Source organism: Pseudomonas sp. yb_2 (assembly GCF_043103905.1).
Taxonomy (GTDB): Bacteria; Pseudomonadota; Gammaproteobacteria; order Pseudomonadales; family Pseudomonadaceae; genus Aquipseudomonas; species Aquipseudomonas alloputida.
The window spans coordinates 56473-112800 of the sequence record NZ_JBICKH010000059.1 but is presented as its reverse complement, the minus strand read 5'-3'; the positions used below and the strand labels follow the sequence as shown (position 1 = coordinate 112800).

The 56328-nt window shown below is 62.8% G+C and carries 52 protein-coding genes (1 of these 52 only partly in view); 27 read left to right on the top strand and 25 right to left on the bottom strand.

Translation table 11 applies throughout. The features are described from left to right. The first annotated feature begins 20 nt into the window (after positions 1 to 20). The 13 genes from yaaA to ACF8FB_RS14450 all read left to right on the top strand — a co-directional run bounded on the left by yaaA (position 21) and on the right by ACF8FB_RS14450 (position 17719). Positions 21 to 800: a peroxide stress protein YaaA gene (gene yaaA / locus ACF8FB_RS14510; RefSeq protein WP_392509239.1), complete on the top strand. Its 780-nt coding sequence runs from the start codon at positions 21 to 23 to the stop codon at positions 798 to 800. Between the two features lie 800 nt (positions 801 to 1600). After that, on the top strand, positions 1601 to 2917 hold the full coding sequence (locus ACF8FB_RS14505) for a nucleotide sugar dehydrogenase (RefSeq protein WP_010952417.1): 1317 nt from the start codon (positions 1601 to 1603) through the stop codon (positions 2915 to 2917). A gap of 86 nt (positions 2918 to 3003) precedes the next feature. Next, a complete protein-coding gene (locus ACF8FB_RS14500; RefSeq protein ID WP_003251762.1) occupies positions 3004 to 4485 on the top strand; it encodes a glycosyltransferase family 2 protein in 1482 nt (493 codons plus the stop codon). A 37-nt stretch (positions 4486 to 4522) separates the two neighbouring features. Then, on the top strand, positions 4523 to 5689 hold the full coding sequence (locus ACF8FB_RS14495) for a PilZ domain-containing protein (protein WP_350298598.1): 1167 nt from the start codon (positions 4523 to 4525) through the stop codon (positions 5687 to 5689). A gap of 10 nt (positions 5690 to 5699) precedes the next feature. Then, positions 5700 to 7133: an alginate biosynthesis TPR repeat lipoprotein AlgK gene (gene algK, locus ACF8FB_RS14490; RefSeq protein ID WP_392511505.1), complete on the top strand. Its 1434-nt coding sequence runs from the start codon at positions 5700 to 5702 to the stop codon at positions 7131 to 7133. Continuing rightward, on the top strand, positions 7130 to 8608 hold the full coding sequence (locus ACF8FB_RS14485; RefSeq protein WP_392511504.1) for an alginate export family protein: 1479 nt from the start codon (positions 7130 to 7132) through the stop codon (positions 8606 to 8608). Before algK ends, ACF8FB_RS14485 begins: the two co-directional genes overlap by 4 nt. Positions 8609 to 8630: 22 nt before the next feature. Continuing rightward, positions 8631 to 10190, top strand: coding sequence for a mannuronan 5-epimerase AlgG (gene algG, locus ACF8FB_RS14480; RefSeq protein WP_003251754.1), 1560 nt, complete (start codon positions 8631 to 8633; stop codon positions 10188 to 10190). 13 nt (positions 10191 to 10203) lie between these two features. After that, a complete protein-coding gene (locus tag ACF8FB_RS14475) occupies positions 10204 to 11643 on the top strand; it encodes an alginate O-acetyltransferase (RefSeq protein WP_392511503.1) in 1440 nt (479 codons plus the stop codon). An 8-nt stretch (positions 11644 to 11651) separates the two neighbouring features. Then, entirely contained in the window at positions 11652 to 12755 is a 1104-nt protein-coding gene (locus ACF8FB_RS14470) for a mannuronate-specific alginate lyase (RefSeq protein WP_392511502.1), read from the top strand. A 179-nt stretch (positions 12756 to 12934) separates the two neighbouring features. Further along, positions 12935 to 14392, top strand: a complete 1458-nt coding sequence (locus ACF8FB_RS14465; protein WP_392509243.1) for an MBOAT family O-acyltransferase — start codon at positions 12935 to 12937, stop codon at positions 14390 to 14392. Between the two features lie 11 nt (positions 14393 to 14403). Continuing rightward, the gene (locus tag ACF8FB_RS14460; protein WP_392511501.1) at positions 14404 to 15561 is read left to right on the top strand and encodes an alginate O-acetyltransferase; all 1158 of its coding nucleotides are present in this window, start codon (positions 14404 to 14406) and stop codon (positions 15559 to 15561) included. A gap of 20 nt (positions 15562 to 15581) precedes the next feature. Next, complete coding sequence (locus tag ACF8FB_RS14455; RefSeq protein ID WP_129932692.1) at positions 15582 to 16229, top strand: alginate O-acetyltransferase AlgF; 648 nt, start codon at positions 15582 to 15584, stop codon at positions 16227 to 16229. A 35-nt stretch (positions 16230 to 16264) separates the two neighbouring features. Beyond that, entirely contained in the window at positions 16265 to 17719 is a 1455-nt protein-coding gene (locus ACF8FB_RS14450) for a mannose-1-phosphate guanylyltransferase/mannose-6-phosphate isomerase (RefSeq protein ID WP_003251742.1), read from the top strand. Positions 17720 to 17758: 39 nt separating this feature from the next. On the opposite strand, the gene ACF8FB_RS14445 is transcribed toward ACF8FB_RS14450, so the two are convergent. Further along, positions 17759 to 18211: a hypothetical protein gene (locus tag ACF8FB_RS14445; RefSeq protein ID WP_392511500.1), complete on the bottom strand. Its 453-nt coding sequence runs from the start codon at positions 18209 to 18211 to the stop codon at positions 17759 to 17761. A gap of 169 nt (positions 18212 to 18380) precedes the next feature. Here ACF8FB_RS14445 and ACF8FB_RS14440 point away from each other — a divergent pair, with 169 nt between their 5' ends. Together ACF8FB_RS14440 and ACF8FB_RS14435 are read left to right on the top strand one after the other, a co-directional pair. Beyond that, positions 18381 to 18845 (top strand): hypothetical protein, encoded by a 465-nt coding sequence (locus ACF8FB_RS14440; protein ID WP_014592314.1) that lies wholly within the window; start codon positions 18381 to 18383, stop codon positions 18843 to 18845. A gap of 30 nt (positions 18846 to 18875) precedes the next feature. Further along, positions 18876 to 19682 (top strand): SDR family oxidoreductase, encoded by an 807-nt coding sequence (locus ACF8FB_RS14435; protein WP_392511499.1) that lies wholly within the window; start codon positions 18876 to 18878, stop codon positions 19680 to 19682. Between the two features lie 248 nt (positions 19683 to 19930). Here the strand turns inward: ACF8FB_RS14435 and ACF8FB_RS14430 are convergent, their stop codons facing one another. From ACF8FB_RS14430 to ACF8FB_RS14415, 4 genes are all read right to left on the bottom strand, one after another. Beyond that, positions 19931 to 21385 carry an efflux transporter outer membrane subunit gene (locus ACF8FB_RS14430; protein ID WP_010952403.1) on the bottom strand — a complete coding sequence of 485 codons (1455 nt, stop codon included), beginning with the start codon at positions 21383 to 21385 and terminating at the stop codon, positions 19931 to 19933. Further along, positions 21382 to 22443 carry an HlyD family secretion protein gene (locus ACF8FB_RS14425; RefSeq protein WP_392511498.1) on the bottom strand — a complete coding sequence of 354 codons (1062 nt, stop codon included), beginning with the start codon at positions 22441 to 22443 and terminating at the stop codon, positions 21382 to 21384. The genes ACF8FB_RS14430 and ACF8FB_RS14425 overlap by 4 nt, the downstream gene beginning before the upstream one ends. 28 nt (positions 22444 to 22471) lie before the next feature. Next, entirely contained in the window at positions 22472 to 24013 is a 1542-nt protein-coding gene (locus tag ACF8FB_RS14420; protein ID WP_010952401.1) for an MFS transporter, read from the bottom strand. Positions 24014 to 24129: 116 nt separating this feature from the next. Then, entirely contained in the window at positions 24130 to 25035 is a 906-nt protein-coding gene (locus tag ACF8FB_RS14415) for a LysR family transcriptional regulator (protein WP_010952400.1), read from the bottom strand. Between the two features lie 272 nt (positions 25036 to 25307). Here ACF8FB_RS14415 and ACF8FB_RS14410 point away from each other — a divergent pair, with 272 nt between their 5' ends. The 3 genes from ACF8FB_RS14410 to ACF8FB_RS14400 all read left to right on the top strand — a co-directional run bounded on the left by ACF8FB_RS14410 (position 25308) and on the right by ACF8FB_RS14400 (position 26637). After that, positions 25308 to 25754 carry a universal stress protein gene (locus ACF8FB_RS14410; RefSeq protein WP_350298590.1) on the top strand — a complete coding sequence of 149 codons (447 nt, stop codon included), beginning with the start codon at positions 25308 to 25310 and terminating at the stop codon, positions 25752 to 25754. A 92-nt stretch (positions 25755 to 25846) separates the two neighbouring features. Then, positions 25847 to 26173 (top strand): type II toxin-antitoxin system PrlF family antitoxin, encoded by a 327-nt coding sequence (locus ACF8FB_RS14405; protein WP_014859917.1) that lies wholly within the window; start codon positions 25847 to 25849, stop codon positions 26171 to 26173. Further along, positions 26170 to 26637: a type II toxin-antitoxin system YhaV family toxin gene (locus ACF8FB_RS14400; protein ID WP_392509247.1), complete on the top strand. Its 468-nt coding sequence runs from the start codon at positions 26170 to 26172 to the stop codon at positions 26635 to 26637. Before ACF8FB_RS14405 ends, ACF8FB_RS14400 begins: the two co-directional genes overlap by 4 nt. A gap of 72 nt (positions 26638 to 26709) precedes the next feature. On the opposite strand, the gene ACF8FB_RS14395 is transcribed toward ACF8FB_RS14400, so the two are convergent. Genes ACF8FB_RS14395 through ACF8FB_RS14380 form a run of 4 tightly spaced genes read right to left on the bottom strand, consistent with a single transcriptional unit; the run spans position 26710 to position 31474 of the window. Beyond that, on the bottom strand, positions 26710 to 27570 hold the full coding sequence (locus ACF8FB_RS14395; protein ID WP_010952396.1) for an HlyD family secretion protein: 861 nt from the start codon (positions 27568 to 27570) through the stop codon (positions 26710 to 26712). Between the two features lie 10 nt (positions 27571 to 27580). Then, complete coding sequence (locus ACF8FB_RS14390) at positions 27581 to 27781, bottom strand: DUF1656 domain-containing protein (protein ID WP_009685040.1); 201 nt, start codon at positions 27779 to 27781, stop codon at positions 27581 to 27583. After that, positions 27771 to 29948 carry an FUSC family protein gene (locus ACF8FB_RS14385; RefSeq protein ID WP_003251716.1) on the bottom strand — a complete coding sequence of 726 codons (2178 nt, stop codon included), beginning with the start codon at positions 29946 to 29948 and terminating at the stop codon, positions 27771 to 27773. The genes ACF8FB_RS14390 and ACF8FB_RS14385 overlap by 11 nt, the downstream gene beginning before the upstream one ends. After that, on the bottom strand, positions 29945 to 31474 hold the full coding sequence (locus ACF8FB_RS14380) for an efflux transporter outer membrane subunit (RefSeq protein ID WP_392509248.1): 1530 nt from the start codon (positions 31472 to 31474) through the stop codon (positions 29945 to 29947). The genes ACF8FB_RS14385 and ACF8FB_RS14380 overlap by 4 nt, the downstream gene beginning before the upstream one ends. A 191-nt stretch (positions 31475 to 31665) precedes the next feature. Between ACF8FB_RS14380 and ACF8FB_RS14375 the strand changes: the two genes are divergently transcribed. Further along, the gene (locus ACF8FB_RS14375; protein WP_003251712.1) at positions 31666 to 32613 is read left to right on the top strand and encodes a LysR family transcriptional regulator; all 948 of its coding nucleotides are present in this window, start codon (positions 31666 to 31668) and stop codon (positions 32611 to 32613) included. A gap of 174 nt (positions 32614 to 32787) precedes the next feature. Next, the gene (locus ACF8FB_RS14370; RefSeq protein ID WP_392509249.1) at positions 32788 to 33762 is read left to right on the top strand and encodes a 2-hydroxyacid dehydrogenase; all 975 of its coding nucleotides are present in this window, start codon (positions 32788 to 32790) and stop codon (positions 33760 to 33762) included. A 114-nt stretch (positions 33763 to 33876) separates the two neighbouring features. On the opposite strand, the gene ACF8FB_RS14365 is transcribed toward ACF8FB_RS14370, so the two are convergent. Beyond that, positions 33877 to 34779 carry a DMT family transporter gene (locus tag ACF8FB_RS14365; RefSeq protein ID WP_392509250.1) on the bottom strand — a complete coding sequence of 301 codons (903 nt, stop codon included), beginning with the start codon at positions 34777 to 34779 and terminating at the stop codon, positions 33877 to 33879. Positions 34780 to 34964: 185 nt separating this feature from the next. Here ACF8FB_RS14365 and ACF8FB_RS14360 point away from each other — a divergent pair, with 185 nt between their 5' ends. Further along, the gene (locus tag ACF8FB_RS14360; RefSeq protein ID WP_010955269.1) at positions 34965 to 35840 is read left to right on the top strand and encodes a helix-turn-helix domain-containing protein; all 876 of its coding nucleotides are present in this window, start codon (positions 34965 to 34967) and stop codon (positions 35838 to 35840) included. Positions 35841 to 35869: 29 nt separating this feature from the next. Here ACF8FB_RS14360 and ACF8FB_RS14355 read toward each other — a convergent pair whose 3' ends face one another. The 6 genes from ACF8FB_RS14355 to ACF8FB_RS14330 all read right to left on the bottom strand — a co-directional run bounded on the left by ACF8FB_RS14355 (position 35870) and on the right by ACF8FB_RS14330 (position 42201). Continuing rightward, the gene (locus ACF8FB_RS14355; protein ID WP_392511497.1) at positions 35870 to 38260 is read right to left on the bottom strand and encodes a TonB-dependent siderophore receptor; all 2391 of its coding nucleotides are present in this window, start codon (positions 38258 to 38260) and stop codon (positions 35870 to 35872) included. A 177-nt stretch (positions 38261 to 38437) separates the two neighbouring features. Beyond that, a complete protein-coding gene (locus ACF8FB_RS14350; RefSeq protein ID WP_392509252.1) occupies positions 38438 to 39418 on the bottom strand; it encodes a FecR family protein in 981 nt (326 codons plus the stop codon). Next, entirely contained in the window at positions 39415 to 39990 is a 576-nt protein-coding gene (locus ACF8FB_RS14345; RefSeq protein WP_010955272.1) for an RNA polymerase sigma factor, read from the bottom strand. Before ACF8FB_RS14345 ends, ACF8FB_RS14350 begins: the two co-directional genes overlap by 4 nt. A gap of 5 nt (positions 39991 to 39995) precedes the next feature. After that, entirely contained in the window at positions 39996 to 40322 is a 327-nt protein-coding gene (locus ACF8FB_RS14340) for a DUF3325 domain-containing protein (RefSeq protein WP_020191456.1), read from the bottom strand. After that, positions 40322 to 41899, bottom strand: coding sequence for a PepSY-associated TM helix domain-containing protein (locus tag ACF8FB_RS14335; protein WP_392511496.1), 1578 nt, complete (start codon positions 41897 to 41899; stop codon positions 40322 to 40324). The genes ACF8FB_RS14340 and ACF8FB_RS14335 overlap by 1 nt, the downstream gene beginning before the upstream one ends. Further along, positions 41896 to 42201, bottom strand: coding sequence for a DUF3649 domain-containing protein (locus ACF8FB_RS14330; protein WP_104962548.1), 306 nt, complete (start codon positions 42199 to 42201; stop codon positions 41896 to 41898). Before ACF8FB_RS14330 ends, ACF8FB_RS14335 begins: the two co-directional genes overlap by 4 nt. A 256-nt stretch (positions 42202 to 42457) precedes the next feature. Here ACF8FB_RS14330 and ACF8FB_RS14325 point away from each other — a divergent pair, with 256 nt between their 5' ends. Further along, positions 42458 to 42805 (top strand): HPF/RaiA family ribosome-associated protein, encoded by a 348-nt coding sequence (locus tag ACF8FB_RS14325; protein ID WP_014592331.1) that lies wholly within the window; start codon positions 42458 to 42460, stop codon positions 42803 to 42805. 120 nt (positions 42806 to 42925) lie between these two features. Beyond that, the gene (locus ACF8FB_RS14320; protein WP_026031873.1) at positions 42926 to 43216 is read left to right on the top strand and encodes a DUF3509 domain-containing protein; all 291 of its coding nucleotides are present in this window, start codon (positions 42926 to 42928) and stop codon (positions 43214 to 43216) included. Between the two features lie 3 nt (positions 43217 to 43219). Here ACF8FB_RS14320 and ACF8FB_RS14315 read toward each other — a convergent pair whose 3' ends face one another. Continuing rightward, positions 43220 to 43690 (bottom strand): phosphate-starvation-inducible protein PsiE, encoded by a 471-nt coding sequence (locus ACF8FB_RS14315; RefSeq protein ID WP_003251685.1) that lies wholly within the window; start codon positions 43688 to 43690, stop codon positions 43220 to 43222. Positions 43691 to 44100: 410 nt separating this feature from the next. On the opposite strand from ACF8FB_RS14315, the gene ACF8FB_RS14310 reads away from it, so the two are divergent. Further along, entirely contained in the window at positions 44101 to 44364 is a 264-nt protein-coding gene (locus ACF8FB_RS14310; protein ID WP_003251679.1) for a YebG family protein, read from the top strand. 58 nt (positions 44365 to 44422) lie between these two features. On the opposite strand, the gene ACF8FB_RS14305 is transcribed toward ACF8FB_RS14310, so the two are convergent. Further along, positions 44423 to 45442 carry a Glu/Leu/Phe/Val dehydrogenase dimerization domain-containing protein gene (locus ACF8FB_RS14305; protein WP_003251677.1) on the bottom strand — a complete coding sequence of 340 codons (1020 nt, stop codon included), beginning with the start codon at positions 45440 to 45442 and terminating at the stop codon, positions 44423 to 44425. A gap of 124 nt (positions 45443 to 45566) precedes the next feature. Between ACF8FB_RS14305 and ACF8FB_RS14300 the strand changes: the two genes are divergently transcribed. Then, positions 45567 to 46373, top strand: a complete 807-nt coding sequence (locus tag ACF8FB_RS14300) for a SirB1 family protein (RefSeq protein ID WP_392511495.1) — start codon at positions 45567 to 45569, stop codon at positions 46371 to 46373. Here the strand turns inward: ACF8FB_RS14300 and maiA are convergent. Genes maiA through hmgA form a run of 3 tightly spaced genes read right to left on the bottom strand, consistent with a single transcriptional unit; the run spans position 46367 to position 49609 of the window. After that, positions 46367 to 46999, bottom strand: coding sequence for a maleylacetoacetate isomerase (gene maiA, locus ACF8FB_RS14295; RefSeq protein WP_019436967.1), 633 nt, complete (start codon positions 46997 to 46999; stop codon positions 46367 to 46369). The genes ACF8FB_RS14300 and maiA overlap by 7 nt on opposite strands. Before the next feature lie 12 nt (positions 47000 to 47011). Continuing rightward, the gene (gene fahA / locus ACF8FB_RS14290) at positions 47012 to 48304 is read right to left on the bottom strand and encodes a fumarylacetoacetase (protein WP_019436968.1); all 1293 of its coding nucleotides are present in this window, start codon (positions 48302 to 48304) and stop codon (positions 47012 to 47014) included. Positions 48305 to 48307: 3 nt separating this feature from the next. After that, positions 48308 to 49609 (bottom strand): homogentisate 1,2-dioxygenase, encoded by a 1302-nt coding sequence (gene hmgA, locus ACF8FB_RS14285; protein WP_010955283.1) that lies wholly within the window; start codon positions 49607 to 49609, stop codon positions 48308 to 48310. Between the two features lie 112 nt (positions 49610 to 49721). On the opposite strand from hmgA, the gene ACF8FB_RS14280 reads away from it, so the two are divergent. Next, positions 49722 to 50555: an IclR family transcriptional regulator gene (locus ACF8FB_RS14280; protein ID WP_010955284.1), complete on the top strand. Its 834-nt coding sequence runs from the start codon at positions 49722 to 49724 to the stop codon at positions 50553 to 50555. Here ACF8FB_RS14280 and ACF8FB_RS14275 read toward each other — a convergent pair. From ACF8FB_RS14275 to ACF8FB_RS14260, 4 genes are all read right to left on the bottom strand, one after another. Then, positions 50486 to 53710 (bottom strand): hypothetical protein, encoded by a 3225-nt coding sequence (locus tag ACF8FB_RS14275; RefSeq protein WP_392511494.1) that lies wholly within the window; start codon positions 53708 to 53710, stop codon positions 50486 to 50488. The genes ACF8FB_RS14280 and ACF8FB_RS14275 overlap by 70 nt on opposite strands. Positions 53711 to 54045: 335 nt before the next feature. After that, positions 54046 to 54951: an alpha/beta fold hydrolase gene (locus ACF8FB_RS14270; protein WP_392511493.1), complete on the bottom strand. Its 906-nt coding sequence runs from the start codon at positions 54949 to 54951 to the stop codon at positions 54046 to 54048. A gap of 176 nt (positions 54952 to 55127) precedes the next feature. After that, a complete protein-coding gene (locus ACF8FB_RS14265; protein WP_010955287.1) occupies positions 55128 to 55814 on the bottom strand; it encodes an LrgB family protein in 687 nt (228 codons plus the stop codon). Next, entirely contained in the window at positions 55804 to 56190 is a 387-nt protein-coding gene (locus ACF8FB_RS14260; protein ID WP_392511492.1) for a CidA/LrgA family protein, read from the bottom strand. The genes ACF8FB_RS14265 and ACF8FB_RS14260 overlap by 11 nt, the downstream gene beginning before the upstream one ends. 97 nt (positions 56191 to 56287) lie before the next feature. Here ACF8FB_RS14260 and ACF8FB_RS14255 point away from each other — a divergent pair, with 97 nt between their 5' ends. Continuing rightward, positions 56288 to 56328, top strand: the 5' end (the start) of a protein-coding gene (locus ACF8FB_RS14255; protein WP_010955289.1) for a LysR family transcriptional regulator. Its footprint extends 841 nt past the window's final position; only the first 41 of its 882 coding nucleotides appear in the window; the start codon lies at positions 56288 to 56290; its stop codon lies off the right edge, out of view.

Here is a 56328-nt window from a genome sequence, read left to right as displayed (position 1 = left end):
CGATGCCAGGAGCCGACCCGATGCTGACGGTGATTTCCCCCGCCAAGACCCTCGACTACGACACCCCGCCAGTGACCGAGCGTTTCACCCTGCCCCAGTACCTGGATGAATCCCAGGCCCTGATCCAGCAGCTGCGCGAACTGTCGCCGGCGCAGATCAGCGAGCTGATGCACCTGTCCGACAAACTCGCCGGCCTGAATGCTGCGCGCTTTGGCAGCTGGACCCCAGACTTCACCCCGGCCAATGCCAAGCAGGCGCTGCTGGCGTTCAAGGGTGACGTGTACACCGGCCTCGATGCCCAGAGCCTGAGTGAAGACGACTTCAGCTACGCTCAGGGCCACCTGCGCATGCTCTCGGGCCTATATGGCCTGCTGCGCCCGCTCGACCTGATGCAGCCCTACCGCCTGGAGATGGGCACCAAACTGGCCAACGCCCGCGGCAAGGACCTGTACGCCTTCTGGGGCACGCGCATCAGCGAATGGCTGAACCAGGCCCTGGCCGACCAAGGCGATGACGTGCTGTTGAACCTGGCCAGTAACGAGTATTTCAGTGCAGTGAAACGCAGTGCACTGAAGGCCCGGGTAATCAACGTCGACTTCAAGGACCAGAAAAACGGTCAGTACAAGATCATCAGCTTCTACGCCAAGAAAGCCCGCGGCATGATGAGCCGCTTCGTCATCCAGCAGCGCATCAGCACCCCGGAACAGCTCAAGCAGTTCGATGCTCAGGGGTACTACTACAGTGCCGAGCAGTCCAAGCCGGACCATTTGGTGTTCCTGCGCGATCACCCCGCGGAGTGAGCCTGTCACGCCCTCTTCGCGGCTGAAGCCGCGAAGAGGTCAGCCGTCGTGATCCGCCTCTGCCCTGCAACAGGGCACGCTGCAAACCGCCATCACGCCACGAATCCGACGCCAAAAATCCGTCGCACCTCCCTTTATCGCCAAACGCCATAAGACCGTTCATACCTTTTTTGACGAATTCTGAAAAAATTTTTCAGATGCTGGCATAAAAATATCTCGCAACAGTTACGTCCTTTATACACGGGGGTGAAACACCCGCGTGCTATCAATTTGAAACTGTCCGCAACTGAATAAATATTTAGAAATCTTTCATTCGGGCGAAACTGGCTCAGGAACTTCTGCCAAAGCCAATCGCTCATAGTGCCGTAACGATTTTCCTGCCTACGGGCTGTGAGAGATGACTTACAGATGACAGCAGCGGGTATCCACTGCCCGCCATGAGAAAATCGACAGGGATCACGGAAACCTCCGAAGACCTTGTCCATGCAGGAGAGACGCGCCCCTTACAAATCGTCCTAGTGGTTGATTTCAAAGGATTTATTCACTTGAAAAAACAAGCACAGCAACGCGCCAAGTAGCGCATTGCAATAAAGACGGCTGCATTTCAGGGCACGTTTTTTAATGAATGGCTATTGAGTGCCAACTTTGAGCGCATAACTTTTTGCGTTCCGGATTTATTTTGCCTGCGCTCGGCGAAGTGTGCATTCGCCATGGATCCGTGCGCCCGAAAACTGTTGTTAATCAACCCAGCCCGGCTCTCTGCGGAGGCGTCGGCGTGATAAACACATGAGGTGATAGCGATGCGTATCAGCATCTTTGGTTTGGGTTATGTGGGTGCAGTCTGTGCAGGCTGCCTGACGGCGCGTGGCCATGAAGTGATCGGTGTGGACGTGTCCAGCACCAAGATCGACCTGATCAACCAGGGCAAGTCGCCCATCGTCGAACCTGGCCTGGAAGCACTGCTGCAACAGGGCATCGCCAATGGCCGCCTGCGCGGCACTACCGACTTCGCCGAAGCCATCCGTGCCAGCGATGTGTCGATGATCTGCGTGGGCACCCCCAGCAAGAAAAACGGCGACCTGGGCCTGGAGTACATCGAGTCCGTGTGCCGCGAAATCGGCTACGTGCTGCGTGACACCACCCGCCGTCACACCATCGTGGTGCGCAGCACCGTACTGCCTGGCACCGTCAAGAACGTGGTCATCCCGATCCTCGAAGACTGCTCGGGCAAGAAGGCCGGCGTCGACTTCGGCGTGGCGGTCAACCCGGAATTCCTGCGTGAAAGCACCGCGATCAAGGACTACGACCAGCCACCGATGACAGTCATCGGCGAACTGGACAGCGCCAGCGGTGACATCCTCCAGGCCCTGTACGAAGAGCTCGACGCCCCGATCATCCGCAAGCCGATCGAAGTGGCCGAAATGATCAAGTACACCTGCAACGTTTGGCACGCCACCAAGGTCACCTTCGCCAACGAAATCGGCAACATCGCCAAGGCCGTGGGCGTCGATGGCCGCGAAGTGATGGACGTGGTCTGCCAGGACAAGGTCCTCAACCTGTCCCAGTACTACATGCGCCCTGGCTTTGCCTTCGGCGGCTCTTGCCTGCCCAAGGACGTACGCGCCCTCACCTACCGCGCCGCCAGCCTCGATGTCCGTGCACCGCTGCTCGACTCGCTGATGCGCAGCAACGAATCGCAGGTGCAGAACGCCTTCGAGCTGATCGAAGCCCACGACAAGCGCAAGGTCGCCCTGCTGGGCCTGAGCTTCAAGGCCGGCACCGACGACCTGCGCGAAAGCCCGCTGGTGGAACTGGCCGAGCGCCTGATCGGCAAGGGCTACCAGCTGGACATCTACGACGAGAACGTCCAGTACGCCCGTGTTCACGGCGCCAACAAGGACTACATCGAGTCGAAGATCCCGCACGTGTCGTCGCTGCTCAACGCCAACTTGCAGCAGGTGATCGACAACGCCGACATCATCGTCCTCGGCAACCGTGACGAGCAGTTCCGTGCGCTGGCCCTTCAAGCGCCAGCCGGCAAGCAGGTGATCGACCTGGTCGGCTTCATGAACAAACCGACCAGCACCACCGCCCGTACCGAAGGCATCTGCTGGTAAGTGCCCGGCCGGGCAGCGATGAGGCACTCGACAAGAGCCGCCTCCTCGCTGCCCACCCTTTCCCGAATTCTCGACGGATGCTGAACATGCAAAGGCTCCAGACAGTGCTGTTGCAGTGCGCCGGGTGGCTGCTCTACATGAGCCTGCTCATGCTGATCGCCCTGGCCCTGCCAGCTGATATCTTCGACTCGCAGTCGAAGCACTTCATCTTCCTGGTCGGCGCAGTCGGCATCTGGCGCTACTCCATGGGCGCCACCCATTTCATCCGCGGCATGATCTTCCTCTACGGCGTGTACCCGTACCTGCGCCGCAAGGTGCAGAAAATGGGTAATGCCACCGACCCGTCGCATGTCTACCTGATGGTCACCAGCTTCCGTATCGAAGCGCTGACCACCGCCCAGGTGTACAGCTCGGTGATCCGCGAGGCGATCAACTGCGGCTTCCCCACCACCGTGGTCTGCTCGCTGGTGGAAATGTCCGATGAACTGCTGGTGAAGAGCCTGTGGGCCAAGTACAACCCGCCGGCCCACGTGAAGCTGGACATCGTGCGTATCGCCGGTACCGGCAAGCGTGATGGCCTGGCCTACGGCTTCCGCGCCATCTCGCGCATGCTGCCGGACGAGAACGCCGTGGTGGCGGTGATCGACGGTGACACCGTGCTGGCCGACGGCGTGGTGCGCAAGACCGTGCCGTGGTTCAAGCTGTTCCCCAATGTGGGCGGCCTGACCACCAATGAATTCTGCGAAGTGCGCGGCGGCTACATCATGAGCGAGTGGCACAAGCTGCGCTTCGCCCAGCGCCACATCAACATGTGCTCGATGGCCCTGTCCAAGCGCGTACTGACCATGACCGGGCGCATGTCGATGTTCCGCGCCAGCGTGGTGACCAACCCCGAGTTCATCGCCGACGTCGAAAGCGACTCGCTGATGCACTGGCGCCTGGGCCGCTTCAAGTTCCTTACCGGGGACGACAAGTCCAGCTGGTTCAGCCTGATGCGCCTGGGCTACGACACCTTCTACGTGCCGGACGCCGCCATCAACACGGTCGAGCATCCGCCGGAAAAAAGCTTCCTCAAGGCCAGCCGCAAGCTGATGTACCGCTGGTACGGCAACAACCTGCGGCAGAACTCACGGGCATTGGGCCTTGGCCTGCGTCGCCTGGGGCTGTTCACCAGCATCGTGTTGTTCGACCAGCGCGTGTCGATGTGGACCAGCCTGCTGGGCCTGACCGTGGCGGTAATCGCCAGCCTCAAGTTCGGCATGGCCTTCTTGCTGGTGTACCTGCTGTGGATCGGCATTACCCGCCTGATCCTCACCATCATGCTGCTGTGCTCCGGCCACAACGTAGGCCCGGCCTACCCGCTGATTCTCTATTACAACCAGATCATCGGCGCGCTGATGAAGATCTACGTGTTCTTCCGCCTCGACAAGCAGTCGTGGACGCGTCAGCCCACTGCCCTCAAGCGTGACCTCGCCAGCTTTCAACAATGGTTCAACACCTGGTCCTCGCGGACCATGACCTTCTCGGCTGCCAGCATCTTCGTTGCTGTGCTGTTCATGGTCGTGTGAGCCCAACCCGGATCGGATCTAACAGGAACAAACCACCATGAATACCGCCGTGAACGTCAATGTCGTGCATGAGTCCGAAGCCCAGCGCCAACACGCCCGGGTACGCATTCCCGCCAAGCTGCGGTTCCTGGATGCCCAGCGCCAGGTCCACGAAGTCAAGGTCGAAGACCTTTCTGCCGGCGGCCTGAGCTTCCACGCCAAGCAACCGCAGTCGGTGGGCGATGTGCTGCGCGGGCGCCTGCAGTTCGTGGTCGACAACCTGGGCCTGTCGATCGACATCGAGTTCCAGGTGCGCTCGTACAACCCGGACAATGGCCGTATCGGTGCGCAGTTCCAGAACCTTGAACCTCGCGACATCGCCACGTTGCGGCACATCATCACCAGCCACCTGTCGGGTGAGCTGATCAGCATCGGCGACGTCCTCAGCACCCTGCAGCGTGACAACTTCACCAAGGCGCGCAAGCAGAAGGACGGTGGGTCGGGCCTGAGCGCCTTCGGCCGCTTCAAGGCAGTCACCATCACACTGGGCGTGTTCGTGGTCGGCGTTGCGGCCTTCGGCTTCGTCGCCAAATCGTTGTATGGCATGTATTTCGTCAGCCACGCCGAAGCCGGTGTGGTCGCAGTGCCAACCACCAACGTCACCATGCCGCGCGACGGTACCGTAAGCAGCCTGGTCGAAAGCGGTGGGCAGATCGCCAAGGGCGCGCCACTGGCCAGCTTCACCACCAGCATGCTGGACATGCTCAAGGGCAACCTTGAAGACGCACAGCTGGAGCCGGCGAAGATCGAGGAACTGTTCGGCAAGCAGCTGTCCGGCACCCTCACCAGCCCCTGCGATTGCGTGGTCGCGCGTCAGTTGGTGGACGACGGCCAGTACGCCGCCAAGGGCCAGCCAATCTTCCAGCTGATCCCACGCACCACCAACCCGATGGTCGAGGCGCGCTTCAGCTACCGCCAGTTCGACGAGGTCAAGCCAGGTACCCGGGTCAACTTCCAGGTGGCCGGCGAAGACGAAGTGCGCACCGGTCAGATCGTCAGCAGCGCCAGCCTCAACAGCGAAGACCTGTCCTCCGACATCCGCGTGCAGATCAAGCCAGACACTGGCCTGCCCGCCGAACTGGCCGGCCGCCCGGCATCGGTCAACAGCGACCGTGGCCCATCGCTGAACTGGCTGATCGACAAAGCCGTGGCCCGTGGCCTGTGAGGGACGGACAATGATCTCTGATACCTACAAGGTCCGCGTGAACCTGGGGTTGTGTGCACTGGCCGCCGCCATCACCCTGGCCGGCTGTGCCGGCCTGCCCGACCAGCGCCTGGCCAACGAGGCCCTGAAGCGCGGTGACACGGCATTGGCCGAGCGCAACTACAAGGCGCTGGCCGACCTGGGCTACAGCGAAGCGCAAGTCGGCCTGGCGGACATCAAGGTGGCCACCCGCGACCCCTCGCAAATCAAGGAAGCCGAGGCCACCTATCGCGCTGCGGCCGCCACGTCGCCACGCGCCCAAGCGCGCCTTGGCCGCCTGCTGGTGGCCAAGCCGGACAGCACCCAGGCCGAACGTGAGGAAGCCGAAACCCTGCTCAAGCAGGCCGCGAAACAGGGCCAAAGCAATACCCTGATTCCGCTGGCAATGCTCTACCTCAGCTACCCGCAGAGTTTCCCCAAGGTCAACGCGCAGCAGCAGATCGACCAGTGGCGCGCCGCCGGCAACCCGGAAGCGGGCCTGGCCCAGGTGCTGCTGTACCGCACCCAGGGCACCTATGACCAGCACCTGGGTGAAGTGGAAAAGATCTGCAAGGCCGCGCTGAACACCACCGACATCTGCTACGTCGAACTGGCCACCGTGTACCAGAAACGTGGCCAGGCCGATCAGCAAGCCGCCCTGCTCGGCCAGCTGAAATCCGCCTATGCCCGTGGCGCCGTACCGGCCACCCGGGTTGACAGCGTGGCCCGGGTGCTGGCCGATCGCAGCCTTGGCCAGACCGACGAAAAAACCGCCAAGGAGCTGCTCGAGCAAGTAGCCCCGGCCAACCCGGCGTCCTGGGTCAGCCTGGCACAGCTGGTATACGACTTCCCCGAACTGGGCGACACCGACCAGTTGATGGCTTACATCGACAAAGGCCGCGAAGCTGAACAACCCCGCGCCGAACTGCTGCTGGGCCGTCTGTACTACGAAGGCAAAACCCTGCCAGCCGACGCTCAAAAAGCCGAGCAGCACCTGCAAGCTGCTGCCGAAGCCGGTGAGATCAGCGCCCATTACTACCTGGGCCAGCTTTACCGCCGCGGCTACCTGGGCAATGTCGAGCCGCAGAAGGCCGTCGACCACCTGCTGGCCGCCGCCCGTGGCGGGCAGAACAGCGCCGACTATGCCCTGGCCCAGCTGTTCAGCGAGGGCCACGGCATCCGCCCGCAACCGGGCAACGCCTGGGTGTTCGCACAGCTGTCGCAGGCCAACCCGACGCCGCAATCAGCCGAACTGCTGCAGCAGCTCGACCAGCAACTGACACCTGACCAGCGCAACCAGGCCCAGCAACTGCTGGACCAGGAAAAGCGTGCACGCGGCAGCATGGCGCAGGGCGCGAACAGCACCCTGGCCCTCGAAGCCCTGCAAGACGACGAAAAAGAAGTAGACGGTGAGGACTCGCTATGACGCTCAATCCCTTCGTGAAAGCTGGCATCGGCCTGAGCTTCGCCCTGCTGTGGTCCTGCCCGACCCTGGCGGAAATGACCGCTGAAAAAAACTTCGGCCTGGACGTGAAAATCACCGGCCAGTCGGAAGACGACCGTGACCTCGGCACCCGCTCTGGCGGCGACGTCAACGGCCTGGGCCTGGATCTGCGCCCGTGGGTGTATGGCGAGCGCGGTAACTGGAGTGCCTACGCCATGGGCCAGGCGGTCGCTGCGACCGACACCATCGAAACCGACACCTTGCGCCAGAACGACGACGGCACCAGCACCGACACCGGCGACGACAGCCGTCAACCAGACAAAAGCTACCTGGCCATGCGCGAGTTCTGGGTCGGCTACAGCGGCCTTACCGCCTACCCCGGCGAGCAACTGCGCTTCGGTCGCCAGCGCCTGCGCAGTGACGATGGCATGTGGCGCGATACCAACATCGAAGCGCTGAACTGGACCTTCGATACCACCTTGCTCAAGGCCGACCTGGGCGTCGCCCAGCGATTCAGCGAATACCGCACCGATCTCACCGAACTGGCGCCGGAAGACAAGGACCGCACCCACATCTACGGCAACGTCGCCACACAGTGGACCCCTGGCCACTGGGTTGGCCTGCGCGCTCACCACACACATGACAGCGGCAGCCTGAAGAGCCCCGGCGAAACGGTCGACGCGCTGGACAAGACCCGCACTGGCGACCTCACCTGGCTGGGTCTGGAGGCCAACAGCGACGCCTACAACTGGCGCAACGACCACACCGTGAATTATTGGGGCAGCGTCACCTGGCTGACCGGTGACCGCGACAAGCTGAGCACCCAGCAGGTGGGCGACGACCAGGTCGCCACCGGCAAGCAGAGCGGTGACGTCAACGCCTGGGCAACCGACCTCGGTATCCGCCTGCGCCTGGACCCGCAATGGCAGGTCGGCGCTGCGTACGCCCGCGGTAGCGGCGGCGGCGGCGATGACGGTTCCAACAACTTCGAGCAGACCGGCCTGGAGAGCAACCGCTCCAACTTCACCGGCACCCGCTCGCGCGTGCACCGCTTCGGCGAAGCGTTCCGCGGCGAACTGGGCAACCTGCAGGCCGCCACCCTGTTCGCTTCGTGGCAGCTGCGCGACGACTACGACGCCAGCCTGATCTACCACAAATTCTGGCGGGTCGATGGCAACCAGAACATTGGCTCCAGCGGCATCAACGCGGTGGTCGACGACAACGGCGTGAACCGTCAGCTGGTCGACGGCGAGAAGGACCTTGGCCAGGAAATGGACGTGGTCGTGACCAAGTACTTCAAGCAAGGCCTGCTGCCGGCTTCGATGAGCCAGGCCATCGACGAGCCGTCAGCCCTGGTGCGCCTGCGTGCCGGTGTATTCAAGCCGGGCGACGCCTACGGCAAGGAAGCGGACTCGTACATGCACCGCGCCTTCGTCGACGTCATCTGGCGCTTCTGAGGCCGGTAGGGGACTGACCGTGATGAACCTTCACCCGCACTTACGTCACAGCCTGTTGGCCAGTGCCTTGCTGCTGGCAAGCGGCCTGGCCACTGCCGCAGAACCCCAGGTGATCGCCAAGGAGCTGCAGCAGGCCAAGACCTATACGGTGGCCAGCGCACCGATCGAGCCGCTGCAGATGGACCCGCCAAAGCTGCCCGACCTGACCGGTTTCACGGCCGAGGCGGTGCAGAAGAAAATCGACCGCCGCCACAAGGGCAAGGTCAGCCTGCGCCGTATGTTCCAGGAGGACACCCTCAAGGAGTTCGTCGGCGGCGACAACAAAGCCGCCGAGTGGGTGCAGCGCCAGCACGGCATCCCGCAGGCGATCTTCGTCGATGACGGCCATGTCGACCTGACCGAGTTGAGCAAGAAGGTACCCAAACAGTACTTCAGCGAAGTCGAGCCCGGGGTTTACCTGGCACGCCTGCCGATCGTGGTCGGGCAAAAGGGCATCCTCGAGATCGACGGCAAGGTCAAACAGCTGCGCCTGTCCCAGGAGGGCGGCGCTTTTCTGGTCAATGACGGCAAGCTGTTCGTAACCGACACCCAGGTGACCGGCTGGCGGGAAAAGGACAACGGCCCGGCGACCTTCCGCTCGCCCAAGGAATTCCGCCCGTTTCTGCTGTCTTGGGGCGGTACCGAGACCTATATCGTCAATACGAAGATGGCCAGCTTCGGCTACGCCAAGTCCAAGTCGTATGGCGTGAGCATCTCGCAGTACACGCCGAACATGGCCAAGCGCATGGGCCGCCCGGAGCCCACCGGCTGGATCATCGGTTCGGAGTTCAGCGACATGTGGTACGGCTTCTACTGCTACGAAACCCAGGACTTCGTGATCAAGGACAGCACCTACCGCGACAACATCGTCTACGGCATCGACCCGCACGACCGTTCGCATCGCCTGATCATCGCCGGCAACACGGTGTACGGCACCAAGAAGAAGCACGGCATCATCGTTTCGCGTGAGGTCAACGACAGCTGGATCATCAACAACAAGAGCTACGACAACAAGCTCTCGGGCGTGGTGATCGACCGTAACAGCGTCAACAACCTGGTGGCCTACAACGAGATCTACCGCAACCACACCGACGGCATCACCCTGTACGAAAGCGGCGACAACCTGATCTGGGGCAACAAGCTGGTCAACAACCGCCGCCACGGCATCCGCGTGCGTAACAGCGTGAACATCCGCCTGTACGAAAACGTCGCCATGGCCAACGGCCTGGTCGGCGTATACGGCCACATCAAGGACCTGTCCGACACCGACCGCGACATCGCCCTCGACCCGTTCGACACCAAGGTGTCGCTGATTGTGGTGGGTGGCGAGCTGTCGGCCAACGGCTCCGGCCCGCTGTCGATCGACTCGCCGCTGTCGGTCGAGCTGTACAAGGTGTCCATGCTCGCCCCGCGCAAGGCCAGCGGCATCAGCCTCAATGGCGTGCTGGGCGAGCGCCAGGACGAAATCCTCGACCTGCTGGTACGCCAGCAGAAGGCTGTGCTGATCGACCCGGTCGAACGCCAGACCGAAATGATCGATTAAGGAAGCCCAGACCATGACTCCACACCTGATGAAACTGCTGGGCCTGTCCGCCGCCCTTCTGGCAATCAGCCAGGGCGTGCGCGCCGAAGACGTCAAGGCCCCGACCTTCAACGCCGAGCCCTGCTGCCAGTTGTGCCCTGAAGCGCACGATGCCAGCCGCTATACCACCCGCTATCAGCAAAACTTCACCACGCTGGTGCAGGCCCAGGGCGACTGGCTGTTCCGCACCCGCGAAGACCTGCGCACCGAGTTCAACACCACCCCTGCCGGCTACAAACGCCTGCAGCAAGTGCACGACGCGTTCAAGAAACGTGGCGTGGAACTGGTGGTGGTGTACCAGCCGACCCGCGGCCTGGTGAACCGCAACATGCTCAACCCGGCCGAAAAAGCCGCGTTCGACTACCAGAAGGCCCTGGGCAACTACCAGGCCATGCTCAAGCGCTTCGCCAGCATGGGCTACAACGTGCCCGACCTGTCACCGCTGACCAACGAGCAACTGGCCGCCGCTGACCAGGGCAAGGACTTCTACTTCCGTGGCGACCAGCACTGGACGCCGTACGGGGCCGAGCGCGCGGCGAAGATCGTGGCCGACACCGTGCACAAGATGCCGGCCTTCGAAGGCATCCCACGCAAGGAATTCGAGACCAGGAAGTCCGGGCGCATGGGCAAGACCGGCACCCTGCACAACGTTGCCGGCCAACTGTGCGGCACCAGCTACGCCGTCCAGTACATGGACCAGTTCGCCACCGAGCCGAAAGGCGCGAGCGGCGGCGACGACCTGTTCGGTGACAGCGGCAATGCGCAGATCACCCTGGTCGGTACCAGCCACAGCGGCAAGAACTACAACTTCTCGGGCTTCCTCGAGCAATACATCGGCGCCGACGTGCTCAACGTCGCCTTCCCAGGCGGCGGCCTGGAAGGGTCGATGATCCAGTACCTGGGCAGCGAGGAATTCCAGAAGAACCCGCCGAAGATCCTGATCTGGGAATTCTCCCCGCTGTACCGCTTGGACCAGGAAACCATCTGGCGGCAAATCCTTGGCCTGCTCGATGACGGCTGCGATGACCGCCCAGCCCTGATGAGCGCCAGCGCCACCCTCAAGCCTGGCAAGAACGAGCTGATGGTCAACGGCAAGGGCGGCGTGATCAAAGACCTGATCAACCGCAACCTGCAGATGGACGTCAAGTTCGAAGACCCCTCGGTGAAGGTGTTGCAGGCCACCCTCTGGTACCTCAACGGCCGCCATGAGGACATCAAGCTGGAAAAACCGGAAACCTCCGACACCGACGGCCGCTTCGTCTTCCAGATGCGCGAAGACGAGGACTGGGCCAGCCAGAGCCTGCTGGCGTTCGAGGTACAAGGGCCGGAAAGCGGCACCCAGAAGGTCGAAGCCAAGCTCTGCAAACGCAACAACTTCGCCGTGCCTGCGCAGACCGCGCAGGCTGGCCAGTGAGGCGACCCATGACCCTTTTCAAACGAATTTCCAGCCCCGCCCTGCTCGCGTTGGCCTTGTTTGGTGGTGCTGCGCACGCCGCGCTGGTACCGCCGCAGGGTTACTACCAGGGGATCGAAAAGCTCAAGACCGGTGAGGGTAACTTCCGCTGCGAAGCGGCGCCCAAGCCATACACCGGCCCGCTGCAGTTTCGCAGCAAGTACGAAGGCTCGGACAAGGCACGGGCAACGCTCAACGCAGCCTCGGAAAAGGCCTTCCGCAAGTCGACCGAAGACATCACCACGCTTGAAAAAGGCGTGAGCAAGATGGTCGGCCAGTACATGCGCGACGGCCGCCCGGCGCAACTCGACTGCACCCTGACGTGGCTGGGCACCTGGGCACGCGCCGGTGCATTGCTGTCCACCGACTACAACCATACCGGCAAGTCGATGCGCAAATGGGCGCTGGGCAGCATGAGCGGTTCATGGTTGCGGCTGAAATTCTCCAACTCGCAACCGCTGGCGGCACACCAGGCCGAGGCCGACCTGATCGAAAAATGGCTCAGCCGCCTGGCCGAGCAGACTGTGCGTGACTGGAGCGACCTGCCGCTGGAAAAGATCAACAACCACAGCTACTGGGCGGCCTGGTCAGTCATGGCTACCGCCGTCGCCACCGACCGTCGCGACCTGTTCGACTGGGCCGTGAAGGAATACAAGGTCGGCGCCAACCAGGTGGATGACCAGGGCTTCCTGCCCAACGAAATCAAGCGCAAGCAGCGCGCGCTGGCCTATCACAACTACGCCTTGCCGCCGCTGGCGATGATTGCCAGCTTCGCCCAGGCCAATGGCGTCGACCTGCGCGCCGAGAACAACTTCGCCTTGCAGCGCCTGGGTGAAGGCGTGCTGGCCGGCGCCCGCGACCCCAGCCACTTCAAGGCGCGGGCGGGCAAGAAACAGGACATGACCGACCTCAAGGTTGACAGCAAGTACTCCTGGCTCGAGCCCTGGTGTGCGCTGTACCACTGTGTCGGCGACACGCTTGAGCGCAAGCACGACATGCAGCCGTTCAACAGCTTCCGGCTGGGGGGCGATGTGACCCGGGTCTACGACCCGAGTGCAGAGAGCAAGAAATGAATTGACCCCCATTGCGGGGGCGGAACCTGTGGGAGCGGGCATGCCCGCGAAGAAGCCACCGCGGTGCATGGCAAGGGCTTGCCCGCTCCCACAGGAATCTAAGTTGCCTTCCAGTCTTGCACTGGGGGGTTTGGGGGGCGCTTTGCCCTGGATGCTGTGAACAAATTAGGAGAACCGGGATGGTCTTCTCGTCCAACGTGTTCCTGTTCCTGTTCTTGCCGATCTTCCTCGGCCTGTACTACTTGAGCGGGCAACGTTATCGCAACCTGCTGCTGCTGGTCGCCAGCTACATCTTCTACGCCTGGTGGCGGGTGGACTTCCTGGCACTGTTCGCCGGCGTCACCCTGTGGAACTACTGGATCGGCCTGAAAGTCGGTGCCGCCGGTGTGCGCACCAAGCCTGCGCAGCGCTGGCTGCTGCTCGGCGTGGGTGTCGACCTGGCAATCCTCGGCTACTTCAAGTACGCCAACTTCGGCGTCGACAGCCTGAACGCGATCATGACGTCGTTTGGCCTGGAGCCATTCATTCTGACCCACGTGCTGCTGCCGATCGGTATCTCGTTCTACATCTTCGAGTCGATCAGCTACATCATCGACGTATACCGCGGTGACACCCCGGCTACCCGCAACCTGATCGACTTCGCAGCGTTCGTGGCGATTTTCCCGCACCTGATCGCAGGCCCCGTGCTGCGCTTCAAGGATTTGGTCGACCAGTTCAACAACCGCACCCACACCCTGGACAAGTTCTCCGAAGGCTGCACCCGCTTCATGCAGGGCTTCATCAAGAAAGTGTTCATCGCCGACACCCTGGCCGTGGTCGCCGACCACTGCTTCGCCCTGCAAACCCCCACCACGGGCGATGCCTGGCTCGGCGCCCTGGCCTACACCGCACAGCTGTACTTCGACTTCAGCGGCTACAGCGACATGGCCATCGGCCTGGGCCTGATGATGGGCTTCCGCTTCATGGAAAACTTCAAGCAGCCCTATATCAGCCAGTCGATCACCGAGTTCTGGCGGCGCTGGCATATCAGCCTGTCGACCTGGCTGCGCGACTATCTGTACATCACCCTGGGCGGTAACCGCAAAGGCACCTTCAATACCTACCGCAACCTGTTCCTGACCATGCTGCTGGGCGGCCTGTGGCACGGTGCAAACTTCACCTACATCATCTGGGGCGCCTGGCACGGCATGTGGCTGGCCATCGAGCGCGCGCTGGGCCTCGACACCAACCCGCAGCGCTTCAACCCAGTGAAGTGGGCCTTCACCTTCCTGCTGGTGGTAGTCGGTTGGGTGATCTTCCGCGCCGAAAACCTGCATGTGGCCGCCCGTATGTACGGCGCGATGTTCAGCTTCGGCGACTGGCAGCTGTCGGAGCTCAACCGCGCCCAGCTCACCGGTCTGCAGGTGGCCACCCTGGTCATCGCCTACCTCACCCTGGCGTTCTTCGGCCTGCGCGACTTCTACCGCAATGCCAGGCCGACGCCCAAGGCGACCCCGGTGCAGGTCAACGCTGACGGCTCGATCGGCCTGGACTGGACCCGGGTGATGACCCGCGCACTGATCCTACTGCTGTTCGTCGCCTCGATCCTCAAGCTTTCGGCGCAAAGCTACTCGCCGTTCCTTTACTTCCAGTTCTGAGGTTGATGACCATGACCCGGACATTACGCATCACCTACTCCCTGTCGTTCCTTGGCCTGCTGGTCGGCATGGGCGCCTGGTCCACCGGTGGCCTGCAGAATTTCCAGCGCACCGAGCAGATGACCCTGCTCAACGGCAAGCTGGCCAAGGCCGCCGAGACCCACTACGACGCCGAATTCCCGGTCAAGCGCCTGGGCACCAACCTGTGGGCGGCCATGGACTTCAAGCTGTTCAACGAAGGCCGCCCAGGTGTGGTACTGGGCCGCGACCAGTGGTTGTTCAGCGACGAAGAGTTCAAGCCCACCGCCGGTGCCGAGCAATTGATGCAGGAAAACCTGGCACTGATCCGTGGCGTACGCGACACCCTGCAGCAACACGGTAGCCAGCTGGTGCTGGCGATCGTGCCGGCCAAGGCACGGGTCTACACCGAGTACCTGGGCAAAGAGCGGCCTGCCAGCCTGCATGACGACCTGTACAACCAGTTCCATGTCCAGGCACGCCAGGCCAACGTGTTCGCACCGGACCTGATGGCACCGATGGAGCAGGCCAAGGCCCGCGGCCAGGTATTCCTGCGTACCGATACCCACTGGACGCCCATGGGTGCCGAAGTGGCGGCGCAGGCGCTGGCCGAAGCGGTCAGCCGCCAGAGCCTGCTCAATGGCGCCCCACAAGCCTTCATCACCGAAGCCGGCAACACCGCCCCCTACAAGGGCGACCTGACCAACTTCCTGCCACTGGACCCCTTGTTCAGCAACCTGCTGCCGGCCCCGGACAACCTGCAGAAACGCACCACCCGGCCGGTCGATGCCGAGGGTGACGCCGGCGACGCGTTGTTCGCCGACAAGCAGATCCCGGTTGCACTGGTAGGCACCAGCTACAGCGCCAACCCGCACTGGAACTTCCTTGGCGCGCTGCAGCAGGCCCTGCGCAGCGACGTCGCCAACTACGCCGAAGACGGCCATGGCCCGCTGCTGCCGATGCTCAAGTACCTGCAAAGCGATGCCTTCAAGAACGCCGCACCACAAGTGGTGGTGTGGGAATTCCCCGAACGTTATCTGCCAATGAAAAACGACCTCAGCAGCTTCGATCCGCAGTGGATCGCGCAGCTGAAAAACTCCCGTAAATCCGAAGAAAACCTGGCCTTGTCGTCCACCCGGACAGACCACTGACTGATAGAGAGGAAACGCACATGACTACCAAGACTTCCATTGCCAAAGCCCTCACCCTCGCGGCCGGCCTTTCCCTTGCTTCGATGCAGGCCTTCGCTGGTGCCGACGCCGCACTGTATGGCCCAAGCGCGCCGAAAGGCTCGACCTTCGTACGCCTGTACAACGCGACCAGCGCACCGGCCGCCGCGTCGGTCGGCAACACCCAGATCAAACAGGTTGGCGCACAGGCCAGCAGCGACTTCAGCTTCCTGCCAGGCGGCGACTACACAGCCCAGGTCGGCGGCAAGAGCGTGCCGGTCAAGCTGGCCTCGGACAAGTACTACACCCTGGTCAACAGCAACAGCGGCACCCCGAAACTGATCGAAGAACCACCGTTCAAGAACAAGCAGAAAGCCCTGGTGCGCGTGCAGAACCTGAGCGACCAGCAACTGACCCTGAAAACCGCCGACGGCAAGACCGAAGTGGTCAAGCCGGTGGCCGCCAACGGCCGTGGCGAACGTGAAATCAACCCGGTCAAGGTCAACTTGGCGCTGTACCAAGGAGACAAGAAAGTGGGTGACGTGAAACCCGTCGCCCTGGAGCGCGGCGAAGCCGCAGTGCTGTACGTAACGGGTTCCGGCAACGCCTTGTCGCCGGTGTGGGTAACTCGCCCCGTGGCTAGCAACTGATTCCCCTGCCTCTCAACGACTATTGGAGAAACATGATGATCCCGGTAATTCTTTCTGGTGGTAGCGGTTCCCGTCTGTGGCCTCTGTCGCGCAAGCAGTTCCCCAAACAGTTCCTGGCCCTGACCGGTGAGCACACGCTGTTCCAGCAAACCATCGAGCGCCTGGTATTCGAGGGCATGGACACCCCGATCGTGGTCTGTAACAAGGACCACAAGTTCATCGTCCAGGAGCAACTGGCCGCACTGAAGCTGGAAACCCAAGGCATCCTCATGGAACCGTTCGGCCGCAACACCGCGCCGGCCGTGGCCATGGCTGCCATGAAGCTGGTCAACGAAGGCCGCGACGAGCTGATGCTGGTGCTGCCTGCCGATCATGTGATCGATGACCAGAAAGCCCTGCAACGTGCCTTGGCCTTGGCCACCGTGGCCGCCGAGCGTGGCGAGATGGTGCTGTTCGGCGTGCCGGCGACCAAGCCGGAAACCGGCTACGGCTACATCCGTTCCAGCCAGGATGCGCTGCTGCCCGAAGGCGTGGCGCGGGTTGCGCAGTTCGTCGAGAAGCCCGACGAGAAACGCGCGGCCGAGTTCGTCCAGGCCGGTGGTTACTTCTGGAACAGCGGTATGTTCCTGTTCCGCGCCAGCCGCTTCCTCGAAGAGCTGAAAAAGCACGACGGCGACATCTACGACACCTGCGTACTGGCCCTGGAGCGCAGCCAGGAAGACGGCGATGTACTGAGCATCGACGAAGCCACCTTCGCCTGCTGCCCGGACAACTCCATTGACTATGCGGTGATGGAGAAAACCCAGCGTGCCTGCGTGGTGCCGATGTCGGCCGGCTGGAGCGATGTAGGCTGCTGGTCGTCGCTGTGGGAAGTGCACGAGAAAGACGACAACGGCAACGTCACCAAGGGCGACGTGGTGGTTCAAGACAGCCGCAACTGCATGATCCACGGCAACGGCAAACTGGTGTCGGTGATCGGCCTGGAGAACATCGTGGTGGTCGAGACCAAGGATGCCATGATGATTGCCCACAAGGACAAGGTCCAGGGCGTCAAGCAGATGGTCAAGACCCTCGACGAACAGGGCCGCACGGAAACCCAGAACCACCTGGAAGTGTATCGCCCGTGGGGCTCGTACGACTCGGTGGACATGGGCGGCCGCTTCCAGGTCAAGCACATCACCGTCAAGCCGGGCGCCAGCCTCTCGCTGCAGATGCACCACCACCGCGCCGAACACTGGATCGTGGTATCCGGTACCGCCGAGGTGACCTGCGACGAGAACGTGTTCTTGCTGACCGAAAACCAGTCGACCTACATCCCCATCGCTTCGGTGCACCGTTTGCGCAACCCGGGCAAGATCCCGCTGGAGATCATCGAGGTGCAGTCCGGCAGCTACCTGGGCGAGGATGACATCGAGCGCTTCGAAGATGTGTATGGGCGCACGTCCACCCCCATCGAGCGCGGCGTTTCGGTGAAGACCATCGCGCAGTAAATGCTGACTCGCCCCTGGGCTGACCAGGGGCGAGCCTGCTCATTCACCGCTCGGGGCTATGACGTAGATGTCGAATGGGCCACCCACCACCCTGAAAGGTCGCTGCAAATCATCCTCCCCTTCAAATTCGAAGGACTCAGCCCTGATGCTCGTGGCAGTCATCTCGAGTTTCCGGATACGCCCGGATTTCGCATAGCCGCCATAGGTTGTGCCGCGCTTGTGAACAAGCGCCCGGTTTGCCTCACCGCCGATAACGACATCCCGCACGCCCTCCTGTAGTTCCAGATCGAAGTCAATGTAGACGTCCGCATCTTCGGCCTGCCCCTTGTAGGCGTACAACCACGCTGATTTTTCAGCGTTCCCGTAGTCCACGCCCTCGGAAACGAAATCCTCCTTTTGACCCGCAAGGCTGATGACAGCCGTAACGTTGCCCTTGGCAGGTGTTTTTTTCATTTCTTGCGCAAGCTTTTGCTCAACCGATGTGTCACTCATGGCCATGCTCCTTTTGAATTGGCATGGCGGAATCTAGAATGGATGTACCTTTTCCAACACTCGCAGCACTGCTAGGTCTGGCTTCTGGCACAGTGACTCACCGGTGACATGACCGCTGGGTTCTCGATAGGCTGTAGCCATCCATCCGCGCGAATGAGGCGATTACGCGATGCTGATCGGTGCCCTGCTGATCCTCACCTGGCTGGTGTTGTTGTTGCGTTACCCAGCCAAGGCTCTTCCCATCTCCCTGGCGGCTGTGTGTGGCCTGGGCCTGGTGGCCCTGTTCGTCGTCTGGCAAGACAGCCGCGAAAGCAGTCGACTGGCGCGCCTGGACCTGCGTCTGACCTACGCCCCCGAACACTGTCCCGCCGACCGTGCCTTGCAGGTACGCATGAAGAACGGCAACGACGTGCCGCTGACCGAACTGCGCTGGCGCGTGGCGGCGTACGCACCGGGCGATACCGTGAACCTGGCCGAGAACACCTACAACGCCCCGCGATACCGCGGGCCAGGTGAATTGCAGCCGGGGGCCGAGTGGCAAGACTGCCTGCCATTGCCGCCACTGCGTTCCGGCTATCGGCCGCAGACCCTGGAATTCCGCGCAGAACGCCTGCAAGGTACATTTGCCAATTGATGTGTTTCCTCCATGAAAACAGGCCCCTACATGCCCACCGTCCTGATCACCGGTTGTTCCAGCGGCATCGGCCGCGCCCTGGCCGACGCCTTCCGCGATGCGGGCCACCATGTCTGGGCCACCGCCCGCAAGCCTGAGGATGTCGAGCAGTTGAGTGCCGCCGGCTACACGGCCCGGCAGCTGGATGTAAACGATGGCGAGGCGCTGGCCCTCCTGGCAGAGGAACTTGAGACCCTCGATATCCTGATCAACAACGCCGGCTACGGCGCCATGGGCCCACTGCTCGATGGTGGCGTCGACGCCCTGCGCCAGCAATTCGAAACCAACGTCTTCGCCGTGGTCGGCGTTACCCGGGCGCTGTTCCCGCTGCTACGCCGCTCACGCGGCCTGGTGGTGAATATCGGCAGTGTATCGGGCGTACTGGTCACGCCATTCGCTGGCGCGTACTGCGCCTCGAAGGCGGCTGTGCATGCCCTGAGCGATGCCTTGCGCCTGGAACTGGCGCCGTTCGGTGTGCGGGTAATGGAAGTACAGCCGGGCGCAATCGCCTCGCAGTTCGCCAGCAATGCCCAGGCCGAGCAGGTGCTGGCGGCAGACTCGGCGTGGTGGCCTTTGCGTGAGCATGTGCAGGCACGGGCGCGGGCATCGCAGGACAAGCCAACGTCGGCGGCGGTATTTGCCCAAGGCGTGCTGGCAGCCGTCGGCAAGTCGCCGGCGCCCGCGGTGGTACGTTTGGGGAATGGCAGTACAGCCTTGCCGCTGATGGCACGGTTGCTGCCGCGGCGGTTGCTGGACTGGGTGCTGCGCAAGCGCTTTGGCCTGCTGCGCCCGCTCTGAGTGATCGCCTGCCTGTACCCGCGAAAGGGCCGGGCCTGCAGGACAATTTTCACCCGCCGTTCACCGTTGCCGCCGCTACCGTATTCGCGGGTAAACCCGCTCCTACACCAGATTGGTGGTGGACACACATCGGTGGTTGGACACAGGCCGCTGTAGGAGCGGGTTCACCCGCGAAGAGGCCAGTACAGGCTGTAAAGCATCCTGCCATGGACCGCAGTACCCCGCCCTCCAGATACTGCGCGTCCTCTCTAACCGTGAGCATTCGGCGGCGGCTCATCAAACGCCTGCCAGCCTCCACCCAGCGCCTTGTAAAGCCCCACCAGCGCCTGCGACACCGCGGCCGAGCTGTCGATCCATTGCTCCTCGCTGGCCAGCAGCGCACCTTGCACCGTCAGCACATTGAGAAAGTCCACCGCCCCTTCCACATACTGGCGCTGGGCGGTTTCCAGGGCGATACGGTTTTGCCGCACGGCCTCGGCAAGGTGATCACGGCGCAACTGACTGGCGTTGTACAGGCGTAGCACATCGTCAATTTCATGCCAGGCCCCCAGCACCACCTTGCGATAGTTCAGCGCGGCTTCCTGCTGTTGCGCCTCGCGCAGTTCCAAGGTGCCCTTGAGCCGGCCGCCTTCGAAAATCGGCAGCGACATCTGTGGACCGAAGGCGAACCGGCGCGAATCCCAGCCACCGAAATCCGACAGCTGCAGGGCCTGGAAGCCGACACTGCCCGACAGGCGGATGCTGGGGTAAAAATCCGCCTTGGCCACGCCAATGCTGGCGGTGGCGGCATGCAGGCGGGCCTCGGCCTGGCGGATGTCCGGGCGGCGCTCGGCCAGTTCAGACGGCAAGCCGATGGCAAACTTCTGCTGCGGCGCAGGCAGCTCGCCGCCTTGCAGCAATTCGGCCTGGAGACTGCGCGGCGGCTCGGCAGCGAGCAGGCTGAGGGCATTGATCAGGTCATCACGCTGCGCTTCCAGGCTTGGCAGGCGCGACTCGATAGACGCGACCTGGGCGCTGGCCTGGGCCACATCCAGGCGCGTGGCAACGCCTTCGGCCTGGCGGTCCTGGGACAGCTTCAGGCTGTGCCGGGCGACCCTGAGGTTATCCTGCGTCACATCGAGGGTGTGCTGCACGGCACGCAGCTGGATGTAATTGCCGGCGGTTTCCGAAAGCAGTGCCAGCAGCACACCGCGGCGGTCATTCTCGGCCACTTCGACCGTGGCATCGGCAGCCTCGACCTGACGCCGCACACGGCCCCACAGATCCAGTTCCCAACCGGCCACCAGGTCGCCCTGCCAGAGGTTGAAGGCTTCTTTCCCGGCCTTGCCGGACGGATCGCTCAAACCATCGGCGCTGTTACGAGCACGGCTGTAACCGGCGTTCACGTCCACCGACGGTACTTCGTCGGCAGCCAAGGTACTGCGCAGGGCACGGCTTTGCAGCAACCGCGCGCTGGCCATCTGCAGGTCGAGGTTGCGTTCGGCAACGCGCTGGATCAACGCGCTCAGGCGGGCATCGTGGAACGTTTCCCACCAGCGCAGTTCAAGCGGTTCGGCCTGCGGCTGACTGGCCGCTGCCTCGCCTTGCAGCGGCGCCCACTGCTGCGGGGCCTGGCTATCTGGGCGCTGGAAATCCGGGCCCAGGGTGCAACCGGTCAGCAGCACAGCCAGCAGCAAAGGGCTCAAGCGTAATCCCGGTTTCATCGCGCGCTTACCTCTTTGCCGTCCAGCTTGTCGCCACGCGTGTCGATGGTGGCTTCGACCGACATGCCCACACGCAGGCGGGTGAGCAGTGGCTGGCCATCATCGAGAACGATCTTGACCGGAATGCGCTGCACCACCTTGGTGAAGTTGCCGGTGGCGTTGTCTGGCTTGACTGCGGCGAAGGTGACGCCGGTAGCCGGGGCAATGCTTTGCACATGGCCTTGCAGGGTTTCGCCGGAGAAGGTGTCGACGCTGATGCGCACCGGCTGGCCCGGCTGTACGTGGGTCAGCTGGGTTTCCTGGAAGTTGCCGACCACATAGGCCTGCTGCAACGGCACCACCGACAGCAGGCGAGCGCCCGGGTTGACGTAGGCCCCCACGCGCAGGGCGCGTTCGCCGACCATACCGTCCACCGGCGCTGTGATGCGGGTGTAGGACAGATCGAGCTGGGCCTTTTCCAGGCCTGCTTCGGCACGCTTGAGCTGGCCATCGGCGCTGGCCACTTGAGCCGTGAGGATGTCCACCTGCTTGCGCGCCGCCACCCGCGCAGCTTGAGCGTTGGCCAGGCGAGCACGGGCTTGATCGACAGCGCTGCGCGCCTGCTGGGCGTTCTGCACGGTACCCGCGCCCTGCTCGGCAAGGCGGCTGTAGCGATTGACTTCATGGTCGGCGAACGCCACCTCAGCCTGGGCCGCCTTCACTGCCGCTTCGGCCTGGGCAATCAGCGCGTCCTGGCGTTCAAGCGTGGCGCGGGCATCGGCGCTTTGTGCCTGGGCTACCAGCAACTGCGCCTGCGCAGCATCCAGCGCGGCCTGGTAGTCACGCGAGTCGATGGTCGCCAGCAACTGGCCAGCTGTGACCTGCTGATTGTCTTCCACCAGCACTTGCTTGATGAAACCGGCGACTTTGGGCGCGACCACGGTGTAGTCGGCGGTCACATAGGCGTCATTGGTGCTCTGGCGGTGATCGCTGCCAAACATCCAGGGGCCGACGATGCCGGCCAGGACGGCCACGGCCAGCACCGAGCCGATGAAAAGGGTTTTGCGGTTGTTGGTCATTTCAATGGTTCTCGAAATCATCCAGGGTTCAAGCCACCGCACGCGGCGGATAGACCCGGGTAGGCACGAAAGGAATCAGGCAGATCAGGGCCACGGCGATACAGGCCAGCACCAGATAGAGGTCAGCTGAGGTCAATACCTGCGCCTGGTCGTGAATGCGCTTGGCCAGGCCGGCGGCGTTGCCGTCGACCAGCGGGGCGTTGCCCAGGCTGTCCACCAAGTGATTGGAATGGAAGTGCCGGCGCAGGGTGCCAAGAACATCCAGCAGGCCACCGGCGATGACGGCGGCCAGGCCCTTGACGGTGTTGAACCAGCTGGAGGCGAACGGGCCCTCCTGCGGGGTCATGCCATTGGTGGACAGCATCAGCAACGGCAGCACTGCCATCGGCTGGCCGAACACCTGCAGCAGGTAGAACGGGTAGAAGTCGCCACGGATCCACTCGCTGGTCAGCAGGCTGCTGCCAACACAGGACACCGCCAGCATCGCCAGGCCAATGCCCAGCACCCAGCGGCAGTCCACTGCGCGGATGTTGCACAGTGCCGCCGTCAGCGGCAGGGCGATCAGTTGCGGCATGGCCACCAGCATCATCAACGGGCTGGTCTGCGCCGGGCGGTAGCCCTGGATCTGCGCAAGGTAGGCCGAGGGGATGCTGCCCACACCCGAAAGCACGACCAGCACGCCGGCCAGGGTCACCAGGGCGAAACTCAAGTTGCGCCGCTGCAACAAGCGCAACTGGAAAAACGGCAACGGCTCGGACCACTCGTTGTACATGAACAACACCAGCAACAGCAGGCCACCGCCCAGCAGCCAGCAGATCAGCGGCGAGTCGAACCAACCCCAGCGGTCGCCCAGCGACAGGCCCAGCACAGTGCAACTGATGGCGGGCAGGCCCAGCAGTACGCCCCGCCAGTCGAACTGTTTGAAACGCTCCAGGCGCAGCGGGTCCTGCGGCAGCCCCCAGCCTACGCAGACCATGGCCAGCAGCGAGGGCAGGATGATCTGCCAGAACGCCCATTGCCAACCGACGTATTCGGTCCACAACCCCGCCAGCGGCGTGCCGAGGTTGGGGCCAAAGGTGGCGGTCAGGGCGTAGCAGGCCAGGCCATAGACCTTGATACCTGGCGGCAGAAAGCGCAGGGCCACGCTCATCAGCATCGGCGGCAAGGCGCCAGCGGCAAAGCCCTGCAGTACGCGCAGCAACATCAGGCTGTGCAGGTTGGGGGCGAACGGTTGCAGCAGGCCAAGCACGGCGAACAGACCCACTGCGCTCATGGTGAAGCGCCGCAGCGAGAAGGTCGTGGCCAGCCACGGCGCAAAGGCCATGGCCGAGACCGAAGCGGCGCTGTATACCGCCAGCAACCAGGCACCTTCGTCGGCACCGATGCCCATGGCGCCGCGGATATCGGCCAGGGAAATCTTGGTTACCGACTCGTTGAGGCCGGCGCACAGCACAGCCAGCAACACACCGAACAGCCCGACCACCACCTGCAGGCCAAACGCCGTCTGCGCAGGCGCGGCCGGCGCGGGTGCGGCGGCCAGCGCCGCAGAGGGCGCCGTCAGGGAAGTCATGAGAATACATCTCCAGCAACAATTTCAGGGCTGGGGCAAGTTTAAGAAGGTCGAATGCTGACGAAAACTGACTTGTCGGTAGTTTTATATTGCGTCAGACGCAATCCATGCCTGAATCACGGATCGATGCGGCCACACGCTTTCAACGTCTGGCGCAACCAACGGTGCGCGGGGTCGTTGTCGAAGCGCGGGTGCCACGCCTGCATTACATTGACCGTCTCCAACGGCACTGGGATCTCGAACGAGCGCAATGGCAACTTCAACCGCTGCACACTGTTGAGGATATTGGCGGGTATCGGCAGGATCAGGTCCGAATCCGGCAGCGAGAACATCGCCGAGTGGAAGCTGGTGGTGATCAGGGCCACGCGCCGCTCCACCTTGTGGTTGGCCAACGCCACATCGATCGGCCCGTTGGCACGGCCGCGTCGAGACACGCTGATCTGCGGGTAGGCGGCAAAACGCTCAGGGGTGATCGGGGCATCGAAGATAGGGTGGCCCACACGCGCCAGGCCTACAAAGTAAGTATTGAACAGGCTCTGCACCTTGATTTCCGGGCCCAGTTCAATGGCCGAGCTGATGATCAGGTCGATATGCCCGTTGCGCAGCACTGCATCATCGTCACCACTGCCCTCCGGGACAAACCGCAACACCGTACGCGGCGCCTGGGCCAGCATCATGCGCAGCAGCTGGGCGCCGTAAAGGGCAATGAACAAATCATTGGTGCGGATGTTGAAGGCACGGTCCAGGTTAACTAGGTCGACATCGTCACGGCTGCGGAACACCTGCCCGGCCTGCTCCACCAGGCCATGCACCTGCTCGCGCAGGGCCAACGCACGGGGCGTAGGCACCAGGCCACGGCCGGCGCGCACCAGGATCGGGTCACCCAAGGCATCGCGGATACGCCCCAATGTCCGGCTCATGGCCGCCGGGCTCAGGTTCATGCGCTGCGCTGCGCCCACCACGCTGCCCTCGTCGAGCAAGGCATCGAGGGCGACGAGCAGGTTCATGTCCGGGAGTTGCATGGCCGTTTTCCGTTACAGCTGCGGGAAACGCGATGGTAGCAGGTTGGTGGATTGCATCAGACGCAATGCGCTCTTGCGTGGTGGGGCATTTATTCACTGGGCGTATTCGGCCTTAAATGAAGCATTGGCAGGTCTGGCCTTTTCGCGGGCGCGCCCGCTGCCACAGGCCCCCCACAATTCCCGAATGTTGTGCGACACACCTGTGGGAGCGGGCATGCCCGCGAAAGGGCCGATCCTGCAGCCACACAAGCCAGCCTCTGCCAAGGATTCCAATGCCCAGCCCCGTCCTGATCGCCATCGACGCCTCCCCCGCCTCCAGCACCCTGCTCACCCTCGCCCGCCGCTACTGCCGCCCCGGCGAACACGAACTGCACGTGCTGCTGGCCATCGATTCCACCTTCGCCGTGCATGAGCAACCTGCACCCTACACCGCCGAGGAACTGGAAGAATACCCCGCCGCCTGCCAGGAACAGCAGCATGCCGACCACGCCGTAGCCGAGGCCGTGCGCGAACTGCAGCAAGCCGGCTTCGCCAGCCAGGGCTGCATGGTGGCCGGGCTGCCGGTTGAAGCGATTGTGGCCAAAGCGCGGGAATTGAACTGCGAACTGATCATCATGGGCCACCGCCACCTGTCGCGGTTGGGGCGGTTGCTGGACCCGTCAATCAGCGCGAAGGTGATTGACCGGGTAGACATGCCAGTGTTGGTGGGCTCTGCCTGACCGCTCATCACCGTGGTAATGCACCTGCATTGACAAGGCAATGCAATCGCATTACCTTGAGTTGTATCGCTGTCACCCACAGGACATTACTCATGGCTGCCACCTTCGACGTCGAGTCCACGCTGACCGATCGCTATCAAACCACTGTTCCCGAAACGGTGCGGCGCGCCTTGGGCTTGAAAAAACGTGACAAGATCCATTACTCGATTCGCCCCGACGGTGGGGTGATACTCACCCGCGCAGAGGCAACCGAGGACGATCCGGTACTGGGCAAATTTCTGGATTTCCTGGCACACGATATCGCTACCAACCCTCAACGGCTGCAGGTTGTCGATGCTGGCCTCATCGCGCGCCTCGACAAGCTTGTCGGCGACGCGGAGGTCGACCTGGATCAACCTCTGTCGGCGGACGATGAATGAGTGATGCGAGCAGGAAGCCTCTGGTTATTCATGGATGGACTGTAATTGCCCACCCGCTGTTCCTGGCCAAACTGGACGCGCTAAGCGCTCAAGTCGAGGCTCAACGGGACAAAGACCCAACGGGTTATACGAAAAGAAATACCTTTAAAAGGCTGGCCGCCATCCGGCGGTTGGCGTTCGATGTAATCCCTCAAGACCCGACCAAACCCGAATACCGGCAAGGGACAACACTTGGCGGTGACCACAAGCACTGGTTCAGAGCAAAGTTCTTCCAGCAGTACCGGTTGTTCTTCCGCTACCACACCCCCAGCAGGATCATCGTGCTGGCCTGGGTCAATGACGAGTCGAGCAAGCGGGCCTATGAAAGTAGCGACGATGCTTACAAGGTCTTTCAAAAGATGTTGCATAGCGGCAACCCACCGGACGATTGGGACCAGTTGCTGCAAGAGGCTGCCGCAGATTGAGCCGACTGGCTAATACGCATGCATCAGCAGGGCTCCCACAGATGATGCGGGAGGCCGGGATGGTCGCGAAGGTCAACCTTCGCCAGGCTTGACTACCACCGTACACGTCGTCCCCGCCGCCAGCAAAAACCCTTCCGGCACTTCATCGATGTGAATGCGCACCGGCACCCGCTGCGCCAGCCGCACCCAGTTGAAGGTGGGGTTCACGTCGGCGATCAGCTCGCGGCTCTGTGGGTTGTCACGGTCGTAGATGCCGCGGGCAATGCTCTCCACATGCCCCTTGAGGCGCTCGCCGCTCATCATCTGCAATTCGGCCTGGTCCCCCACCTTCACATGCGGCAGCTTGGTCTCCTCGAAGAACCCGTAAACCCAGAACGAATTCTCGTCGACCACCGCCATCACTGCTTCGCCGGTACGCGCATAGTCGCCCTTGTGGATATTCAGGTTGGTCACATAGCCGTCAACCGTCGCCACGATGTGCGTACGCTTGAGGTTCAGCTCGGCTGCGGCCAACTCGGCAAGGGCTTGTTGATAATCGGCTTGGGCGGAATTGGCGATGTTGCTGGCGTCGTCGCGGTTTTCCTTGGAAATCACCAGGTTGTCCATGTCGGCACGGCGCTTGGCATTGACCTTGCGCATTTCCCAGGTGGCCTTGCGCGAGGCGACCAGTGCCTTGGCCTGGTCGACGGCCAACTGGTAGTGCTCAGGGTCGATCTGGATCAGCAGGTCGCCCTTCTTCACCCGCTGGTTGTCCTTGACCGGTACATCCACCACGTAGCCGGGCACGTCGGCTGCGACGTTGATGATGTCGGCACGCACACGGCCATCACGGGTCCATGGCGTGGTCATGTAGTGCAGCCACAACTGGCGACCGATGGCCACGGCAGCGACCAGCACCAGCAGGGTGGCGATCAGGCTGAAGAACTTTTTCATCGAAGGATTCTCACCAGTAGACAGTCAGCGCCATGGCGCCGAACAAGCAGACGAACAGGCTCAGGCGCAGCAGCGCCGGGTGCCAGAAGAAGCGGTAGCCATCATGGCTGGCAATGAACCGGTCCAGGCCCCAGGCCAGGCCCAGGGCAAACAGGAACATCAAGGTCATGGTGGGCATGTACACGCCATGGAAGGCGATCTCACGGGGCATGGTGCAATCCTTTCGCCGGTGCCAGTGGCGACTGTGGGTCCAGCAGGGAAGTACGGATGAAGTGCAGGTAGCTTTGCACGCGGCGCAGCACCGAGGTGTCGAAGTGCCGGGCGAATGGCTCATCGGTGGCCTGCACGCGGGCGATGGCGTGGTCCACGGCCACCAGTGCGCGCTCGTGGTTGCTGGCGCTGGGCTGCAGGAACAGCCGGGTCAGCGCACGGCCCATGACACGGATTGCCTGGCGCCACGGCTGCGACTCGGCATAGGCCGGGTGCACCGGGGCGCGGGCTTGCTCCTTGCGCAGCTCGATGACGGCGTGGCCGATCTCCAGCACGGTGAACATCCAGCCCATCAGCTGGCTCTGCACCTGCGGCTTGCCGGCCGCCAGGCCATAGGCCTGGTGCAGCAGGTCGCGGGTGCGGCTTTCGAAGGCCGAGCCCAGGCCGCGCAGGCGGCCGCTGATGGCGAACAGCACCTGCTCGCGCAACGCCTGCTCCAGGCGGCTCCACAACCAGCGGCTGTTGGGCGGCAGGATGATCGCCCCGGCGGCGGCACAGACGAACATGCCGATCACCATGCCGATGTAGTCGTTGATGAAGGTGTACGGGTCATAAACGGTGAGGTTGTTCGGCACCGAACCAATCGCGAAGAACACCAGCAGGCCAATGCCATAACCGGCGTAGGCAGGGCGCGACGAAAGAAAAGCGCCCAGCACGAACACGGGCGCCAGCACCATGCACAGCAGCGGGAAACCGTCGATCCAGGGGAACACGAAGAAGGTTTCGAAGAAGCCGACAAAAGCGCCGATGGCCGTGCCGCAAGCCATCTGGAACGACATGCGCTTGGGGTTGGGTGACGCTGCAGAAAGGCATACGGTGACCGTGGCGATCAGGGTCATCATGGCGCCGCTGGGCCAATCGCTGAGCAGCCAGTAGCTGCCCAGCAGCAACAGCACTGCCGAAGCGCGCACACCGGCCGCCAGCGATACCAGCCAGCTGGTCTGCGCCACGTAGGGTTCGTCCCACTGCTCGCGCTCATGCTTGTGCGCGGCCAGCGAGGCATGGGTTTCGGCGTAGCTCAACATCTCGTCGACGAAGCGGTACAGCAGCTCGAACGCGGTATGGAAATCGAGCAGGTCGGATTCGCTGGGGTCCGTTGCCAGGTACTCCGCCCGCAGCCCCCGCACCTGGGCCTGCAGGCCTTCCTTGTAGGCGGCCAGCTCCAGGGTCAGGCGCAGCGCATCGGCGTCAGTCAACGCCCGGCCCACATAGGGCTGCAGCAACTCCACCAGGGTATTCAGGCCCGGTTCGATAGCGCTGACAATTTGCAGCGGGCCACGGGCACGCAGGCGCTCCAGCAAGCGGTGCAAGGCATTGAAGCGGGTGGTGATGGCCATGAACTCGCTGTTCATGCGCACCAGCCGGCCACTGCGACGGCGCATATGCGGGTCTTCGAAAGCGGTGACGTTGCGCAGGCTCTCGAGGCCCACGGCCTCTGCCACGAAGCGCACGTTGCTGCTCTCGAAGCGGTCCTTTTGACTGTCGCCACGCAGGGCTTCCACCACCACCCCGGCAAACACGCCAAAGCGCTGGTACAGGGCGTTGCGCATTGCGGCACTGGCCGACTGCGGCAGGATCGCGGCACTGACGAAGGTCGACACCAGAATACCCAGGGCGATTTCCAGCGCCCGCCATACCGCTGCCATGAACGCCTGGTCGGGGTGTTGCAGCACCGGCAGGCCGATCATCGCTGCGGTGTAGCCAGCCAGCACGAAACCATAGGCGCGGAAGGTGCGGTAGCGCATGGCACCGGCTGAGCACAGGCCCACCCACAGGGCCAGGCTGGGCAGAAACAGCTCGGTGTTCTGCGGGAAGATGGCGATCAGCGCCACCATCATCGCCGAACCCGCCAGGGTACCGAGCACCCGGTAGAAGCTTTTCGCGAACACATGCCCGCTTTGCGGCTGCATGACGATGAACACGGTGATCATGGCCGTGCGCGGTTGCGGCAGCTCCAGGCGCATGGCCAACCACAAGGTAATGAACGCGGCAGCCAGCACCTTGAAGATGTACACCCAGGTCACGCCGTCGGTGCGTGCCCAGGCAAAGAAGCCCCGGCGCCATTCCAGGCTTTGCAGCCAGCGCACGGGCAAACTGGAAGTGCTCATTCGGCGTTATCCGGCTTCTTGTCGAAAATGGCCAGGGTGGCCGGGGTCTTCGGTGCTGCCTGGCGTTCCTCTTTCGGCACATCCTGACCAGCCTGCAGGCCACCACCCAGGGCGGTGACCAGCTCGGCATGGGCAATCAGGCGGGCGGCCTGCACCTGCTGCTGCACCTGCTGCTGGCGGAACAGCAAGGTCTGCGCGTTGAGTACGTTCAGGTAGTCGGTAAGGCCGCGCTGGAACGCGACCATGGCGATGTCGTAGGTTTTCTGTGCGGCAGCAACCGATTCGGCGGCGAAGTGCGACTGTTCTTTCATCGACTCGCGGCGGATCAACTGGTCAGAGATGTTTTTCAGCGCACCGACCACAGTCTGGTTGTAGCGGGCCACGGCCACGTCATAGCCGGCGGAGGCCACGCCCAGCTGCGAGCGCAAACGGCCACCGTCGAAAATCGGCAGGCTGATGGCCGGGCCGACGTTGTAGTTGAACTTGCGCCCGGTCAGGAATTCCAGCGGGCCACCGCCGGTGGCCATGAAGCCCAGGCTGCCGACCAGATCGACGTTGGGGAAGAAGCCGGCGTGGGCGACGTCGATACCCCGCGCCTGCGCGGCCACCTGCCAGCGGCTGGCAACTACGTCGGGGCGCTGGCCAACCAATTCGGCCGGCAGGTTCGACGGCAGCTTCAGCGGTGCAGCCAGCGCCAGGGTCGGGCGCTGCAACTGGGCGCCTTCGCCCGGGCCCTTGCCTGCCAGTGCCGCCAGCTGGTTGCGGGTCAGGGCAATCTCTTCGTTCAGGCTGTCGAGCTGGCGGTGGGTTTCCGGCAGCGGCGCTTCGGCCTGGCTGACTTCGAAGTGGGTGCCGATGCCGGCATCCAGCCTGCGCTTGGCCAGGGCCAGGATCTGCTCCTGCTGTTCCAGTTCGGCCTTGACGATATCGCGCTGGGCAAAATGCAGGCTCAACTGGATGTAGGCACGCACCACATTGTTCTGCAGTTCCAGCTGCGCCTGGCGGGCTTCGGCCACGCTCATGTGCGCCTGGTCCACGGCCTGCTCGCTGGCATTGCGTTCACGGCCCCACAGGTCAAGGGCGTAGCTGAAGCCGATGGCAGCGTTGTTGTCCCAGGTGTTGGCACCGGACAGCGCGCCAGGGCCATAGAACTGGTCTTCCGGCCAGTTGTGGCGCTTGAGCGTGGCCTGGCCGTTGGCCTGGAGTTTTTCCGCCGACTCGACCACACCGGCCATGGCCTTGGCTTCGCGCACCCGCGCCGCAGCCATGGCCAGGCTTGGGCTACCGGCCACGGCCAGGGTAACCCAGCGGTCCAGCTGAGGGTCACCATAGGCGTGCCACCACTGCTGGTCGGGCCAGTGAGCGTCGGTCGCGGCTTCGCGAATGGCCGCGTCGGTGGTCAAGGTATTGGCTTGCAGCGTCTTGCTTTGCGGGGCAATGCCCCAGGTTCCGATACAGCCGCTCAAGGTGAGGGCAAGGGCACAGGCACTGAACGCCTTGAGCGTTCTGATGATGCGACGCGGCACAGCTGCGATTTCCCGAGGAAGAGGTGAAGGGGCCGGGCAATTCTAGGGGGCAGCAGCACTGGCGATAAGCACAGATTCCTGCGAATCTTTGTTACCAAAACAGCGATAATCCGCCTTTGGTCGAAGGCAACTTTTTCTCTTTTCCAAGTTACTTCGTGACACAATTTTGTCCTCTACCTCGAGAGTGACCCATGGACACCCTGCAAAACATGCGTGCTTTCAGTTGCGTAGCCCAACTCGGCAGCTTCACTGCCGCTGCGGCGCAACTGGATACGACCACCGCGAACGTGTCGCGGGCGGTCTCCAACCTGGAAGCCCATCTGCAAACAAGGCTGCTCAACCGTACCACCCGCCGCATTGCGCTGACCGAAGCCGGCAAGCGTTACCTGATGCGTTGCGAACAGATTCTTACCTACGTCGAAGAAGCCGAGGCCGAAGCCAGCGACGCCCATGCGCGCCCGGCCGGGCAGTTGAAGGTGCATTCGATGACTGGGGTCGGCCAGCACTTCGTGGTCGATGCCATCGCCCGCTACCGCGAAACGCACCCGGACGTGACCTTCGATTTGACCATGGCCAACCGCGTGCCCGATCTGCTCGACGAGGGTTATGACGTCTCCATCGTGCTGGCCACCGAACTGCCCGACTCGGGGTTCGTTTCGCAGCGCCTGGGCATCACCTACAGCATTGTCTGTGCCTCGCCCGCCTACATCGCCCAGCATGGCGTGGCGCACAAGCCTGCCGACCTGCTCAAGCACGCCTGCCTGCGCATGGTCAGCCCGGTGATACCGCTGGAGAAGTGGCTGTTCGATGGCCCGGAAGGCCAAGAGATGGTCAACATCACCAGTTCGCCGTTCATGGTGAACACCGCCGATGCCATGAAGACTGCGATCCGCAGTGGCATGGGCGTAGGCGTGCTGCCGATCTATTCGGCTATCGAGGGCCTGCGGGACGGTAGCCTGGTACGGGTGCTGCCCGAATATCGCCTGCAGGAGCTGAACCTGTATGCCATCTATCCATCGCGGCAGTATCTGGATGCCAAGATCAAGACCTGGGTCGAGTACCTGCGAAACTCGCTGCCAGAGATTCTTGCCGCTCATGAGGCAGACCTGAAAACCCATCAGGTGCTGATCGCCAACTAAAAAGCTGCTGCAATGCGGGGGCGGACAATGGTAGGTTGCTAACCATTGATTTCGCCTGTTCAGGCCCCTTCGCGGGCAAGCCCGCTCCTACAAGGCACCGCGCCCCCCGTAGGAGCGGGCTTGCCCGCGAAGGGACCAGCACAGCCCCACCCCGCCTTGCAGAGAAGTTGCCCGATGAAAAAGACCGTCCTGGCCTTCAGCCGTATCACCCCGGCCATGGCCGAACGCCTGCAGCAAGACTTCAACGTGATCCTGCCCAACCCCAAGCTCGGCGACATCAGCGCCCAGTTCAACGAAGCCCTGCCTGAAGCCCATGGTCTGATCGGCGTTGGTCGCAAGCTCGGCCGGGCGCAGCTTGAAGGCGCGGCCAGGCTGGAGGTGGTGTCCAGCGTCTCGGTCGGCTATGACAACTACGACCTCGACTACTTCAACGAGCGCGGCATCGCCCTGACCAACACCCCCGACGTGCTGACCGAAAGCACCGCCGACCTGGGCTTCTCGCTGATCATGGGCTGCGCCCGGCGCACCGCCGAGCTGGATGCCTGGACCAAGGCCGGCAACTGGCAGGCCACCGTGGGCCCGGCCCACTTCGGCAGCGATGTGCATGGCAAGACCCTGGGCATCGTCGGCATGGGCAACATTGGTGCAGCAGTGGCACGCCGTGGCCGTTTCGGCTTCAACATGCCGATCCTGTACAGCGGCAACAGCCGCAAGACCGCGCTGGAGAAGGAGCTGGGCGCGCAGTTCCGCAGCCTGGATCAGTTGCTGGCCGAAGCCGACTTCGTGGTCATCGTGGTGCCGTTGTCCGATGCCACCCGCAAGCTGATCAGCAGCCGCGAGCTGAAGCTGATGAAGCCGAGTGCGTTCCTGATCAACATTGCCCGTGGGCCGGTGGTGGATGAGGCGGCGCTGATCGAGGCGCTGCAGGCGGGCACCATTCGCGGCGCAGGCCTGGATGTGTACGAGAAAGAACCGCTGAGCGACTCGCCGCTGTTCAAGCTGCCCAATGCGCTGACCTTGCCGCACATTGGCTCGGCCACTGCCGAAACCCGTGAGGCCATGGCCAACCGGGCGATCGACAACCTGCGTGCGGCGCTGCTGGGCGAGCGGCCGCGGGACCTGGTGAACCCGCAGGTGTGGAAGGGCTGACCGTTTTGGAGTGCGTGTGCCGGCCTCTTCGCGGGTAAACCCGCTCCTACAAAGGGTGTGCACCCTGTAGGAGCGGGTTTACCCGCGAAAGGGCCGGCCCAGGCAACCCATCACCTATTTGGCTACCACAACACCCCCAGCCACCTTGGCCCGGGGCTTGCGAAACACCAGCACATTCCCCGCCATCACCGCCACCAAGCCGAGCAAGGCCGGCGCCGTCCATTGGTAACCCTCGGCCACCGCCGACACATTCAACGCCACCAACGGGAACAGCACCGTGCAGTAAGCTGCCCGCTCCGGGCCCATGCGCCCGACCAAGGTCAGGTAGGCAGTAAAGGCAATCACCGACCCCGGCACCACCAGGTACAGCAGTGAACCGATATAGCGCGCATTCCACTCCATGCTGAACGGCACGCCGCTGACCACACAGAACACCGCCAGCATCACCGCCCCATAGACCATGCCCCAGGCATTGGTCGTCATCGGCTTGAGCCCGGCCTTCTGCTGCATGCTCGACAGCATGTTGCCGGCCGAGAAGCACAGCGTACCCAACAGGGCCAAGCCAAGGCCGTACAGGGTTTCGCGGCTGGCTGCGTGATGCGACAGCTCCGGCCAGAACAGCAGGCCCAGGCCAAGCAGGCCCAAGGCACCACCGCCAAGCACATTGCCGGCGATTTTCTGGCCGAAGAAAATGCGGGCGTTAAGCGCGTTCCACAGTGTGGCGGTTGAGAACACCACCGCGATCAAGCCGCTGGCGATCCACTGGCTGGCGCTGAGGAAGCAGATGAAGTTGACGCAGAACAGGCACAGGCCCTGGGCCAGGCAGATCTGGTGGCCACGGCGGTTCATGGGTTGCAGCCGGCGGGTAATCAACAGGAAAGCAAACAGGATCAGGCCGGCCAGGGCGAAGCGGTAGACGATCGAAACCGGGATCGCGACCACGCCTAGCTGGAGTTTCAGGGCGATCCAGGTGGTGCCCCAGATCAGGACGGTGAGCAGGTAGAGTGACAGGTTCATGGTGGCGGTTCCTTGGGCCTTTGGAAATCGGTGCCCGGCGCTTCGCGGGTAAACCCGCTCCTACAGGGATCACCAGTGTTCTTGCGATCGGCCTCTGGCTGCTTGCACAAACTTGCGCTTTTCTTGCGCCGGTAGCTGTCACTCGATCCAGGGCGCAGTAGGATGGCAGGCAAGAGGACCCGCCCATGACGCCACTCACCCAGTTGCAAGTGTTCAACGCCATGCATGCCTCGCCCAATGCCAGGCTGGAGCTGAGCGCGCACCTGGGCGACGGACTGGCGGCGGCGTTGTGGAGCAACCGTGACGATGCGCGCGACTACCAGGCGCCTAGCCATCACACCTTGTCGTGCTACATCGCCGACGGCACCGGCACCTTCCGCCGCCAGCGCCCGGCCGACAAAGGTGCGCCCGACAAGCTGTGCGTGATGCCGGCCGGGCAGGAATCGAACTGGGTCGTCAATGGCGCGATCCGCCTGGCACACCTGTATGTCAGCGAGGCACAGTTCGCCCTGGGCTGTGTACGCCTGCTCGACCGGGAACCGCGCGAGCTGCAACTGCAGGAAGCGACCTTTCTGGACGACCCGCAGCAGGCTGGCCGCTTTCGTCAATTGATCCAGCTGGACTGGGACGAGCCCGGCGAGCGCCTGCTGGCCAGCAGCCTGGCGCACGAGATCGTGGACCATGCGCTGCTCAGCCAGGTCGGGTTGCGCCAAGGCCTGCGCCTGAAAGGCGGGCTGGCGCCAAACCTGCGCCGGCAGTTGGTCGACTACCTCGAGGCACACCTGGACCAGCCCATCACCCTGGACGAGCTGGCGCTGCGCTGCAATCTGTCCGAATACCACTTTGCGCGCATGTTCCGCGCCAGTTTCGGGCTCCCGCCGCACCAGTATCTGCTGGCCCGGCGGCTGCACCGGGCGTGCCAGTTGTTGCGGCTGGGAGTAATGCCGCTGGGGGAGATTGCCTTATTGTGCGGGTTTGCCAGTGCCAGCCATTTCAGCAACCGGTTTCGCCAAGCCCTGGGGGCCACACCTGGCGAATACCGCAAGGCCTTTTTCATCTGAAACCGGGGCCGCTCTGCGGCCCCATTTGCCTAAAACTCGAAGGTGCTCGACAAACTGACCTGCCGCGCATCGCCAATCGCCACAAAGTACTGGTTCACCGCCGAGCTGTAATACACCTTGTCGAACAGGTTCTTCACGTTCAGTTGCAGGCGCACGTTGTGTTCGTCGAGTTTGGTTTCATAAGTGGCAAACGCATCGGCAACGGTATAGCTCGGCAGGTCGAAGGTATTGGTCGCGTTACCCGAACGCTCGCCCACATAACGGGCGCCGGCACCGAAGCGCAGCCGGTCACTCCCGAACAGGCTGCCAAAGTCATACACCGCCGACAGCGAGCCGCTGTGGCGGGCCACGTTCTGCAGGCGATTGCCCTCAAGATCAGGGTCCTTGGTGACCTTGGCATCGGTCAGTGCATAGCTGCCGATCAGGCTCCAGCGCTCGCTGAGCTGGCCGGTCACGTCGAGTTCCACACCGCGTGAACTGACCTCACCCGCATTGCTGTAGACCGTCTCGCTTGTGACGGCGTCAAAGTTCGAGACCAGTACATTGCGCTTGGTGATATCGAACAATGCCAGGGTGCCTGTGATGCGGCCTGGCATGTCGAGCTTGGCGCCCAGCTCCCACGCCTTGCCCTCCTCAGGTGCCACCGAGGAGTCGAGCACGACATTGCCGGTCAGCGGCGCGATGGTCGAGTTGGGCTTGAACGACTCGCTGTAGCTGCCATAGAACGAGAGCTGGTCGTCGACTTTGTAAACGATACCGGCGTGAGGTACCCAGGCCTGGCCACTGATGTCGGTATTGACCTTGAACGGGCGACCGCGGCCAGCGTACTGGTCGTACTGCTGGAAACGCGCACCTGCTACAAGGATCCAGTGCTCATCGAGGTGCAGCGCGTCCTGCACGAACAGCGCATCGGTGCGCAGCTTGTCGGTCTGGTCGCTGTCGCTGGCTCGCACGTTGGTGCCCTCCACTTCCTGCCCGTAGACCGGGTCCAGATAACTGAACGTGGACTGTGGTGTCTGGCGAATCAGGTCACCGCGAAAGATCTTGCGGTCTTCATGGTCAATGCCGAACAGCAGGTCATGCTGCATCCCCGCCAGCTCGACATTGCCATTGAGGCTCAGGGTCACGAACTGGTCACGGCTCATGGCGTTGTGGGTACCGTCGATGCTGCGTGTCAGCGTGCCTTGGGTTTCGTTGACGCCGGTCACGCGAACCTGGCTGGCATCGTAGGTCTCACGATTGAAGCTGTAGCCGAAGTGCAGCTTCCAGTCATCGGCCAGCTGATGGTCGACTTCCAGGCGATACAGGTCGGAGCGCCCTTCCATGTCGTTGAACGGCTCGTCCAGGCGGCGCGTGGCAGGGATGTTCAGCGGGTGGCCGTTGTTGCCGAACGCGGTGCCACGGTCGAACGGATAGAGAAATTCACGGTGCTCGTAGGCCAGCACCACCTGGGTGTCTTCGCCCAGCCAGGCCAGCGACGGCGCCACCAGCGATTCGCGGTGCACGCCGTAGTTACGCCAGTAGTCCTCGTCTTCGTGGTCGACGACCAGGCGGTAGGCGAAGTTGCTGTCACCCAGTGCGCCCGTGCTGTCGAGCCCGCCACCGCTGCCGTTCTTGCCGCTGCCATAGGTCGAGCCGCGCACGGTCAGGGCGTTGTACTGCTGCAACTGCGGACGCTTGCTGACCACGTTGATGACCCCACCCGGATCCTGGATACCGTACAGCAGCGAGGCAGGGCCCTTGAGCACTTCGACCCGCTCGGTGCTGGCGTTGAGGTTGCGACCCTGCACCACGGGCATGCCATCGCGCATGATCGAGCCGTCGCGGTTGTCGCCGAAGCCACGTTTCATAACCGTGTCGGATGTGCCGCCGAAGTTGTTGCCCTGGGTAATGCCACTGACGTTGGCCAGGGCATCATCGAGGTTGCGCGGGGCCTGGTCGCGGATGACCTGGGCCGGTACCACGTTGATTGCCTGGGGGATGTCCTGGTTCGGGCCCTGGCCGCGCATGATCGAAGCGCTGGCCGGGGGCTGGTAGCTGTAGTCGTCCAGTTGCGAGGTCACGGTGGTGGCCTGCAGGCTGAGGGCTCCGGAGGTGTCTGCTGGTTCGAGGGTCAGGGTACGTGCGTCGACGCGGCGCCAGGCCAGCCCAGCGTTGCCCAGCAGTTGTTGCAGCGCCTGCTCGGCGCTGAACCGACCATTCAGCGCTGGCGCTTGCACGCCCGGCAGCTCGAGGGTGTAGACCACGCTCTGGCCAGTGGTACGGCTGAAGGCGTTCAGGGCCTGGGCCAAGGGTTGGGCCGGCTGGGCGAAGGCATAGGCCTGCAGCTGCTCGGCCGCGCTTGCCAGGGGGGCGACAGCGAAGGCCGGGAGCGCAGCAAGGCCGAACCAGAGAGGGACGCAACGCGGGGAGAACTTCATGGACGCAGACCTGTGAGGGGGTGATTATTGCGAATCAATCGCACTTTCACTCATTACACGGATGCCACGTGCTGTTACCTCACCTGTGCCTGGAAATATTTTTGCTGTGGCGGCCTCTTCGCGGGTAAACCCGCTCCTACGGGGGGGGGTTACCCGTGAAGAGGCTGGCACAGGCAACTACCGAACCAGGGTCAAACGCCCCAACACGGTCTGCCGTGAAAAACCCATCACCTTGCCCAGCGAATCCAGCGCCAGCAGCGGCTCGGCCACCGGGAAGCTTCCGCTGACCTTGCGCTGCCCCAGGTCACCATCGAGCAACAGGATACGCCCCGGGTAATATCGCCCAAGGTCTTCGATCACCTGCGCCAGCGGCACCTGGTAATAGTTCAGCCACCCCTGGCGCCAGGCCAGGCGGTTGTCACTGTCCACCGCCAGGGTGTCGCCTACCCTGCCTGCGCGGTAGGTCATCTGCTGGTTGGCAGTCAGTTCTCGCGCCACAGTGCCCTGCGCGGGGCTGACGCCCACACGCCCGCTGCGCACCGTCACCTGGGCGCCCTCACTTTGTTCACGCACCTCGAACTGGGTACCAAGCACCCGCACTTCGCCGCCGGCAGCTTCCACCAGGAACGGCTCACCGGTATGGGTAACCTCGAAGAACGCCGCGCCATGCAGCAACCGCACACGGCGCTCACCCCGGGCGAAGTCGACCGCAATGGCGCTACCTGCATCAAGCGTCACCTGAGACTGGTCGGCCAAAATCACCTGGCGAATCTGCCCGGTACTGCTGTAGTCCGCCTGCAGGTCCCGCAACCAGTACCCCGGGTGCCAGCCCCCGGCGACACCCACGGCCAGCACCAGGCAGGCTGCCAACGCCAGCCCTGCCACCCGCCGCCACCCGCCACCAGCCGGCGGTCTGGCCATGGCATCGAGGTAGCGCTGCAGGGCGTCCTGTTCTTCGTCCGCCAGCCGCGCCGCCGGGGCGGCGCTTTTCTGCCAAAGCACCTGGGCCTGTTCGTAGGCTGCGCGGTGTGCGGGGTCGGCCAGCAACCAGCGCTTGAATGCCGCGCCTTCGGCTTGCCGGGGTTGCTCGTTGATCCGGTTGAACCATTGCAGGGCAGCCTGGAACTGCGCTTCGGTGATCGGCGGTAAACGGCTCATCGACGGGCGCTCCCTGGCCGGCGTGGGGTGGACGCGGGCTCGGCAACACTCGCCTTGCACGCTTCAAGGGCGCGCATCATATGCTTTTCCACGGCGCTCTGTGACAGCTGCATGGCTTTGGCGATCTCGCTGTACTTACAGCCGTGAATGCGGTTGAGCAGGAAGATCTGCCGGGTGCGCTCGGGCAAGGCACGCAAGGTGGCCTCGATACGCTGCAAGTCGTGGTCGACCTCCACGGCCTGCTCAGGGGCCTGGGCCAGGCTCGCCTCGCTCACCGGCACAGCGGCTTCGGCCACGCGTTCGCGGCTACTTTCGCTGCGCAGGTGGTCTATGGCCAGGTTGCCCGCGCAACGCAGCAGGTAAGTGTCCAGCGCCTCGACCTTGACCTCGGGGCGACGCCAGAAACGAAGGAACAATTCCTGGACCAGGTCCGAAGCGGTGGCGCGGCAGCCGACCCGACGGCTTACCAACGCCTCCATACGCGCACGCTGGGCCTGGAACACCTGGACGAAACGTGCACGTGCGCCTGCGCTGTCAGCGTGAGGCTCGATGATATCCCCTGGCTCGCTCACGGGGGTCACACGGCAAACACGGCGAGCATCGGGCCCAGCACCACGCTGACGGCGGCCAGGCCCAGCAGCAGACGAGGCTGGTACGGCAGGCCGAACACCCACAGTGTTACCCCGGCCATCATCACCGCGGTCCACTCCACCAGACCGAGGGCCCAGCCACGCTGGTGCACGCTGAGCACCAGCGACAGTATCAGCAGCAGCCAACCTGCAAAACGCAACAGGTGCAAGTGGCGCGGGCGCGGCTTGCGCCCAAGCAAGTCGCTGAAATGCTTTTCCATCGCCAGGCAAAGGGCAACGAAGCCTGCAAAGGCGATCAGTGCGTTACCCAGCATCAGCTCGCCCCCAACGTTTCAACGCTCGGTTTTTTTGTCGCACGTGCCGCGCGCTTGGCTACGGGCGTGGGGCTGACCAGCATATTGCGAGCCAGCCAGGCCAGAAACAGGCCGGTCCCCAGGGCTGTCAGATCGAAGCCGGCCATGGCCCAGTCGCCCTCCAGTACCGAATGGTTCAAGCCCCGGTCAGTCGTCAGGCCATTGAGCAACGGCAGCAGGGCGAAGGCCAGCGCCCCCAGCGCCAGTTGCTCGCCCCAGGCCTTGCGCCCGCTACGCAGCACGGCGTGCACCAGCGACAGGCCCCAGGCGATGAAGAAAGCATTGACCTCCCAGTCGGCGCGGCCTTCGACAGCCATGGGCACCAGGCGGTTGGCCCAGAAGAAGCTCGCCACCGCCAGCAACAAGCCGCTCATGCTGGCAATATTGAGCACTTCGACCAAACGCAGCTCACCTGGCATATGCCCGTTCTTGGCGTGCTTGAGCTGGCGCTTGCCCAACCACATCACCAACCCGGTACCAATCACCGCAGTACCGGCCACGCCAAAGAAGAAGTACAGCCAGCGCAGCCAAGGCCCGGCAAAGTTACCCATGTGCAGGCCGGCGAAACTGAAGGCGGTCATCATTACCCCGCTCTCTGGCTTGCCTTGGCTCAACAGCGCACCACTGGCCCCATCGAATGTCCAGTTGGCGCTACGCCGATAAGCCACGTGGTCGGCTGCCGATTGGGTGAAGGTAACGCGGGCATTGCTGTCGCCCGGGTTCTGCACCTGGATGTTGCCGACACGCGCCCCCGGCTGCAGCTCCTGCACCTTGGCGTACAGGCTCGGCAGCGCTACCAGCGGCGTGGCCACCTGGGCCGCCTTGGGCGCATCGTTGCGGCCAAACAGGTCGTTGAAGTACTTGTCGGTGTCATTGCCGTAGCTGGCCATGATGCCCGCCGGCATCACCATGTACATGAACAGCACCAGGCTGCTGTAGCTGATCATCAGGTGAAACGGCAGCACCAGCACGCCGATGGCATTGTGCCCGTCCAGCCAGGAACGCTGCCCCTTGCCAGGGCGGAAGGTGAAGAACTCCTTGAAGATCTTCTTGTGGGTAATGATGCCGGTGACCAACCCCAGCAGCATGATGAAAGCGCAGAACGTCGAGAGCCAACGGCCAACCGGGTAAGGCATCTGAAGCTGGAAGTGAAAGCGGTAGAAGAACTCACCACCGCGGCTGTCACGTGCTTCCACCGGCTGGCCGGTCTGGGTATCGAGGGTTTTCCTGACGAAGCCACGCGGGCCGCCACTGGGGTCGCGGTAGCCCACACTCAAGGCGGCCTCCCGTTCGTTCGGCATGCGAATGAACCAGGTACTCGAATGCCCTGCATTGTCCTGCAGGTAACGTTGAGCGACTGCCAGGCTATTGATCGGGTCCAGGGCATGGCTGCGCACTTCAGGCTGCGACCAATGAGTGATTTCTTCCTTGAAGTACGACAGCGTGCCGGTAAGGAAGATGGCGAACAACAGCCAGCCGAAGATCAGGCCGGTCCAGGTGTGCAGCCAGGCCATTGCCTGGCGGAAGCCTTCTTTCATGGGTTTTTCATCCAGTAGGCAACGCCGCTGATCACGCCCAGCAGCAGGCTTGGCGCCAATACGCCCAACCAGGCACGCCAGGCGCTGCGGCAGGCGAAACACCAGATGAACGCCAGCAGGTAGAAGACGAACGACAGCAACAGGCCGGTGAGCGTGGCATCGACCTTTGGCAACGGCGCCACCAAGGCAATACAGACACTGGCCATCGACGCCAGCAAGTAGCCGCCCAGCAGCGCCGCCAGGCTACGGGATGTCACGGCCAGGCGATAGCTGAGGGGAAGGCCGGCGGTTTTGCGCGTCATGGCGGGGTCCGGGCGTTTTAAAGGCTGCAATAATAATGATTTCAATTCTCATAAGCAAAGCCCAGAACCCGCCAGCCGATTGGCCGACGGAACGGCATGCCGCAGTCAGACAATCTGCAACAAGAAATTTATTTTCAAAAAGGGCTTGAATTCATTCCGCAGTTGCCTGACCTTAGAGTCAAGAGGCGCAGAAATTCCAAGGGTCTCAAGGGCCTAGGCGCGTCTCCATGCGAGCAAGCTGAATAAGGATTGAATCATGCAAATCCAGGTCAACAGCAGCAACGATTTCGACGGTAACGCCCGGCTCGACCAATGGGTCCGCAGCACACTGCAGAACTCACTGGAACGTTACGAAGAAGACCTCACCCGCATCGAGGTTCACCTGCGCGACGAGAACGGCGTCAAGCCCGGACCGCATGACAAACGCTGCCAGATGGAGGCTCGCCCGAAAGGCCACCAACCGATTTCCGTGACCCACACCGCCAGTTCGCTGGACCAGGCAGTCGACGGTGCCGCCACCAAGCTCAATCACGCGCTGGAGCACTTCTACGGCAAGCTGCGCAGCAAGCGCGGCGCCTTGGAACTGAGTGACCCGGACGCCTGATCGGCAATGCAAAACGCCCGGCCTTGAGCCGGGCGTTTTCGTTTGTGCCGATCAATGGCGCTGAACCAACATGCGAACGTCCCGGTCAACCTCTGCATCACTCACCGCAGAAGCAAGACCATGAACAACCCATTCGAACGAATCAGTGCTGCATTCGCCCCCGAATACCGGGTGAACCTGAGCATTGCCAACCTCGACGGCAGCATCATGCTGACCCTGTCCGACGACGCCGGCGTGGTCGCCAAGCGCCTCATCACCCCGGCCCAACGCAATGACCCGGTGCGCCTGCAACGGGTGATCGACAGCATCCGCCTGGGCCTTGCGATCGAACTCAGCCAGAACCCCCTGCAAGTGCTGGCCGCGCTGACCCGTGACGCCCGCCACGAGCCGCGCCATTTTGTTGCCAATTGAGGGCTACTTGCCCTCCTCCACTGCCTTGCCGTTGGCGTCCAGCACCTTGGTCGAGGGGTAGCGGTACGAAGCGTAGCGCACCACCAGGATCGAGAACGCCAGCAACAGGATGCCGCCGCACAGGTACAGCAGCCCTTCATCGGGTGCCTTGTGGTGCGAAACATCGCCGATCAGCAGGCGAGTGAGCGCGGTGATTGCCACGTACAGCAGGAAGCGGATCGGCATGTGGTTGGTCTTGAAGTAGATCCCCACCATCGCCCCCAGCTCCAGGTAGATGAACAACAGCAGGATGTCATCGACACTGATCCCGCCCTTGCCCAGCATGTCCAGGAACGTCACCACCGCCGCGTAGGCGGTGATGGCGCCAATGCCGAACAGCGCCAGGTAATGGAACGCCTCGACGCACAGGTTGCCCAGCGAGTCGGCCGAGCCGTGCAGGCCCTTGCGCAGTTTTTCTGCCCATTTGATGTTCACGATGTTCCATTCCCCGATACGTCTTTAAGGATGATGCGTCGCTGATGTGACGCTTGTGCCATGCAGTTAAAGGGCCAAGCCCCTGTCTTGGAAGGCGACCGATTGCCGCAAGGCACCTTGAGGCATGGCCCTGGAGCTCACCTCGATATCGTGAGGGACAAACAAGGCGGTCGCGCGCGCAGGCACAGGCGATACTGGCCCGAAACAAATGTAGGAGCGAGCTTGCTCGCGATGCGCCGCGCGGGCGGCGCTCGATCTCCGCAACACCGCAAAAACCAAGGCAAAGGCACCCGCAGCACTCGGTCTATGCCACGCTACAATTTCTGCTTGCGAACCAACCAGTATTGCCATTACTGTATATAGATACAGTAAACCGCAACACAACCAGCAAAAAGGCATAGAGGTGATGAATGGCCGTCGAAGTGGTGTACCGCAGCAGCCGCGACCCGGAGCGCTTGTTCATGGATAAGGCCGAAGCAGACCGTCACGACAAGATGCTCGAACTGGCCGAGCGCCTGGCCGAAGTGCTGCACAAGGCGGTGCCGTCGCTGACCGAGCAGCAGGTCGAGGAAGCCGGTATCTACATGGCGAAGAACCGCGATGTGTTCGCCAGGGCGTTCAAAAGCCAGCCGGATGCGCTGGCCGAATTGCTTGAGGGTACTGCTGCCGAATGATATCGCTGGAGGGGTGCGTGTTTACCCGCGAAGTGGCCCACCACGCCATCATCAACCTTCAGCCATACAACAACCGCTCCGCCAACATCTGCGCCACCCTTGCCGGCGAACGCTTCTCCGCCTGCGCATGGCCAAACACTTCGGTCAGCCGTGAAGGAATCCGCGCCAGGTGCGCAGTAATGGTGCCTTGGTCTTCGCCACGGTGGGTGAGTGCCACATAGATCAGCCCACCGGCATTGATCACGTAGTCAGGTGCATACAATATGCCGCGCGACTCCAGCTGGTCTGCCACCTGCAAGGTCGTCAGCTGGTTGTTGGCCGCCCCCGCCACTGCCGCACAACGCAGTTGCATCACGCTCTGCCCGTTCAGTACCGGGCCCACGCCGCAGGGTGCAAAGATATCGCAAGGGGTACTGATCAACGCATCGTTGGTCACCGGTTTGGCATCGAACTGCTCCATCGCCAGCCGCACCCGCCCCGGGTCAAGGTCGCTGACCAGCAGCTCCGCGCCCACCGCATGCAATTGCTCCGCCAGTGCATAACCGACATTGCCCAACCCCTGCACCGCTACCCGCAAGCCTCTCAGGTCATCGCTGCCCAGCCGGAACGAGGTTGTGGCACGTATGCCCGCGAACACCCCCATCGCCGCATGTGGCGATGGGTCGCCCGATGCAGTGGTGCTGGTCACGTAGGGCGTGCTGTGGGCAATGCAGTCCATGTCCAAGGTCGAGGTGCCACTGTCCACGGCGATGATAAAGCGCCCATGCAAGGTATCGATGAAGCGGCCAAAGGCCTCGAACAGCGCGGCGCGGTTTTCCACATGCGGGTTGCGCATGATCACCGCTTTGCCCCCCCCCATCGGTAACCCGGCCAGTGCTGCCTTGTAGCTCATGCCCTGGGCCAGGCGAATCGCGTCGGTCATGGCGCTTTCGTCATCGGCGTAAGGCAGGTAGCGGCACCCCCCCATGGCCGGGCCCAAATGCTCACTGTGGATTGCCACAACGGCTTTCAGGCCCGTAGGCGGGTCATTGAACAGGTGCAGTGACTGGGTACGGGTGCTTTGCATCAGCGCGAACATCGACCGGCTCCCCTACGAGGTGCTCCTTCCAGTATAGGCACGGCCTCAGCCTTGACGCCGCCGCCGGACCACTGGACGAAACCACGCGCCACGGCTAATACTCAAACGTGTGTGGAGATGCCCCATGAAGCCACGTCAAGCCTGCCTGGCCTGCCTGGAACGCGAGCCTGTCGACCTGCTGGAAGCCGCATTGTGGATTGCTGCCGAGCACGACCCGGGTGTCGAGCCCGCGGCCAGCCTTGCTGCGCTGCACGACCTGCAGCGCGAGATAAGCGCCAACCTGCCGATGCTTCCACTATGCGAACTGGCCCAGCCACTGCTGCGCCAGCTGAATGCGCTGGGCTTTCAGCAGGATGAATATCACCCCTTGCGCCCCCATGCGGCGATGATGGACAAGGTACTGCAGCGCCGCCGCGGCCAACCACTGACCCTGGCCATCCTCGCGTTGGAACTGGCCAGGCGCCTGTCCATACCGCTGGAGGGTGTGGGCTTCCCTGGCCATTTACTGCTGCGCGTGCCGGGTGCCGACCACCTGCTCGATCCCTGCGGCGGCCGGCGCCTGTACCCCAGCGACTGCCGCGAATTGCTGGCGCGCCAGTTCGGCCCGCACTTGGCGCTGACCGCCGAGCACCTGCGCAGCGCCAGCCCGCTGCAGATGCTGCAACGCCTGTCACGCAACCTGCGCCAACTGCACATCAGTAACGACAACCACCTGGCGGCGTTGATCGACGCAGAGCGCATCATGCAGTTGGGCCCGGTGCAGGTGAGCGACTACACGACCCGCGCCTCGCTCTACCATCATCTGGATTGCCCACAGGCCGAGCGCTTCGACCTGGAGCATGCGTTACTGCTGACGGAAGACCCGGTCCAGCGCCTGAAACTGTCCGAGCGAATCGGCAAGCTTCCGGCGGCGAACCGTTCACTTCACTGAGCCGGGCTGTCCGGCTGCTGGGCGGGATGGGCCTTGGCGAACGCCGGGTGCGCGGCCGCCAGTGCGGCAACCCGCAGGATGCGCGGGAAGCTGGCGAGGTCGATGTTGAAGCGTTCGGCCGCGTACAACTGCGGGATCAGGTACACATCCGCCAGCCCAGGCGTGTCGCCAAAGCAGAAACCGTGATCGCCAATCAGTTGCTCCACTGCCGCGAGCCCTTGGCTGATCCAGTGGCCGATCCACTGGTTGACCTGCCCCTCATCCTGACCGGCCTGGCGCAGCCGGTTGAGCACACTGACGTTGTGCAGCGGATGAATGTCGCAACCAATGATGGCCGCCACCCCACGTACCTTGGCCCGTGCCTCGGCTGTGGCCGGCAGCAACGCAGGCTGTGGATAAACCTCTTCCAGGTACTCGATGATCGCCGGCGACTGCACCAGCACCTCACCACCGTCGGTGCGCAAGGCCGGTACGCGGCCCTGCGGGTTGACGGCTACATAGCCCTCGCCACGCTGCTCACCCTGCAGCAGGTTGACCGGTAGGGACTGGTAAGCCAGCCCCTTCAGTGCCAGGGCAATGCGCACCCGGTAGGACGAGGTGGAACGGTAATAGGTGTACAGCTCCATACCCCTGCCTCCTCAGTTGGCTGCGATGACCGTGCCGCGGCACTCACCGAAACCGATGCTGGCCACGCCGTCACGTGTGCAGCGGGCACGCAGGATGATTTCGTCGCCGTCTTCGAGGAATTTGCGCACCTCGCCGCTGGCCAGCTCGACCGGCAGTTTGCCGCCTTCGGTGATCTCCAGCAGGCTACCGAACGATCCCGGCGTGGCGCCCGACAGCGTGCCCGACCCAAACAGGTCACCTGGTTGCAGCTGGCAGCCGTTGACGCTGTGATGCGCCACCAGCTGCGCCACGGTCCAGTACATGCTGCGGGTGTTGCTCAGGGTCAGGCGGTGCGGGGCAATGCCCTGCTCACGCATGCGCTCGGTCAGCAGCAGCACTTCGAGTTCGATATCGAATGCACCGCTGGCCTGGTCGCGCTTGTCCAGCAGGTACGAAAGCGGCTGCGGGTCACCTTCGGGACGAGCCGGCTGGGCACAGCGGAACGGCTCCAACGCTTCGGCGGTAACCACCCAGGGCGAAATGGTGGTGATGAAGCTCTTGGACAGGAACGGCCCCAGTGGCTGGTATTCCCAGGCCTGGATATCGCGCGCCGACCAATCGTTGAGCAGGCACAGGCCGGCTACGTGCTCGGCGGCATCGCCTACCGGAATTGCCTGGCCCATGTCATTGCCCTGGCCAATCCAGATACCCAGTTCCAGTTCGTAGTCCAGACGAGCGCAAGGGCCGAAGCTCGGCTCGGTGTGCCCCGCCGGCAGGGTCTGGCCCTTGGGCCGACGCACGTCGGTGCCGGACGGGCGGATGGTGGAGGCGCGGCCGTGATAACCGATCGGCACGTACTTGTAGTTGGGCAGCAGTGGGTTGTCGGGGCGGAACAGTTTGCCCACGTTCTTCGCATGCTCGATACCAACGTAGAAATCGGTGTAGTCACCGATCTGCGCTGGCACGTGCAGCTGGCAGTCGCTGGCCGGGAGCAGCGCCGGCTTCAGGGCTGCCTGGTGTTCGCTGTGCTCGCCCAGCAGCACCTGCAAACGCTCACGCAGGGCTACGCGGGCGTTGCGGCCCAAAGCGAAGAATGCGTTCAGAGCCCCGCCGCGGGTGGCTTCAACGGCGGCCTTGGCCGCCCCGTCGAACAGCCCGGCGGCCAGCACCGCCTCTAGGTCGAGGATCGCGTCGCCGATGGCCACGCCACAGCGCCTGGCTTCACCCGGCCGGCTGAAGATGCCCAATGGCAGGTTCTGCAGGGGGAAGTCGCTGTGCCCGTTGGCGTGCTCGACCCAGCTACGGGCATTGGCAGAGTGGTTCATGGATTATCTCCGGTTCGGGTTGAAGGTGCTCGGCAAAGTCGCCCAGCAACTATCGTAGTCGGCCTGCAATTGCGGGCATTCAAGGGCTTGCAGGCTCGGGCGCAACACTTGGCTGGTCTCGAACATGAAGGCCATGGTGTTGTCGATCTTGTGTGGCGCCAGGTCAGCGGCAATGGCCTTTTCACAGGTTTCGGCGTCGGGGCCATGGGCACTCATCACCCCGTGCAACGAGGCACCACCCGGCAGGAAGCCCTCGGCCTTGGCGTCGTAGGCGCCATTGATCAGGCCCATGAACTCGTTCATCAGGTTGCGGTGGAACCATGGCGGACGGAAGGTGTTCTCGGCCACCATCCAGCGTGGCGGGAAAATCACGAAGTCCATGTTGGCCATGCCATGCACGCTGGTTGGCGAGGTGAGCACGGTGAAGATCGAGGGGTCCGGGTGGTCGAAGCTGACCGTGCCGATGGTGTTGAAGCGGCGCAGGTCATACTTGTACGGCACGTTGCTGCCATGCCAGGCCACAACGTCCAGTGGCGAGTGCTGCAGCTCGCAGGCCCAGTGCTCACCCAGGAACTTCTGTACCAGTTGCACCGGGCCTTCGGCTTCTTCGTAGTGGGCCACAGGCGTGAGGAAGTCGCGGGGGTTGGCCAGGCCGTTGCTGCCGATCGGGCCCAGGTCCGGCAGACGCAGCGGCGCACCGTGGTTTTCCGCGATGTAGCCACGGGCCTGGCCGTCGAGCAGTTCGACGCGGAACTTCATGCCACGTGGGATCACCGCAATTTCCAACGGTTCGACCTCCATCACGCCCAGCTCGGTGGCGATACGCAGGCGGCCCTGTTCCGGCACCAGTAGCAGCTCACCGTCTGCGTTGAAGAACACCCGTTCCATGGACCGGTTGGCGCGGTAGATGTAGATGCTCACGCCAGCCGGTTTTTCCGCTCCGGCGTTGGCAGCCATGGGCAGCCAACCTTCGATGAAATCGGTCGGTTCAGCAGGAATCGGCTGCGGGCTCCAGCGCAGGCGGTTGGGGTTGATGCCACCCAGTGGCCCGCCGAGCGGCTGGCGCGCCAGGCGCTCGAAGCGTGGGTGCAAGGCAGAAGGGCGAATGCGGTACAGCCAGGTACGGCGCAGCTCGCTGCGGGCCATGGTGAACGCCGTGCCCGACAGCAGCTCGGCATACAGGCCATACGGGGCCTTCTGCGGGGAGTTCTGCCCAACAGGCAGCGCCCCCGGCAATGCTTCGCTGGCGAATTCGTTGCCGAAGCCACTCAGGTAGTGAAGGTCGGGCGACGTGTCGCGGTTCATCGATGCCTCCGGATTTTGTTTTTATCGTAATCAGATTACGAATAACGTAATTTGCTCCGCTCAAGGCGTCAAGCTATAAAGGCGACACGATAAATCCGGAACCTCCCCTCCCATGGCCAAAGCCAGCTCCCCCACCGACACCGGCAAGCAGAAGGTCCGCTCGGCGGAAGTCGGCACCGACATCCTCAAGGCCCTCGCAGAACTCTCACCCTCGACGTCACTATCACGCCTGGCCGAGCACGTGCAGATGCCTGCGAGCAAAGTGCATCGCTACCTGCAGGCGCTGATTGCCAGTGGTTTTGCCGAACAGGATGCGGCCACCAACCATTACGGGCTGGGGCGCGAGGCATTGCGGGTGGGGCTGGCGGCGCTGGGCAGCATCGATGTGCTGAAGGTGGCGGCGATGCCGTTGTCGCAGTTGCGAGATGAGCTCAACGAAAGCTGCTTCATCGCCGTGTGGGGCAACCAGGGGGCCACGGTGGTAAGCATCGAACCTGCCGTGCGCGCGGTCACCGTGGTGACCCAGATCGGTTCGGTGCTGCCGTTGCTCAGTTCGTCCACCGGGCTGGTATTCGCCGCCTACCTGCCCGAGCGAGAAACCCAGGAGCTGCGCGACAGGGAACTGGCCGCTTTGCAACAAACCGCCAGTGACTATCACACACTGCTGGCCGGCATCCGCGAAAAGGGCCTGCACCATGTGCATGGCCTGCTGATGCCGGGGGTGGATGCGCTGTCGGCGCCGGTATTCAACGCCATGGGGCAGATCGCCGCGGTGATGACCGTGGTCGGGCCGACGTCGATCTTCCATGCCGATGAACATGGGCCGGCGGCGCAGAGCCTGCTCACGGCCGCACGAACCGTGAGCTGGCGCATGGGTTACGCGGGCAACCCACACTGCGCTTCGACGTCTAGCGTTTCCTCCTCGACGAGCCAGAGCAGTTCCTGAGAGAAGCCGTCATAAAGGGCGGGCGCCACCTCACTCACCAGATCCCCGTAGTCATCGCATAGCCGCCCGATCACACGCGAGAATGCCGTGGGCTGCGACACCTCTGCCCGGGAAAGCACGGTGATGTATTTCTGTGCGGCACCGAACAGCCGCACCAAGACCCCCGTGGAAGCCACCGTTCCTGCAACCCCCGCCGCGAACGACAGCAAGGCGGCGGAACGGTCGCCATCGCTCCACGCGATGGCCCCGGTGATGAAGGACCTGGCCGCACAGAACAGCCCGACGGCCATGGCCGCCGGCGGAAACGGCACGGTGAGGATGCCGGCCAGTACGATCCCCCACTCCACCACCACGGACGAAATACGCTCGGCAGCGTCGGCGCTGTCTTCAGCGGCTTCGTTGATCATCCGCCTGATACGTTTCTCCAGGTCCTGGACAGGATCCCCGATACGCCCGGTCTCCCCTATCGGCGGCCGCACGCCCCTGCCTCGGGCGACGGCATCCAGCACCACCCCAATGCCATCGCCGGCGCGCAGTTGCTCTTCGATCAATGCGTTCAAGCGCGACTGGCTCGATAACGGCACGCGGTCTTGGCAATAACCTGCCAAGTCGTGCTCACGCCAAGCCCTTGCCAGCTCGCTGAGGGTCCGCAGCGTGGGGCCTTGCTCGATTTCTGGCAGATAGACCAAGGGCTCAAGCTCGCGGTCACGAGCATGCTTCAGCAGGTAGGCACCTTGAACGGGGCAATCGTCCATCCACAACGGATAAAGGTTGCACGCCGCGTCGATCAAGGTCCCCGAAAAGCTGTCGCTCACCGACTCCAGCCACTGCGCATGGCGGCCCGACAAGCTTCCCTGAAGTTTCTCGCTGAGCACGGCACGCCTGATCTTCAAAGCAAAGAGCGTGCGATAACACTGCCTGAGCCTTTCATATTCCGGCCTGGAGCGGTCGAGTAACTGCGCTTTCACTTCTTCGATGTACTTGTTGCCCAGGTCGGCAGCACGAATGTAGCTCCCTAGCAGCGCCGGGCTCAGGTGCGAGATATCCTGGCCGATAGCCGAGGTGATGCGGGCAAAGTCGGAGAAATTGTAATACGTGGGATAACCTTTGATGACAGTCTGTGTCAGTGTGCGAATGGCATCCTCTTCCAGCGTTATCAATACCTGATCCGGGTTGATTGGGCCGCCGCGATTGCCCGGGTATGAATTGATCTTTTCCGTCACCTGTCGATGGGCGAAGGTGCGAAAGCTCGGCACCTTCATCAGCGACTGATACCTGGCCTGCGCCAGCTTGAGCAGTTGGTCGATATCAACCAGTGCCTGCTGCTCGGTACGACTGGCCTTGATGAACCAGCTTGGCGTGGTGGCCTGTTGATCCTCGATCAGGGCAAGGATCTTGCGCTTGGCCAGAGCTTTGAGCACATCCGGCCACTGCTGCGACTTGATCGGCGCGAGCGTCACGCTGTGCATGGACCAGTCAGTGGGTAGCAGCTCGACCTTGCGCAAATGGCGCTTGAGCGAATCATGCTGGGCCCGCGAGCATTGCCCCAGCAGGTATTCACTGCCTACCGGCCACAAGGTCCAGCTACCGATTTCGAGCGCCATTTTTTCGAGTGAGTCGAAAAGATGAAAATCGCCTCCCGGCGCCCCAGGGGCATAGAGCAGGTACTGATCGTCCTGCACCAGGCACAGCAGATCCTTCAAGGGCGTTTGCGCACCATTGAGGCAAACCAGACCGGCGCTGATGACATTGGCCTGCATTTTCCCCAGGCGTGCGTGGTGCAACAGATCGAACGCCGCCGGGTGAAAACCCTGATGACGAGCGGCCTGATTGGCCAGCGCCAGCCGTGCATCAAGCACCTCACACAGTGCGGCCATGGTCAAAGTGTCGTCATAGAGCGTACGGATCTGCTTGACGTAGTTCACGCGCAAATCCAGTTTTTCGATCACGCTCTGGATAGAGGTACTCCCCAACAAGGAACGGTGCCGCTCACCCAGGACTTCGACCTTGAGCTGGCCCCCGCTGTAGCCACCACTCAGCGCCCAATCGAGCAGGGTGTGTTTCATCGCCTGTTCAGGGTCATCGACGTGACTGACACGCAGTCGTACCTGCTCGGGGTCGATATCCAGGCCAAGGGCTTGCTGGACCTGTTTCTTGGCGAAGCTGCGCAGGTCGCGCCATTGCGCCAGACGCTCGGTGCAACGCTTCTCCTTCACCTGCAGGTCATCTTCCAGCTGTCGATAGGCTTGCAGTTCCTCGCCCTGCATGAACCGCCGCCATTCGGGCAGCAGGCTGGTGCGGTACGCTCGCACATGCCGCGTCGCACGTTTCTGCAGCGTAGCCACCAGAGGCTCAAGCCGAGCCGCACTGTCGAGCTGGGCCAGACGCCGGGCGTCATCGACCTTGACCCGCAGGCTGCGCCGGGTGGCTTCAAGCTGGATAGCCTGCAGATCACGGATGAAATACCTGTGAAGTGGCACCTGCAGCGGCACGAAATCGAGTGTCAAACTCTCCGTAGACAACGCCGCCCGCTCTTGCGAAGACAACAGCCAACGCAACGGGCTGCCTTCAGCAAAGGCAGGGGCGAGTTCACGGGCTGCGCGCGCGCGTTCAGTGTCGAACCAGCAACCGCTGGCCAGGCTGTAGATCAGAAAATCCGCAGGTGCGTCCGGGTTCTGTTCGAGGTCATGACGGCTGGCGACGACACCCGGCAAACGAAAACGCAAATCTCCGGCAACCAGGTACACCTCATGCTTGTTTGCGTCCCCGTCCTGTTCGAGGGCCTCGATACCGGCTTCCCAGGCCTTGAACGTAAGGGCCTTGAGGCGCGTTTCGGCAAACATCAGCTGGATCAAACGGGACGCCAAAGTAAGTGGTTTCAAACTTAATCTGGACTGTTGCTCCCACCACTGGTCAAGCACCGCCTGCCTTTGCGGCACAAGCGACTCGACAACCGCCAACGGTAAACGCTTCTGCTCGGTGAACTGTTGTCGATGCGCCTCCGGTATCAGGCTGCCCAGTTGCGCAACCGTAGCCATCAGTTGTTGCAGCTCCTGGGCGTGAGCCATCATGGCCTTCACCTGTTCTTTCACAGAGCGTGGATCTGGGCACCCCTCACCGAGATTGGGGGTGCCAAAATTGAAATCGAAAGACATGAACTGTGCTCCAAAATTACCGAAGCAGCAGAGTGAACGGATGATAAAGGCAATAGCGCAGGGAAGCTTACCCAGCACTTGGCACTGTTGCCTGATACGTAACGGTGAATGTCGATAGAAGCTATTTTTCCTGACGGATCAAGCGCTTATTCTTGACTCACTGGCCGGCTTGAAGGGCTCTCCCCCCCGCCTTTCAAGCCTGCCAGGTTCACCGACGTAGATTTTGAAGCTCCTTGATCTGACGTCTCGATTGGCCGCTGCGGCTTGCAGCGGCCTTTTTTTTTTGGCGTCTGAACATGCACCCTGGCTGTCAGGTGGCCGACGCCGAAGCCTCGTCATGACCACGCCATTTTCGGCGGGTAGAAGCTCAGCGGCTGCTCACGAAAGGCCAGGTAGTGGCGCAGCACCTGCACCGGCGCCTCATTATGCGGGTAATGGCCAATGCCCAGTAACTGCACGGTGTCCGGCTCCGGCACCAGTTGCCGGTAGCGCTCAAGCATGTGCGCGCCGGAAAGCGGGTCGACCACGCCATTGATCAAGCGCAGCGGCACGCCTTTACGTTGCATCGCCCCGACCCAGCGTTCGCGGTGCAACCTGCGCTCCGGCATGTAGCCCACCAGCTTGTGCAGGATGCGCGTGCCCCGGTTGGCAGCGATCAGGCTCCAGAAATCATCCAGCGCGCTTTCACTGGGACGGGTGCAGGGGCCGTACACCTGCATCACATTCCGCACCAGATCGTCACGCCCGAACGAGCGCCCGACCAGCCAGCCAAACCGGCTGAGCAGCAGCTTCTGGATCAGTAGCATGCGGCAGCTTTCGGGGAACAGCCCGCTGTTGAGAAACACGCAACTGGCGATGTCGGCACGCTGCTCATGGTGTCGCGCCAGCAGTTCCTGAGCCACGCTGCCACCGTAGTCGTGGGCCAGCAGGTGCACGGGCTGCGCGACCTGCAGATGGGCAAGCAATGCCTGCTGCAAGTCTGCCTGCTCCATCAGGCTGTAAGTGTGATCGACGGGCTTGTCCGAATCACCAAAGCCGAGCATGTCGCAAGCGATCAACCGGAAACGTTGGCTCAGAGGGCCCCACAGGTAGTGCCAGTCCCAACTGGCAGTGGGGAAACCGTGTAACAGAAGCAGAGGCTCTCCTTGCCCTGCGGTCCAGTAGCGGATGCTCTGGCCCCGGAACATGAAACTCTGTGCCCGGGTACGCCAGACGCACAATGGAATCTCGGCCATAGGCATCAGATGGGTCCCGGTGTAGTGGTATTGGCGGAATAGGGCAAGGCTGCGGTCATTGCATGTCACCTCGGCACTTACATGTGCTCTCTATGTCGAGGCAAAGTCTAGCCAGCAGCCCATTGGCTGGAACTTGCGTTGCCAGCCAGCTTGATGACTGAGCGAGTCAGTGGCACGAACGGTCAGAGCAGCAAGGCCAACAAAGGCGCCGCGAACAGGTTGAGCAGCCCGGTCAGGACCATCACCAGGCCGGCCACCGAGCCTTCCTCACGGCCCACTTCCTGTGCCCGGCTGACCCCGGCACCATGCGCGCCAACACCGAACAGCGCCCCCCGTGCCAACGGCGTACGCAGCGGCAACCAACGCAACAGCACACCGCCGAACATGGCACCGAGCACGCCGGTGAACATCACGAACACCGCGGTCAGTTCTGGCACTCCACCTAGGTCATGGGCCAGGGGCATGGCAAATGGCGTGGTGATCGAACGCGGCACCAGCGACAGGCTGGTTGCGCTGTCCAGCGCCAACAGGTGCGCCAGCCCCCAGGAGCTGGCGATCGAGGCACTGCTGCCGGCGACCATGCCCACCATCAGGGCCGGCCAATGACGCGCCAGCATGGCCCGCTGCTGCCAGATCGGCACCGCGAAGGCGACAGTCACCGGGCCGAGCACGCCCATCAACCAGTGGGTGTTGCGCGCATACTCGGCATAGGCCGTATGCAGCGGCACGGCCACAGCCAGCAGCAACACCGGCACCAGGATCAACGGCGACAGCAGGTAGCGCTGGCTACGCCGATACAACCAACGGCTGCCCAGGTAAGCCAGCAAGGTCAAGGCCAACCAGAACAGCGGCATGGGTTCAAGGCTCACGACGCAGCCTCCAGCGGCACACCATCTCAACGGTCATGGCGGTCACTATCATCACTATCAGCGTGCTCACGGCGATCACCAGCAAGATGCGCCAGCCCTCTTCACGGATCAATGCGCCATAGTCGAGCAGGCTCATCAGCGCCGGGATGAAGAACAGCAGCATCTCAGCCATCAGCCAGCCGGCCCCCAATTCCAGCATGGCCGGTTTGAGCACACCCGAAGCGAACAGTATCAACAGCAGTGCCAGGCCCATCACACCACCGGGGATCGGCCAGCCCAGCCAACTGGCAATCTGGCCACCAAGCAGGAACAGCGCACAGAGAACCGCCAGCTCGACAAGCAGGCGCAGGGCTTTTTTCAATAATGCAGGTTTCATGGCGGGGTTCCTCGACAGGCCCTCATTTTAAGATTTGGCTGCCTAGGCCAGAAGCGAATTGTTAGACTGCTCACCATTCCAAAATGGAATCCGAAGTATGGAATTCAAACAACTGCGCAGCTTCATCGAAGTGGTGCA

Coding starts and splice junctions, on each gene's coding strand:
- ACF8FB_RS14390 (WP_009685040.1), bottom strand. CDS start 27,781: ATGCCCCGTGAGATCGCCTTCCATGGCGTGTACATGCCCACCATGACC.
- ACF8FB_RS14330 (WP_104962548.1), bottom strand. CDS start 42,201: ATGACGCGCAAAACCGCCGGCCTTCCCCTCAGCTATCGCCTGGCCGTG.
- ACF8FB_RS14320 (WP_026031873.1), top strand. CDS start 42,926: ATGAACAACCCATTCGAACGAATCAGTGCTGCATTCGCCCCCGAATAC.
- algG (WP_003251754.1), top strand. CDS start 8,631: ATGAACCTTCACCCGCACTTACGTCACAGCCTGTTGGCCAGTGCCTTG.
- ACF8FB_RS14475 (WP_392511503.1), top strand. CDS start 10,204: ATGACTCCACACCTGATGAAACTGCTGGGCCTGTCCGCCGCCCTTCTG.
- ACF8FB_RS14350 (WP_392509252.1), bottom strand. CDS start 39,418: ATGAGCCGTTTACCGCCGATCACCGAAGCGCAGTTCCAGGCTGCCCTG.
- ACF8FB_RS14305 (WP_003251677.1), bottom strand. CDS start 45,442: ATGTTCGCGCTGATGCAAAGCACCCGTACCCAGTCACTGCACCTGTTC.
- ACF8FB_RS14445 (WP_392511500.1), bottom strand. CDS start 18,211: ATGAGTGACACATCGGTTGAGCAAAAGCTTGCGCAAGAAATGAAAAAA.
- ACF8FB_RS14340 (WP_020191456.1), bottom strand. CDS start 40,322: ATGCTGGGTAACGCACTGATCGCCTTTGCAGGCTTCGTTGCCCTTTGC.
- hmgA (WP_010955283.1), bottom strand. CDS start 49,609: ATGAACCGCGACACGTCGCCCGACCTTCACTACCTGAGTGGCTTCGGC.
- ACF8FB_RS14470 (WP_392511502.1), top strand. CDS start 11,652: ATGACCCTTTTCAAACGAATTTCCAGCCCCGCCCTGCTCGCGTTGGCC.
- ACF8FB_RS14365 (WP_392509250.1), bottom strand. CDS start 34,779: ATGAACCTGTCACTCTACCTGCTCACCGTCCTGATCTGGGGCACCACC.
- ACF8FB_RS14310 (WP_003251679.1), top strand. CDS start 44,101: ATGGCCGTCGAAGTGGTGTACCGCAGCAGCCGCGACCCGGAGCGCTTG.
- ACF8FB_RS14450 (WP_003251742.1), top strand. CDS start 16,265: ATGATCCCGGTAATTCTTTCTGGTGGTAGCGGTTCCCGTCTGTGGCCT.
- ACF8FB_RS14425 (WP_392511498.1), bottom strand. CDS start 22,443: ATGACCAACAACCGCAAAACCCTTTTCATCGGCTCGGTGCTGGCCGTG.
- ACF8FB_RS14465 (WP_392509243.1), top strand. CDS start 12,935: ATGGTCTTCTCGTCCAACGTGTTCCTGTTCCTGTTCTTGCCGATCTTC.
- ACF8FB_RS14370 (WP_392509249.1), top strand. CDS start 32,788: ATGAAAAAGACCGTCCTGGCCTTCAGCCGTATCACCCCGGCCATGGCC.
- ACF8FB_RS14440 (WP_014592314.1), top strand. CDS start 18,381: ATGCTGATCGGTGCCCTGCTGATCCTCACCTGGCTGGTGTTGTTGTTG.
- ACF8FB_RS14435 (WP_392511499.1), top strand. CDS start 18,876: ATGCCCACCGTCCTGATCACCGGTTGTTCCAGCGGCATCGGCCGCGCC.
- ACF8FB_RS14385 (WP_003251716.1), bottom strand. CDS start 29,948: ATGAGCACTTCCAGTTTGCCCGTGCGCTGGCTGCAAAGCCTGGAATGG.
- ACF8FB_RS14455 (WP_129932692.1), top strand. CDS start 15,582: ATGACTACCAAGACTTCCATTGCCAAAGCCCTCACCCTCGCGGCCGGC.
- ACF8FB_RS14375 (WP_003251712.1), top strand. CDS start 31,666: ATGGACACCCTGCAAAACATGCGTGCTTTCAGTTGCGTAGCCCAACTC.
- ACF8FB_RS14420 (WP_010952401.1), bottom strand. CDS start 24,013: ATGACTTCCCTGACGGCGCCCTCTGCGGCGCTGGCCGCCGCACCCGCG.
- ACF8FB_RS14415 (WP_010952400.1), bottom strand. CDS start 25,035: ATGCAACTCCCGGACATGAACCTGCTCGTCGCCCTCGATGCCTTGCTC.
- fahA (WP_019436968.1), bottom strand. CDS start 48,304: ATGAACCACTCTGCCAATGCCCGTAGCTGGGTCGAGCACGCCAACGGG.
- algK (WP_392511505.1), top strand. CDS start 5,700: ATGATCTCTGATACCTACAAGGTCCGCGTGAACCTGGGGTTGTGTGCA.
- ACF8FB_RS14270 (WP_392511493.1), bottom strand. CDS start 54,951: ATGCCTATGGCCGAGATTCCATTGTGCGTCTGGCGTACCCGGGCACAG.
- ACF8FB_RS14485 (WP_392511504.1), top strand. CDS start 7,130: ATGACGCTCAATCCCTTCGTGAAAGCTGGCATCGGCCTGAGCTTCGCC.
- ACF8FB_RS14360 (WP_010955269.1), top strand. CDS start 34,965: ATGACGCCACTCACCCAGTTGCAAGTGTTCAACGCCATGCATGCCTCG.
- ACF8FB_RS14400 (WP_392509247.1), top strand. CDS start 26,170: ATGAGTGATGCGAGCAGGAAGCCTCTGGTTATTCATGGATGGACTGTA.
- ACF8FB_RS14505 (WP_010952417.1), top strand. CDS start 1,601: ATGCGTATCAGCATCTTTGGTTTGGGTTATGTGGGTGCAGTCTGTGCA.
- ACF8FB_RS14280 (WP_010955284.1), top strand. CDS start 49,722: ATGGCCAAAGCCAGCTCCCCCACCGACACCGGCAAGCAGAAGGTCCGC.
- ACF8FB_RS14430 (WP_010952403.1), bottom strand. CDS start 21,385: ATGAAACCGGGATTACGCTTGAGCCCTTTGCTGCTGGCTGTGCTGCTG.
- yaaA (WP_392509239.1), top strand. CDS start 21: ATGCTGACGGTGATTTCCCCCGCCAAGACCCTCGACTACGACACCCCG.
- ACF8FB_RS14405 (WP_014859917.1), top strand. CDS start 25,847: ATGGCTGCCACCTTCGACGTCGAGTCCACGCTGACCGATCGCTATCAA.
- ACF8FB_RS14500 (WP_003251762.1), top strand. CDS start 3,004: ATGCAAAGGCTCCAGACAGTGCTGTTGCAGTGCGCCGGGTGGCTGCTC.
- ACF8FB_RS14395 (WP_010952396.1), bottom strand. CDS start 27,570: ATGAAAAAGTTCTTCAGCCTGATCGCCACCCTGCTGGTGCTGGTCGCT.
- ACF8FB_RS14275 (WP_392511494.1), bottom strand. CDS start 53,710: ATGTCTTTCGATTTCAATTTTGGCACCCCCAATCTCGGTGAGGGGTGC.
- ACF8FB_RS14410 (WP_350298590.1), top strand. CDS start 25,308: ATGCCCAGCCCCGTCCTGATCGCCATCGACGCCTCCCCCGCCTCCAGC.
- ACF8FB_RS14335 (WP_392511496.1), bottom strand. CDS start 41,899: ATGAAAGAAGGCTTCCGCCAGGCAATGGCCTGGCTGCACACCTGGACC.
- ACF8FB_RS14300 (WP_392511495.1), top strand. CDS start 45,567: ATGAAGCCACGTCAAGCCTGCCTGGCCTGCCTGGAACGCGAGCCTGTC.
- maiA (WP_019436967.1), bottom strand. CDS start 46,999: ATGGAGCTGTACACCTATTACCGTTCCACCTCGTCCTACCGGGTGCGC.
- ACF8FB_RS14260 (WP_392511492.1), bottom strand. CDS start 56,190: ATGAAACCTGCATTATTGAAAAAAGCCCTGCGCCTGCTTGTCGAGCTG.
- ACF8FB_RS14495 (WP_350298598.1), top strand. CDS start 4,523: ATGAATACCGCCGTGAACGTCAATGTCGTGCATGAGTCCGAAGCCCAG.
- ACF8FB_RS14355 (WP_392511497.1), bottom strand. CDS start 38,260: ATGAAGTTCTCCCCGCGTTGCGTCCCTCTCTGGTTCGGCCTTGCTGCG.
- ACF8FB_RS14460 (WP_392511501.1), top strand. CDS start 14,404: ATGACCCGGACATTACGCATCACCTACTCCCTGTCGTTCCTTGGCCTG.
- ACF8FB_RS14325 (WP_014592331.1), top strand. CDS start 42,458: ATGCAAATCCAGGTCAACAGCAGCAACGATTTCGACGGTAACGCCCGG.